This window comes from Actinomadura sp. NPDC023710 (assembly GCF_040639875.1).
GTDB classification, from domain to species: Bacteria; Actinomycetota; Actinomycetes; order Streptosporangiales; family Streptosporangiaceae; genus Spirillospora; species Spirillospora citrea.
In genome coordinates, this window is the sequence record NZ_JBFAGB010000011.1 from 1 (window position 1) to 55530 (window position 55530).

52 protein-coding genes, 1 other RNA gene and 1 pseudogene (1 of these 54 only partly in view) are annotated in these 55530 nt (G+C 73.4%); 27 read left to right on the plus strand and 27 right to left on the minus strand.

Going from position 1 to position 55530, the window contains the following annotated elements:
• The coding region (locus tag AB0H37_RS14480; RefSeq protein WP_360612970.1) for a hypothetical protein at positions 1-206 on the minus strand (206 nt) is incomplete at its 3' end.
• 1179 nt (positions 207-1385) lie between these two features.
• On the opposite strand from AB0H37_RS14480, the gene AB0H37_RS14485 reads away from it, so the two are divergent.
• Complete coding sequence (locus AB0H37_RS14485; protein WP_329087786.1) at positions 1386-1565, plus strand: hypothetical protein; 180 nt, start codon at positions 1386-1388, stop codon at positions 1563-1565.
• Positions 1566-1807: 242 nt separating this feature from the next.
• On the opposite strand, the gene AB0H37_RS14490 is transcribed toward AB0H37_RS14485, so the two are convergent.
• The 4 genes from AB0H37_RS14490 to AB0H37_RS14505 form a co-directional block, all read right to left on the minus strand.
• Complete coding sequence (locus tag AB0H37_RS14490) at positions 1808-1954, minus strand: hypothetical protein (protein WP_360612972.1); 147 nt, start codon at positions 1952-1954, stop codon at positions 1808-1810.
• Between the two features lie 10 nt (positions 1955-1964).
• Positions 1965-2549 (minus strand): DUF1877 family protein, encoded by a 585-nt coding sequence (locus AB0H37_RS14495; protein ID WP_360612974.1) that lies wholly within the window; start codon positions 2547-2549, stop codon positions 1965-1967.
• Between the two features lie 62 nt (positions 2550-2611).
• Positions 2612-3307, minus strand: a complete 696-nt coding sequence (locus AB0H37_RS14500; RefSeq protein ID WP_329087790.1) for a DUF899 family protein — start codon at positions 3305-3307, stop codon at positions 2612-2614.
• Positions 3308-3403: 96 nt separating this feature from the next.
• The gene (locus tag AB0H37_RS14505; RefSeq protein ID WP_360612976.1) at positions 3404-4783 is read right to left on the minus strand and encodes an alpha/beta hydrolase-fold protein; all 1380 of its coding nucleotides are present in this window, start codon (positions 4781-4783) and stop codon (positions 3404-3406) included.
• Positions 4784-4859: 76 nt separating this feature from the next.
• On the opposite strand from AB0H37_RS14505, the gene AB0H37_RS14510 reads away from it, so the two are divergent.
• Positions 4860-5816 carry a DUF5937 family protein gene (locus tag AB0H37_RS14510; RefSeq protein ID WP_360612978.1) on the plus strand — a complete coding sequence of 319 codons (957 nt, stop codon included), beginning with the start codon at positions 4860-4862 and terminating at the stop codon, positions 5814-5816.
• 45 nt (positions 5817-5861) lie between these two features.
• On the opposite strand, the gene AB0H37_RS14515 is transcribed toward AB0H37_RS14510, so the two are convergent.
• On the minus strand, positions 5862-6914 hold the full coding sequence (locus AB0H37_RS14515) for a right-handed parallel beta-helix repeat-containing protein (RefSeq protein ID WP_329087797.1): 1053 nt from the start codon (positions 6912-6914) through the stop codon (positions 5862-5864).
• 349 nt (positions 6915-7263) lie between these two features.
• Between AB0H37_RS14515 and glnII the strand changes: the two genes are divergently transcribed.
• Positions 7264-8277, plus strand: coding sequence for a glutamine synthetase GlnII (gene glnII, locus AB0H37_RS14520; RefSeq protein ID WP_179836424.1), 1014 nt, complete (start codon positions 7264-7266; stop codon positions 8275-8277).
• 279 nt (positions 8278-8556) lie between these two features.
• Entirely contained in the window at positions 8557-9072 is a 516-nt protein-coding gene (locus AB0H37_RS14525) for a hypothetical protein (RefSeq protein WP_329087800.1), read from the plus strand.
• Here AB0H37_RS14525 and AB0H37_RS14530 read toward each other — a convergent pair.
• From AB0H37_RS14530 to AB0H37_RS14540, 3 genes are all read right to left on the minus strand, one after another.
• Entirely contained in the window at positions 9053-9880 is an 828-nt protein-coding gene (locus AB0H37_RS14530; RefSeq protein ID WP_360612981.1) for a hypothetical protein, read from the minus strand. The genes AB0H37_RS14525 and AB0H37_RS14530 overlap by 20 nt on opposite strands.
• A gap of 70 nt (positions 9881-9950) precedes the next feature.
• Positions 9951-10394 carry a universal stress protein gene (locus tag AB0H37_RS14535; protein WP_179836421.1) on the minus strand — a complete coding sequence of 148 codons (444 nt, stop codon included), beginning with the start codon at positions 10392-10394 and terminating at the stop codon, positions 9951-9953.
• A 32-nt stretch (positions 10395-10426) separates the two neighbouring features.
• Positions 10427-12157, minus strand: coding sequence for an HD domain-containing protein (locus AB0H37_RS14540; protein ID WP_360612983.1), 1731 nt, complete (start codon positions 12155-12157; stop codon positions 10427-10429).
• Positions 12158-12432: 275 nt separating this feature from the next.
• On the opposite strand from AB0H37_RS14540, the gene AB0H37_RS14545 reads away from it, so the two are divergent.
• The 4 genes from AB0H37_RS14545 to AB0H37_RS14560 all read left to right on the plus strand — a co-directional run bounded on the left by AB0H37_RS14545 (position 12433) and on the right by AB0H37_RS14560 (position 24895).
• Positions 12433-18909 (plus strand): SDR family NAD(P)-dependent oxidoreductase, encoded by a 6477-nt coding sequence (locus AB0H37_RS14545; RefSeq protein ID WP_360612985.1) that lies wholly within the window; start codon positions 12433-12435, stop codon positions 18907-18909.
• Positions 18906-23165: a beta-ketoacyl synthase N-terminal-like domain-containing protein gene (locus AB0H37_RS14550; RefSeq protein WP_360612987.1), complete on the plus strand. Its 4260-nt coding sequence runs from the start codon at positions 18906-18908 to the stop codon at positions 23163-23165. The genes AB0H37_RS14545 and AB0H37_RS14550 overlap by 4 nt, the downstream gene beginning before the upstream one ends.
• A gap of 46 nt (positions 23166-23211) precedes the next feature.
• The gene (locus tag AB0H37_RS14555) at positions 23212-24423 is read left to right on the plus strand and encodes a nucleotide disphospho-sugar-binding domain-containing protein (RefSeq protein WP_360612989.1); all 1212 of its coding nucleotides are present in this window, start codon (positions 23212-23214) and stop codon (positions 24421-24423) included.
• A gap of 73 nt (positions 24424-24496) precedes the next feature.
• Complete coding sequence (locus AB0H37_RS14560; RefSeq protein WP_329087815.1) at positions 24497-24895, plus strand: RidA family protein; 399 nt, start codon at positions 24497-24499, stop codon at positions 24893-24895.
• Here the strand turns inward: AB0H37_RS14560 and AB0H37_RS14565 are convergent.
• Entirely contained in the window at positions 24892-27603 is a 2712-nt protein-coding gene (locus AB0H37_RS14565; RefSeq protein ID WP_360612991.1) for an ATP-binding protein, read from the minus strand. The genes AB0H37_RS14560 and AB0H37_RS14565 overlap by 4 nt on opposite strands.
• Positions 27604-27872: 269 nt before the next feature.
• Between AB0H37_RS14565 and AB0H37_RS14570 the strand changes: the two genes are divergently transcribed.
• Positions 27873-30008, plus strand: coding sequence for a hypothetical protein (locus AB0H37_RS14570; RefSeq protein WP_360612993.1), 2136 nt, complete (start codon positions 27873-27875; stop codon positions 30006-30008).
• Here the strand turns inward: AB0H37_RS14570 and AB0H37_RS14575 are convergent.
• The 5 genes and pseudogenes from AB0H37_RS14575 to AB0H37_RS14595 form a co-directional block, all read right to left on the minus strand.
• A complete protein-coding gene (locus AB0H37_RS14575; protein ID WP_360613234.1) occupies positions 29972-30853 on the minus strand; it encodes a M48 family metalloprotease in 882 nt (293 codons plus the stop codon). The two genes, AB0H37_RS14570 and AB0H37_RS14575, sit on opposite strands and share 37 nt — an antisense overlap.
• A 657-nt stretch (positions 30854-31510) precedes the next feature.
• A pseudogene (locus AB0H37_RS14580) lies at positions 31511-31600 on the minus strand (DUF2510 domain-containing protein); the annotation flags it as partial.
• A 69-nt stretch (positions 31601-31669) separates the two neighbouring features.
• Positions 31670-32068 carry a hypothetical protein gene (locus tag AB0H37_RS14585; protein WP_185026136.1) on the minus strand — a complete coding sequence of 133 codons (399 nt, stop codon included), beginning with the start codon at positions 32066-32068 and terminating at the stop codon, positions 31670-31672.
• 52 nt (positions 32069-32120) lie between these two features.
• Positions 32121-32465, minus strand: coding sequence for a DUF6191 domain-containing protein (locus tag AB0H37_RS14590; protein ID WP_179836412.1), 345 nt, complete (start codon positions 32463-32465; stop codon positions 32121-32123).
• 45 nt (positions 32466-32510) lie between these two features.
• Positions 32511-33071 (minus strand): pyridoxamine 5'-phosphate oxidase family protein, encoded by a 561-nt coding sequence (locus AB0H37_RS14595; RefSeq protein ID WP_360612995.1) that lies wholly within the window; start codon positions 33069-33071, stop codon positions 32511-32513.
• A 114-nt stretch (positions 33072-33185) separates the two neighbouring features.
• Here AB0H37_RS14595 and AB0H37_RS14600 point away from each other — a divergent pair, with 114 nt between their 5' ends.
• The 4 genes from AB0H37_RS14600 (at position 33186) to rnpB (ending at position 36299) form a co-directional block, all read left to right on the plus strand.
• Positions 33186-34007 carry a Nif3-like dinuclear metal center hexameric protein gene (locus AB0H37_RS14600; protein ID WP_179836410.1) on the plus strand — a complete coding sequence of 274 codons (822 nt, stop codon included), beginning with the start codon at positions 33186-33188 and terminating at the stop codon, positions 34005-34007.
• Positions 34004-34747, plus strand: coding sequence for a C4-type zinc ribbon domain-containing protein (locus AB0H37_RS14605; RefSeq protein ID WP_179836409.1), 744 nt, complete (start codon positions 34004-34006; stop codon positions 34745-34747). Before AB0H37_RS14600 ends, AB0H37_RS14605 begins: the two co-directional genes overlap by 4 nt.
• Positions 34744-35847 (plus strand): bifunctional RNase H/acid phosphatase, encoded by a 1104-nt coding sequence (locus tag AB0H37_RS14610; RefSeq protein ID WP_329087833.1) that lies wholly within the window; start codon positions 34744-34746, stop codon positions 35845-35847. The genes AB0H37_RS14605 and AB0H37_RS14610 overlap by 4 nt, the downstream gene beginning before the upstream one ends.
• Positions 35848-35902: 55 nt before the next feature.
• Positions 35903-36299, plus strand: an RNA gene (rnpB, locus tag AB0H37_RS14615) — RNase P RNA component class A.
• 30 nt (positions 36300-36329) lie between these two features.
• On the opposite strand, the gene AB0H37_RS14620 is transcribed toward rnpB, so the two are convergent.
• A complete protein-coding gene (locus AB0H37_RS14620) occupies positions 36330-37493 on the minus strand; it encodes a tyrosine-type recombinase/integrase (RefSeq protein WP_360612998.1) in 1164 nt (387 codons plus the stop codon).
• Position 37494: 1 nt separating this feature from the next.
• Entirely contained in the window at positions 37495-38046 is a 552-nt protein-coding gene (locus tag AB0H37_RS14625; RefSeq protein WP_360613000.1) for a helix-turn-helix transcriptional regulator, read from the minus strand.
• A gap of 123 nt (positions 38047-38169) precedes the next feature.
• Here AB0H37_RS14625 and AB0H37_RS14630 point away from each other — a divergent pair, with 123 nt between their 5' ends.
• From AB0H37_RS14630 to AB0H37_RS14675, 10 genes are all read left to right on the plus strand, one after another.
• Positions 38170-38385: a helix-turn-helix domain-containing protein gene (locus tag AB0H37_RS14630; RefSeq protein ID WP_360613002.1), complete on the plus strand. Its 216-nt coding sequence runs from the start codon at positions 38170-38172 to the stop codon at positions 38383-38385.
• Complete coding sequence (locus AB0H37_RS14635; protein WP_360613004.1) at positions 38385-38828, plus strand: hypothetical protein; 444 nt, start codon at positions 38385-38387, stop codon at positions 38826-38828. The genes AB0H37_RS14630 and AB0H37_RS14635 overlap by 1 nt, the downstream gene beginning before the upstream one ends.
• Positions 38825-40114 (plus strand): DUF3631 domain-containing protein, encoded by a 1290-nt coding sequence (locus tag AB0H37_RS14640; RefSeq protein ID WP_360613006.1) that lies wholly within the window; start codon positions 38825-38827, stop codon positions 40112-40114. The genes AB0H37_RS14635 and AB0H37_RS14640 overlap by 4 nt, the downstream gene beginning before the upstream one ends.
• Positions 40111-40293: a hypothetical protein gene (locus AB0H37_RS14645; RefSeq protein WP_360613008.1), complete on the plus strand. Its 183-nt coding sequence runs from the start codon at positions 40111-40113 to the stop codon at positions 40291-40293. Before AB0H37_RS14640 ends, AB0H37_RS14645 begins: the two co-directional genes overlap by 4 nt.
• The gene (locus AB0H37_RS14650; protein ID WP_360613009.1) at positions 40290-40670 is read left to right on the plus strand and encodes a hypothetical protein; all 381 of its coding nucleotides are present in this window, start codon (positions 40290-40292) and stop codon (positions 40668-40670) included. The genes AB0H37_RS14645 and AB0H37_RS14650 overlap by 4 nt, the downstream gene beginning before the upstream one ends.
• Positions 40671-40672: 2 nt before the next feature.
• Positions 40673-41473 (plus strand): hypothetical protein, encoded by an 801-nt coding sequence (locus tag AB0H37_RS14655; RefSeq protein WP_360613011.1) that lies wholly within the window; start codon positions 40673-40675, stop codon positions 41471-41473.
• A 69-nt stretch (positions 41474-41542) separates the two neighbouring features.
• Positions 41543-41848, plus strand: a complete 306-nt coding sequence (locus tag AB0H37_RS14660) for a hypothetical protein (protein WP_360613013.1) — start codon at positions 41543-41545, stop codon at positions 41846-41848.
• Between the two features lie 4 nt (positions 41849-41852).
• Positions 41853-42632 (plus strand): hypothetical protein, encoded by a 780-nt coding sequence (locus AB0H37_RS14665; RefSeq protein WP_360613015.1) that lies wholly within the window; start codon positions 41853-41855, stop codon positions 42630-42632.
• Between the two features lie 263 nt (positions 42633-42895).
• Complete coding sequence (locus tag AB0H37_RS14670) at positions 42896-43306, plus strand: hypothetical protein (protein ID WP_360613017.1); 411 nt, start codon at positions 42896-42898, stop codon at positions 43304-43306.
• Positions 43303-43623, plus strand: a complete 321-nt coding sequence (locus tag AB0H37_RS14675; RefSeq protein WP_360613019.1) for a hypothetical protein — start codon at positions 43303-43305, stop codon at positions 43621-43623. The genes AB0H37_RS14670 and AB0H37_RS14675 overlap by 4 nt, the downstream gene beginning before the upstream one ends.
• 60 nt (positions 43624-43683) lie before the next feature.
• Here AB0H37_RS14675 and AB0H37_RS14680 read toward each other — a convergent pair whose 3' ends face one another.
• Together AB0H37_RS14680 and AB0H37_RS14685 are read right to left on the minus strand one after the other, a co-directional pair.
• Positions 43684-43884 carry a hypothetical protein gene (locus tag AB0H37_RS14680; protein ID WP_360613021.1) on the minus strand — a complete coding sequence of 67 codons (201 nt, stop codon included), beginning with the start codon at positions 43882-43884 and terminating at the stop codon, positions 43684-43686.
• Positions 43874-44119, minus strand: a complete 246-nt coding sequence (locus tag AB0H37_RS14685; RefSeq protein ID WP_360613022.1) for a hypothetical protein — start codon at positions 44117-44119, stop codon at positions 43874-43876. The genes AB0H37_RS14680 and AB0H37_RS14685 overlap by 11 nt, the downstream gene beginning before the upstream one ends.
• Before the next feature lie 114 nt (positions 44120-44233).
• On the opposite strand from AB0H37_RS14685, the gene AB0H37_RS14690 reads away from it, so the two are divergent.
• Entirely contained in the window at positions 44234-44467 is a 234-nt protein-coding gene (locus AB0H37_RS14690) for a GntR family transcriptional regulator (protein ID WP_360613024.1), read from the plus strand.
• A gap of 39 nt (positions 44468-44506) precedes the next feature.
• Here the strand turns inward: AB0H37_RS14690 and AB0H37_RS14695 are convergent, their stop codons facing one another.
• Together AB0H37_RS14695 and AB0H37_RS14700 are read right to left on the minus strand one after the other, a co-directional pair.
• Positions 44507-44899, minus strand: a complete 393-nt coding sequence (locus tag AB0H37_RS14695) for a hypothetical protein (RefSeq protein ID WP_360613026.1) — start codon at positions 44897-44899, stop codon at positions 44507-44509.
• Between the two features lie 199 nt (positions 44900-45098).
• Positions 45099-45737 (minus strand): hypothetical protein, encoded by a 639-nt coding sequence (locus AB0H37_RS14700; protein WP_360613028.1) that lies wholly within the window; start codon positions 45735-45737, stop codon positions 45099-45101.
• Between the two features lie 185 nt (positions 45738-45922).
• Between AB0H37_RS14700 and AB0H37_RS14705 the strand changes: the two genes are divergently transcribed.
• A complete protein-coding gene (locus AB0H37_RS14705; protein WP_360613030.1) occupies positions 45923-46078 on the plus strand; it encodes a hypothetical protein in 156 nt (51 codons plus the stop codon).
• Between the two features lie 524 nt (positions 46079-46602).
• Here AB0H37_RS14705 and AB0H37_RS14710 read toward each other — a convergent pair.
• Positions 46603-46854, minus strand: coding sequence for a hypothetical protein (locus tag AB0H37_RS14710; RefSeq protein ID WP_360613032.1), 252 nt, complete (start codon positions 46852-46854; stop codon positions 46603-46605).
• A 270-nt stretch (positions 46855-47124) separates the two neighbouring features.
• Here AB0H37_RS14710 and AB0H37_RS14715 point away from each other — a divergent pair, with 270 nt between their 5' ends.
• Positions 47125-47328 carry a hypothetical protein gene (locus AB0H37_RS14715; RefSeq protein WP_360613034.1) on the plus strand — a complete coding sequence of 68 codons (204 nt, stop codon included), beginning with the start codon at positions 47125-47127 and terminating at the stop codon, positions 47326-47328.
• Positions 47329-47371: 43 nt separating this feature from the next.
• Here the strand turns inward: AB0H37_RS14715 and AB0H37_RS14720 are convergent, their stop codons facing one another.
• The 3 genes from AB0H37_RS14720 to AB0H37_RS14730 form a co-directional block, all read right to left on the minus strand.
• Positions 47372-49624 (minus strand): bifunctional SulP family inorganic anion transporter/carbonic anhydrase, encoded by a 2253-nt coding sequence (locus AB0H37_RS14720; protein WP_360613035.1) that lies wholly within the window; start codon positions 49622-49624, stop codon positions 47372-47374.
• Between the two features lie 92 nt (positions 49625-49716).
• On the minus strand, positions 49717-51633 hold the full coding sequence (locus AB0H37_RS14725) for a hypothetical protein (RefSeq protein WP_360613037.1): 1917 nt from the start codon (positions 51631-51633) through the stop codon (positions 49717-49719).
• Positions 51634-51901: 268 nt separating this feature from the next.
• Complete coding sequence (locus AB0H37_RS14730) at positions 51902-52489, minus strand: YbhB/YbcL family Raf kinase inhibitor-like protein (protein WP_360613039.1); 588 nt, start codon at positions 52487-52489, stop codon at positions 51902-51904.
• A 390-nt stretch (positions 52490-52879) separates the two neighbouring features.
• Here AB0H37_RS14730 and AB0H37_RS14735 point away from each other — a divergent pair, with 390 nt between their 5' ends.
• Positions 52880-54253 (plus strand): NAD(P)/FAD-dependent oxidoreductase, encoded by a 1374-nt coding sequence (locus AB0H37_RS14735; protein WP_179836402.1) that lies wholly within the window; start codon positions 52880-52882, stop codon positions 54251-54253.
• Positions 54254-54321: 68 nt separating this feature from the next.
• On the opposite strand, the gene AB0H37_RS14740 is transcribed toward AB0H37_RS14735, so the two are convergent.
• Both AB0H37_RS14740 and AB0H37_RS14745 read right to left on the minus strand, forming a co-directional pair.
• Entirely contained in the window at positions 54322-55131 is an 810-nt protein-coding gene (locus AB0H37_RS14740; RefSeq protein ID WP_329087843.1) for an ABC transporter permease, read from the minus strand.
• Positions 55128-55530, minus strand: partial view of an ATP-binding cassette domain-containing protein gene (locus tag AB0H37_RS14745; protein WP_329087846.1) — the 3' end only. Its footprint extends 590 nt past the window's final position; the window shows 403 of its 993 coding nt (coding positions 591-993); its start codon lies beyond the right edge, outside the window; its stop codon occupies positions 55128-55130. Before AB0H37_RS14745 ends, AB0H37_RS14740 begins: the two co-directional genes overlap by 4 nt.

The following is a 55530-nucleotide window of genomic DNA, read 5'->3' on the forward strand; positions in this document are numbered from 1 at the left end:
CCTGGCGCGGGGCCGCGCAGCGGCCCAAGCGCCGCCGCCCGGAGCGTGCGGCGTGGGCGCCGGTCACCGGACGGCCGCGCCGGGCCGCGCATCGTGCCCCGTCCGCCGGCCCCGCCCCGTTCGCCCGCCACGGGGGCCGCGCCGCCACCGGTACGGTGACCACTGTGTCCGAGCAGCGAGTCGCCGTCCAACTGTCGCGTGATCAAGCCCTTGTCCTACTGGAATGGCTTCACCGCCTCAGCGAGCGCCCTGACTTCAGACAAGTCGTCCCAGAACCGGCCGAACGGGTGGCCGTCTGGGCGTTGCATGGGAGTTTGGAGACGCGGTCCACTGACATCTTCGCCCCCGACTATGGCGAGCAGCTCACCGCCGCACGCGAGCGCCTTGCCCCTCCCGGCTCCGAGTTCTAATGCGCCTCCGGCGGGGGTACTCCGGCTCCGGGAAGTAGGGGGCATGCTCGTGACGGTCGCCGCGGGTTGGGGTGTGGGCCTGAGCTTCCCGTCTGCCGTCGTCCCGATCGGGGATCTACCAGACCAGGGCCAGGGGGTGAAGGTCGTTCGTCCGGTGGGGCGCTCCACCTTCACCCCCTGGCCCTGGCCCGGCATCGCGGAGCGCGGGACGACGGCAGACGGGAAGCTCAGGCGGGGGAGCGGTGTGCGTGCCACGCGGGAGGGCGGCCCCGTGCCACTTGCGTGCCAGACGAGAGCGCGGGAGCTGTGCGGCGTGGCAGCTCAGCACCTTGATCAGCCTGTGTGATCTTGCCGCGCGTCCGTGCCAGTAGCGTGCCATTAGGTCTGTGGACAGAGAGCGTGCGCCGTCCCGGACGGGAGACGAAGGCCCAGGTGAGCGTCGGCCGGTTGATGATCACGGCTCCTTACAAGCGAGTGGCCGCAGGGTTCGAAACGTGCCGCGCCCACCAGCCAGAAGACCCCGTTTCCAAGATCGGAAACGGGGTCTCGTGCCATTAGCTCACGATCGCGAGCGCTCCGGCCGCCCATCATCGTCATCAAGATCGACGTTGTTGACCTTGTCGTTCATCGCTCGGGCCCACCGGAAGTTCGCCCGCCGCGGGACGACGCCGCCGCGCTTGACGGTGAAGATCAGCGCTTCGGGTTCGGGGTCGGTGAGGTTGCCGGGATGCCGTCGCAGTTCGGATGATCGTCTGGGGGTGCCACCGGCCGTAGGTCCGCCCGTGACTTGGGCGGCCCGGTGACCAGCTCACCGTGTCCAACTCGACTTGCGCTTGCCGGACGGTGACCGACGTCGAGGTCCATACGAGGCAGAGCTTGCGCCCCCAGAGTCACGTCGGACGGTCTTCTGTGGTTCCGGTCAGGCCGGAATCACCCGCTCCTGTGCGGGTCACGTGATGAGAAGGTGAGACTGAAATGCGCGGTGAAAGCAGCATCCCTACCCACGTCGGCGGGTCTTCCGTGGTCTTCGACCGTCCTGACGTCGAGTACATCGAAGATGCCTGCCTGCCCAGCGCCGGCGACGGTGCTGGTGAAGGCACAGAGACGCTCATAGGACTGCAAGGTGAGGCGCAGCGCCTCATCGACAGCCAGTAGCGACCACCTCCGTGTCCCTCACAAGGGACGCGAGATCGGCTGATCTGCACGGCACCACCCCAGTCAGCCGATGGTCCACTTGTTGGCCCCCGCATAACGCGGGGGTCAACTTCCCATTTCAGAGGGCGACGCCGGCGGACGACCGGCTCCGGGCGGTCGCGTGCGTGATGAGGGACTGTTGTCCGGCATGGAGGGTCGCGCTGGCCTATAAGCGAGTGGCGCAGGTTCGAAACCCGCCGCGCTCACCAGCGAGACCCTGTTTTCAAGGCCACGGGCACGTGCGTTGCGGCCGCCCCGTCGTCTTCGTCCGAAACGGCGATGTTGATCTTGTTGTCCATCGCTCGGGCGAGCGCACCGGTCACCACCCGGTGATGGTAGATCGCCGGCATTTGCCGTCGCTTAGACGATCTCCTTGATGACGGCGTTTCCTGCGGCGGCGGCGCGGGTGTAGAAGTCGCGGACGGTGTCGAAGGTCTTTCTGAGGACGCCGTGTTCCACCATGTCCCACGCCTCGCCGCTTTGCAGCCGTCCCCAGCCCTCGAACGAGTAGGGCTGGACCTCCTTCAGGTAAGCGTGGCGCTCGCGGATCAGTGCGTCGGGGTCGAGGGCGCGGAGGAAGGCGTCCACGGCGCGGACCTGGGCGGGACGCAGGAGGCGTGGGACGTGCAGGAGGGATCCTTCCCCGGTCTCGTTCATGACGAGGCCGCCCATCACCGCGTCGCAGGCGGGCGGATCTCCGGAGACGCGGTCGTAGTCCTCGTTCGGCAGGCCGGTCAGCAGGACGTGCAGGGCGTCCCAGGCCCGGTGGGTGTCCACCTCCTCCAGTTTGCGCAGGGAACCGGACGGGTCGTATCCGAGCTCGTTGGGCAGGTCGTCCCAGGTCTCCCGCAGCCGCCCGAGGCCCGCGTGCAGGCCGTGGGGGTGATCGAGCAAGGCCGCGACCTCGGCGTCGTCGTACCTGGTCAGCCACATCCAGTAACCCATGGTCCTCCGGCTTCCGCCTGCCGTCGGCCAGTCTCACACGTCAGGCCACCGGAGATTCGGGCTTATCCCCTGCCGCCGTCCGGGCCGTAGTGGGCGGCTATGTCCTTGGAGTCGGGCCAGCGGGTGTAGGTGGGGGACTGGGGCCAGCCTTCGGGGACGTCCTGCCACTCTTCCTGGCGGCCGTAGGGGAGCAGGTCGACCAGAGGGAAGGTGTGGGTGAGTTGTTCGGTGCCCCGGCCGGTGGTGTGCCAGGTGCGGTAGACGGTGTCGCCGTCGCGGAGGAAGACGTTGACTGCGAAGCCGCCGCCGAGAGGGGCTCCCACGTCGGCGCCGAAGGGGCTGTTCGCGGTGGAGTACCAGGTCATCTTGTTGCCGACCCGCTTCTTGTAGGCCAGGGCCTCGTCGATCGGGCCCTGGGTGACGATGACGAACCTGGCGTCGTAGGCGTCCAGGAACTCCAGCCGGGTGAACTGGGACGTGAAGCCCGTGCAGCCCGGGCACTGCCACTCTTCGCCGGGGAACCACATGTGGTTGTAGACGATCAGCTGGGACCGGCCGTCGAAGACCTCGGCCAGGCTGACCGGGCCGTCCTCGCCTTCGAGGGTGTAGTCGGGCATCTCGACCATCGGCAGGCGGCGGCGCTGGGCGGCGATCGCGTCGAGTTCGCGGGTCGCGGCCTTCTCGCGTGCGCGCAGCTCGTCGAGGTGGCGTTGCCAGGTGTCGGTGTCCACGACGGGCGGTAGTGCCTTGGCGTCCATGGCTCCTCCAGAGTTCGTTTTACGTGTGGACTCTGCTCGGTCGCCAAACTCATCGCACAGAGGCCATGGTCCGTGCGCGGACCATGGCCTCTGTGGTCAGGGGCGCAGGTACTGGCCCGGGTGGTAGGGGGTGAAGGACGGGGGCGCGGGGTGCAGGCCGGGCTGAGGGTCTGTGTCGAACACCGTCTGGTAGTCGGGGGTGAGGGTGGCGGCGGAACGGTTGAGTGCCGCCGGTCGCGTGTCCGGCCAGCGGTGGGTGTTCATGCGGGTGAGGAGGGTCTGGAGGGTCGCGATCTCTTCGGATGCGGTGAAGGAGCAGTGGTAGCCGCGGTCGACGTAGAGCTGCCTCAGGTTCGCCGGGTTGCGTACCTGGGCGGCGTACCAGCGCTGGTTCTCCGGCGGGACGTTGCCGTCGCCCGTGGAATGCAGGGTGACGACCGGCCAGGGTGTCCGGCCGGTGGGGGCGCCGTAGCGGTTGAGGTGGCGCACGGCGCCCGGGTCCGCCTGGATGCGCGGTGCCGCGTTCAAGCGCCTGAGGTCGGCGCGGAGGCTCAGACCGGCCTCACGGTAGGCGCGCTTCACCAGGGCCTTCTGGCTGGAGCGGGCGAAGAGGGTCCGGTAGTCGACACCGGTGTTCCAGGACGGGTTCCCGCCTGCGAGCTTCTCGATGTCGGTGCGGTTGGCGCCCCAGAAGGCCCCTCGGTCGTAGGCGGCGTAGTACACCTGCTGTTCGACCTGGCCGGCGACCGTGTCCGGTGCGGGGGCCCGTGACGTGTAGCGGCCGGGGACGTCCGCGAGGGCGGCGGCGAGGGCGAGGCGGGCGCGTCCGCCGGGGTCGTCCAGGGCGGCACCGAGGGCGCGGCGGGCGCTGGTGGTGTTGGCCTGGGGGTCCTTGATGCGCACCAGCTCCAGGTCGGGTGCCAGGAGCGTCTTGACCGCGTAGTTGGTGTCGAGGGCGCTGTTGAAGTGGCCCGTCGTGCCGCCGAGCACTCCGCAGAGGGAGGCCACGCCGGAGAAGCGGCCGGGGGCGCGTTCCGCCAGGAGCACCGAGGTCAGTCCGCCGGCGGACGAGCCGGCCGAGACGGTGCGCTCGGGCTTTCCGACGTTCGCCGTGAACCAGTCGAGCAGGTCCATCTGGTCTTTCAGCCCGGATTCGACCACCCCCCAGCCGCGCGACACGCGGAACTGCGAGGCCGCCAGCGCGTACCCGTGGTCGAGCAGCCACTGCCGGGTGGCCGGGTGGTTCGTCAGCGAGATCTCCGAAGGAGCCGGATACTCCAGGCTGTACGCGCCGTGGCTCCACAGCAGCAGCGTCCCGTTCCAGCGGGCGGGGACCTCGACGCGGTAGGGGACTCCGTCGATGTCGCCCTCGCGGACGGTCGTGCCGTCGTCGGCGCGGACGGGAAGGGCGACCGCGGTCAACGCGGCGAGCACCATCAGCGGAACGGTGCGGCAGAACAGGCGGAGTCGATTCATGACCCGCACCTTCCACGACGTTCCACGCCGGGTGCAATCATTTCAGAAATAGGTTAAATGTCGTATTCTCCGGTCCATGCTCCGGCTCTGGCTCGACTATGAGGACCTGACCCGGATTCGCATCACCCCCGGCCTCTCGCCGCTCGCCCAGACCGTTCTCGGCGCCCAGTCCCTGCGCGGCGTCGGGCCGGAGCCGCTTCCCGGCGCCTGGCGGTCGCGGACGCGCGCCGGGCTCACCGGCCCGTCCCGCCTCCTGCTCGATCTGGTGCCGCCCGGGCGCTGGGTCCCCGACTTCCTGACGCCGTACACGCTCGTGCCGGGGTTCGAACCGGAGGTGGACGCCGTCGCGTCGACGCCCGTCCGGCGGATCCGCGACGAACTGGAGCGCTCGTACGGCCCGCGGCCGGTCCCGTGGCTGCGCCGCCTCGCCGGCGGCGATGGGGAGGCCATGCGGACGCTGGTCCACGGGCTTCGCGACTTCCACCGGGTCGCGCTGGCGGACTCCTGGTCCGGCCTCGGCGACCACCTGTGCGCCGAGGCGTCCCGTCATGCCCGGACGATGGCGCGCGACGGGATCGGCGGCCTGCTGGGGAGCCTGCACCCCGCGATCCGGTGGACGTCCCCGGTCCTGGAGATCGAGACGTTGCGCGACGGCGACGTCCATCTCGACGGGCGCGGGCTCCTGCTGATGCCCTCGGTGTTCGTCGCCGGACCGCGCGTCCTGGTCGCGGGCGAGGGCCCGGCGACCGTGGTGGTCCCCTCGTCCCGGCCGATCGGCGGGACGGGCGACACCCTGCCGCAGGTGTTCGGCCGGACCCGTGCCGCAGTGATCCGGCTGGTCGGCGCGGACGGGGAACTCACGACGGGGACTTTGGCGGCCCGGCTCGGGGTCAGTGCGGCGTCCGCGTCCCAGCACGCCACCGCTCTGCGCGGCGCGGGCCTGCTCACGAGCGAGCGCCGGGGCAAGAGGGTGCACCACGCGCTGACGCCGCTCGGGGAACGGTTCCTGCGCGGCGCAGAGTCGCCGGAGTGAGCGGACCCCGCTCCCGGATCCGGGAGCGGGGTCTTCGCGGTGTCGTCAGCAGAGACCGCGCGGGTAGGAGGTGCGGCACTTGTTGTCGCGGAAGCGGTTGGTGTTGCTGCCGCTCCTGTCGACCAGGTCGAACGGCGCGTTGTCCTTGGCGAGGTTGAACTTGATCAGGTTGTGGCGGGCGGGCTCACCCTTCGGGCTCGGGAACAGGACGATGCCGCCGGAGTAGGGCAGCGTGCCCCGGTTCCAGAGCACGGCGTTCTTCTCGATCGTGTTGTGGTCGCCGCCGAAGACGAGGATGCCGGTGCCGCCGAGGGCCGGGACCTCCTCGTGCTGCGGGCAGGAGCGGTTGTTCTTCCAGACCTTGTTCTTCCAGAGCTTGGTGTCGCCCTGGCCGCCCCTCTGGTCGTCGTTGACGAGCGCGGCCCCCACGCAGTTGCCGACGAGCTCGTTCTCCCAGGCGTAGACGTGGCGTGCGTGCCGGACCAGCAGGCCGAGCGTGTTGCCCGAAGCGTGGTTGTAGGCGACGACGGTGCCGCGCGCGTTCCTGATGTCGCCGACGTAGAGCCCCGCATCGGCGGAATTGTCGATCGCCCGGTTCTTGACGAAGCGGCCGCGGGTCGAGTTGAACTCCGCGATGCCGTACTCGCCGTTCTGCTTCGCCAGGACGTGTTCGACGGTCAGGCGGTCGGTGTACCTGCCGTACACGCCGGTCTCCTTGAAGCCCCGGACGGTCAGGCTCAGGATCGACACGCCTCTGACCGGGTGCTTCCGGTGGCCGATCACGCAGATGCCCATGCCCGCCGCCCCGGCCTTGGCGCAGTGGTCCTTGCGGCCCGGGTGGAGGACGGTCCTGTCGCCCTCCCCCTTGATGGTCAGGCGCTTGCGGACGAGGACGCCGCCGTCGTAGGCCCCGGCCTTGAGCCGGATGACGTCGCCGGGCCGCGCCCGGTCGACGGCTTTCTGGATCGAGTGACCCGGCCACACGATGTGGATCCGCTTGCCCTTGCCACCGTCGGCCGCGTGCCCGGCCGGCGCGAAGGATGCCAGCCCCGCCAGCGCGACGGCCGTACCGAGCGAGGCCGCGAGAGTCCGCCTCATCCTTTTCCCCCGTTCTGTGTTCCCTGGAGGACGCGCCGAAGTGGCGCGTCCCTCGCTCATCTTGAACAGAAGAGAGGGTGCGGCCGGGTGTGGCAGGAGTAAAGAAACATCCGAGGGTTTCGGATGGTGAGGGTAATGCGTCTGATAAATAATGGCACGCACTTTTATTGGCCGTTAAATATTGATTTGGAGCGGTTGGAGGCGAGTCGGCGCGGTGTGAGCAACGTCTCAGCCGCTCATCTCGCGTGTTACACGGCGTTCACAAACGGGCAACAGATGCGAAATGCCCGGTTGGCACGTTCTGTGAGGCCGAACCCGCAAGGCCCGGCAGCGAACGAAGGGACCGACGTTGAGCTACAAGGCCGAGTACATCTGGATCGACGGCACCGAGCCGACCGCGCGGCTGCGGTCGAAGACGAGGATCCTCGCCGACGGGGCCGACCTGCCGGACTGGGGCTTCGACGGGTCCAGCACGAACCAGGCGCCCGGCGACCACTCGGACTGCGTGCTGAAGCCGGTCTTCTCCTGTCCGGACCCGATCCGGGGCGGCGAGAACAAGCTGGTGCTGTGCGAGGTCTACCTCGTGGACGGTACGCCCCACGAGACCAACACCCGGGCCAAGCTGCGGCCCGTGGCCGAGCAGTACGAGGCGCAGGACTCCTGGTACGGCATCGAGCAGGAGTACACCTTCTACAAGGACGGTCGCCCGCTCGGCTTCCCGGAGCGCGGCTACCCGGCGCCGCAGGGCTTCTACTACTGCGGCGTGGGCTCGGACGAGGTGTTCGGCCGTGACATCGTCGAGCAGCACCTGGACGCCTGCCTGGAGGCGGGGCTGAAGATCTCCGGCATCAACGCCGAGGTCATGCCCGGCCAGTGGGAGTTCCAGATCGGCCCGGCGGGGACGATCGAGGTCGGCGACCACCTGTGGATCGCCCGGTGGCTGCTCTACCGCATCGCCGAGGAGCACGACGTGTCCGCCACCCTCGACCCGAAGCCGGTCGAGGGCGACTGGAACGGCGCCGGCGCGCACACCAACTTCTCGACCAAGGCCATGCGCGAGGGCTACGACGCGATCATCGCGGCGTGCGAGGCGCTGGCCGAGAAGGCGCAGGAGCACGTCACCGGGTACGGCGCCGACATCGAGCGGCGGCTGACCGGCATGCACGAGACCGCCCCGTGGAGCGAGTTCAGCTACGGCGTGTCGAACCGCGGCGCGTCGGTGCGGATCCCGTGGCAGGTCGAGGTGGAGAAGAAGGGCTACATCGAGGACCGCCGCCCGAACGCCAACGTCGACCCGTACGTGGTGACCCGCCTGATCACGGGCACCTGCTGCGCGGCGCTGGAGAAGGCCGGCCTGGTCTGACAAAGCGTGGCCGATCCCCGGGGAGCACCGCTCCCCGGGGATTCGTCGTGTTCTGCCATACGGGGGAACACGGCCAAACATCTGCAAAATGGTGAGGTTGGGCGAGTTCCTCCCTTCGGCGCCGGGTAGCACACCTACGTTCGCACCGGGGGAGGGAACATGCCCGACTCATCCTTTGGGCGGAACTCCGGTGGCCTGCCGGGCAGGCACGCCGGCCGCCCGGCGCCGAGGCCGTGGGAACGTTCGTTCCGCTGCCCTTCCACGGCGCGACGGCGGCCGATGGAGGCACCGCCCAGACGCTACGAGGACTTCGTCGCGCTGCACGAGGAGATCTCCAAGGAGGGCTCCGGCGCGCCGCTGCGCCCGCTGTGGTGGACGGGGGTCTCCGCCGCGCTGGTCGGCGGCGGGCTCGCGTTCGCGGTGACGATCGGCCTGCGGTCGGCGTTCGGCGTCGAGGTGCCGGTGTTCGCGGGCGGGCACACCGCCGCGGCGCCCGCCGCGACGAGCTACGCGCTGTGCGCCTCGGCCGCGACGATCCAGGCCACTGCGCTGATGCACCTGCTGCTGTCGTCGGCGGCGCGCCCCGTGCGGGCGTTCGCCTGGATCGGCGGGATCGCGGTCGCGCTGCTGGCGATCCTGCCGCTGACCCTGCACGCCCGGCTCGACGCGGCGCTCGCCACGTCGGCGATCAACCTGGCCGGCGGGTCGGCCGTGGTGGCGCTGCTGTGCGCGGTGGTCGCGGCGACGTCCCGGCAGTCCCCGTGGGACGGCTCGTTCAGACGCGGCCGACCGTGATCGTCAGCGGGCCGGGCGCCGCCGAGGAGACGACCCGGACGTGCCGCAGCCGCCGCCACACCTGCACGTCCACCGGCTCGTCCGGCGCCAGCAGCAGCAGCTCGCGGTGCATCCCGGAGAAGCCGAGGCACAGCGAGACGTCCCAGGTCCCGCGCGGCAGCGGATTGTCGATGAACGCCCGCGTCGCGGGCACCACGGCCCGGTAGCCGAGCCGGTACGGACGCTCCTCCAGCATCGCGATGACCTCGTAGACGTGCCGCGAGCCGCGCTCGGTCATGAGCAGCGTCCCGGAGATCGGCCTGCCGTTACGCCGCAGGTCGAGGTGCCCGGTGACGACGACCTCCTCGCGCTCCTCGTTCCAGCTCAGCGTGTCCGCGGCGACGGATCCGGCGACGTGCGGGCGGCCGCCGACGTCGATCACGAGGGCGCCGTCGGCGCCGAAGTAGGTGATCACCGTGCAGGAGTCGGGCAGGAACCGCCGCAGGGGCGAGGCGTCCATGCCGGGCGCGCGTCCCCGGCCGAGCGGGACGACCGAGATCTCCATCGGCGCGCCGACCGACAGGCTCACGTCCCAGAGCCCGCCGGGCAGCGGCTGCCCGCCGGCGAGGGTCGCGACGTCGACCTCCGCCTCGAACGCGACGCGCCCTGCCCGTTTCGAGGCCGAGGCGGGCACGCGAACCAGGCCGTCGCCGTCGCGCTCGCGCAGGAGCAGTTCGATCTCGCAGACGGCCCCGTCGGGTTTGAGGGTGCCGGCCAGCCGGAGCGCGGACCCCGCCCAGCTGATCTCCGTCAGAAGGGGAACTGGCATCGGCGCCTCCGCCTCGAATGTCGCCGTCCTCCCACGCCCTTCCCCGCGAGCGGGCGCCGAACCAGGGGGGTCAGGGCACGACGGTCACCGGCCACCGCCCCGCTTTCACCAGCCGGACGGCGACGGACCCGATCAGCCGGTGCCCGGCCTGCGCCGACGCGCCGACGACCACGGCGTCCGCGCGGGACTCGTCGGCGACCCGGGCGAGGACGGTGTAGGCGTCGCCCAGCTCGGTGACGAGGTCGTAGCGGACCTGCTCGCGCCCGGCGGCGGCCTCCAGCTCGCGGCGGATCTGCGCGGAGATCTCCTCGGCGGTCTCGCGCAGCGCGGCGGCGCCGCCCGGGGTGAGGCTGCCCATCGAGGCGACCGGCGCGACGTGCACGACGACGAGGCGGGCGCCCGCGCGGCGCGCGAGACCCCACGCGTAGGCGCCGGCGCGCAGCGACGTCTCGGAGCCGTCCACCCCCGCCACGATCACCTTCGGCCCGTCGACGCCGTACTCGAACGGTCTCATGCGATCACCACGGGACCAGCGTAATCGGCGGTTCAGGGCCGGACGAACCGGGCCAGAAGGTCGCCGAGGCCGAGGGCGCCGGTGGCGAGCGCCGCGTACATCGCGTCGACGTCGCCGTAGCCGAGGTCGCGGGCGACGGCCAGGGAGTCGCCGCGCGCCTCGGCGGCGAGCAGGTCGACCTGGCGCGCCGCCAGCGCCTGGACGAGGCGGCGCCGGCCGGCCTCGGCGTCCTCCTCGGCGCGGCGCAGCGCGAGCCGCTGCTGGATGTGGACGCGGGCGGGCACCGACACGACGAAGCCGAGCCAGTCCTCGGACGGGGATCCGGCAGGGTCGGTGAGGATCTGCACGACGTTGCCGCTGCGGATCTGCACCGACATGGGCGCGAGCCGGCCGTTGACGACGGCGCCGATGCAGCGGTCGCCGGTGCCGGCGCCGAGCGCGTAGGCGAAGTCGAGCGCGGTCGCGCCCGCGGGCAGCGGGACGATGTCGCCGCGGGTGGTGAACGCGGCGACGTTGCCGGCGGCGAGGTCGGCGCGCAGCCGGTCCAGGAAGACGGCGGACGGCGAGTCGGACTGCCAGGCCAGCAGCCGGCTCAGCCACACCAGGTCGCGGCGCTCGGCGACGGTGGGGCCGGTGTCGCGGCCCGCGTCCCTGATGTGCGCGACGATGCCGTACTCGGCGACCGGGTGCATCGCCTCGCTGCGGATGATCACCTCGAACGGATCGCCGTCCGGGCTGATCACCCGGGTGTGCAGCGACCGGTACAGGTTGTCCTTCGGCGTCGCGATGAAGTCGCGGACCCGCCCGGCCACCGGGTGCAGCGCGGCGTGCACGGCCCCGAGCGCGATATAGCAGTCGCTCTCGGCGCCGTCCACCACCAGCAGGAGCCGCGCCGCCTCGCACGGCCGGAGCCCGGCCAGGCCGCCGCCGAACGACTGGTGCACCGCGTACAGGTGCGACGGCCTGACCTCCACCCGCGCAGTGACCCGGTGCTCGGCGAGCGAGGGGCGCAGCAGCGCCGTCGCGGGCCCGAACGTCCGCCCCGCCCCGCTCAGCGCCGCCCGGACGGCGCGCCGCGTCGCCTCGTGCGCCCGCGGGTCGCGGGCGGCGAAGGCGAGGTCGTCCATCTCCCGCTTCAGGACGTGGATGCCGAGCCGCTCGGCGAACGGGACCAGCAGCTCGTGGGACGCCTGGGCGTAGGGGGCGCGCTTGTGCTCGGGCTGGTGGCGCAGCGTCCGCAGGTTGTGCAGCCGGTCCGCCAGCTTGATCACCAGGACGCGCAGGTCGGCCGCCGCGGCCAGCACGATCTTGCGGAACGTCTCGGCCTCGGCGCGGTCGCCCCAGCGGCTGCCGTCCAGCTTGGTGACGCCGTCCACCAGCACCGCGATCTCGTCGCCGAAGTCGGCGCGGACCTCCCCGAGCGTGTACGGGGTGTCCTCGACGGTGTCGTGCAGGAGCGCGGCGACCAGGGTCGTGGTGTCCAGCCCCATGCCGGCGAGGATCAGCGCGACGGCCAGTGGATGGGTGATGTACGGGGCGCCGGACCTGCGGAGCTGCCCGCGGTGCATGCGCTCGGCCACCGCGTACCCGCGCAGCAGTTCGGCCTCGGCGGCCCCCGGGAGGGGGCCGCCCGGGTGGGCGGCGCGATGGGCGGCGAGCAGGGGGGCGAGGGCGGCCCGCACGGGGTCCGGGCCGCCTCCCGCCTCCTCCCGCCGCCGCGCCGGGAGGCGGAACCGTCCCGTCGCCGGATTCAGCGTCGCCATCGCGCCCCCGCCTGGCCCGTCCGCGGCACACCGCCACGGACTGTGATCGCCATTATGCGCGATGTGGCCGCGCCGGGGCGAGACCCGGGCCGGGGCCACCTCCGGACCCGCCGCGCGTCAAGGGACGTTCCAATCTCCTTAGCCGTGCCGCCATCAACGCGTTCCCGGGTGTGTCGCCTCCGTGATCCCGGCGTCGCCGACCGTAGTGTTGCGCACCGTTGCTGCGAGCCGCGCCGGTCACGCGCCGGGCCGCGCGGGACGTCGGGGGGCTGTGCATGGCGGTCAGGAGCGGGCGGGACGGAGGCCGGTTCGAGCGGCCCCCGATCGAGATCATCGGGGTCGCCCCGTTCGGCCGGCCGGCGCCCCATCTCGCCGTCGCCGTCGCCCGCGCGGGCGGCACCGGCGTGCTCGACCTCGGCGCAGACCGGGCGCCCGCGCTCGCCGCCCTCGCCGACGTCGGCCGCTGGTGGAGGGGCCCGTTCGGCGTCCGCGTGCCCGCCGGATGCCGGATCCGGCCGGACGAGCTCCCCGGGGCCGCCGCGACCGTCCTGGTCGACGCGCCCGTCCTGGGAACGGACGTCGCCGGGTTCGCCCGCGGGCGCCGCCTGCTGGTGGAGGTCGTGGGCCCGGACGAGGCCGCCGCCGCGATCGCCGCCGCCCGGGAGATCACCGACGACGTGGGGCTCGTCGCGCGGGGCCGCGAGGCGGGCGGGCGCGTCGGCGAGCTGACCACGTTCGTGCTGCTGCAGCACCTCCTTGCGGACATGGATCTCTTGGCGGACAGGGCGGTCCCGGTGTACGCGGCGGGCGGGATCGGGACGCACTCCGCCGCGGCGGCGGTGGCCGGGGGCGCGGCCGGGGTCGTCCTGGACGTCCAGCTCGCGCTGGTCCGGGAGACGGAGACGCCGGCCGACATCGCGGCCAGGCTGGCGGCGATGGACGGCACCGAGACGGCGGTCGTCGACGGGCACCGCGTCCACCAGGGGCCCGGCGCACCGGAGGACGGGCGGCCTCCGCTGCCCGTCGGGCAGGACGCGCCGCTCGCCGCCGCGCTCGCCGGGCGGTACAAGACCGCCGGGGGAGTGGTGCGGGCCGTCCGGGAGCAGATCGACCTGCACCTGCGGGCCGCCGTGCGGTCCGAGCCGCTCGCGCCGCGTTCCGAACCGGCCGTCGTGCAGGGCCCCATGACGCAGGTCAGCGACACCTCCGCGTTCGCCGGCGCGGTCGCGCAGGACGGCGGCCTGCCGTTCCTCGCGCTCGCCCTGACCGACCCCGGCCGGGTGCGGGAGATGCTGCGCGAGACGGCCGACCGGCTCGGCGGGCGCCCCTGGGGCGTCGGCGTCCTCGGGATCGCCCCGCCCGAGCTGCGCGAGGCCCAGCTCGCCGCGATCCGCGAGGCCGCCCCGCCCTACGCGATCGTCGCGGGCGGCGGCCCGGCGCAGGCCGAGCCGCTGGAGGCCGCCGGGATCAGTACGTACCTGCACGTCCGGTCCCCGGAGCTGCTGGACCGGTTCCTGGCCGAGGGCGCCCGCCGGTTCGTGTTCGAGGGCGGGGAGTGCGGCGGACATGTCGGGCCGCGCGCGAGCTTCCCCCTCTGGGACGCGCAGGTCGAGCGGCTGGCGGCGTTCGGCGGCGACCCGCGCGAGCTGTCGGTGATGTTCGCGGGCGGCGTGCACGACGCGCGGTCCGCCGCGATGGTCGCCGCGCTCGCCGGGCCGCTGGCCGAGCGCGGCGCAGACGTCCGCGTGCTGATGGGCACCGCCTACCTGTTCACCGCCGAGGCGGTCGCGGCGGGGGCGATCCTGCCGGGCTTCCAGGACGTCGCGCTCGGCTGCGCCGGGACGGCCCTGCTGGAGACCGCGCCCGGCCTCGCGACCCGCTGCGCCCGCACCCCCTACGTCCGGACGTTCGAGGAGACCCGCCGCGAGCTGGAGCAGGTCGGCACGCCGCGGCGGGAGGTGTGGCGCCGCCTGGAGAAGCTGAACCTCGGGCGCCTGCGCGTCGCGAGCAAGGGCCTGCGCCGCGGCGCCCCGGTGGACGCCGAGGTCCAGCGCGCCGACGGCCTCTTCATGATCGGGCAGGTCGCCGCGCTGCGGTCGGCCACGACCCGGATCGCCGACCTGCACGAGCAGGTCACCTCCGGCGCGACCGCCTTCCTGGCCGCCCGCGCGGCCGAGCTGCGCGCGGCCGGATCCGCGGTGGCCGCGGGCGGTGCCCGCCCGGCCGACATCGCGGTCGTCGGCATGGGCTGCGTCTTCCCGGGGGCCCGCGACGCCGGGCGGTACTGGGCGAACATCATCGGCGGCGTCGACGCGGTCACCGAGGTCACCCGCTGGGACGCGGAGATCCACTACTCGCCGTCCGGGGAGGGCGCGACGCCGTCGAAGTGGGGCGGCTTCATCCCCGACGTCCCGTTCGACGCGCTCGCCCACGGCATCCCGCCCGGCGCGCTCGGCGGCGTCGACCCCGTCCAGCTGCTGTCGCTGGAGGTCGCGTCCCGCGCGCTGGCGGACGCCGGGTACGCCGACCGCCCGTTCGACCGCTCACGGACGTCGGTGGTCTTCGGCGCGGCCGGCGGCGGCGATCTCGGCGCCGCCTACGCGATGCGCGCGACGCTCCCGTCCTACTACGGCGAGGTGCCCCCGGGGCTGGACGAACGGCTGCCGCGCCCGGCCGGGGGCTCCCTTCCCGGCGTCCTCACCAACGTCATCGCCGGCCGGATCGCGGACCGGCTCGACCTCGGCGGCGCGCACCACACGGTGGACGCCGCGGGCGCCTCGTCGCTGGCCGCGCTCGACGCCGCCTGCAAGGAGCTCGCCGCCGGGACCAGCGACATGGTGCTGTGCGGCGGCGCCGACCTGCGCGCCGGCGTCCAGGACCACCTGCTGCTCGCCTCGGCGGGGGCGCTGTCCCCGTCCGGGCGCTGCGCGGCGTTCGACTCGTCCGCCGACGGCGTCGCGCTCGGCGAGGGCGTCGGATGCGTGGTCCTCAAGCGCCTCGCGGACGCCGAACGCGACGGCGACCGGATCTACGCGGTGGTCAAGTCGGTCGCCGGGGCCGGCGACGGCCGCACCCCCGACCTCGCCTCGCCCCGTTCCGAAGGGCAGCGCCGCGCCCTGGAACGCGCCTACGAGCGCGCGGGCGTGTCACCCGCCTCCGTGGGGCTCGTCGAGGCGCACGGCGCCGGAGCCGAGGCGGACGACAGGACGGAGCTGGCGACCCTCGCGTCGGTGTTCGCCGGGGCCGCGCCGGGCAGCGTCGCGCTCGGGTCGGTGAAGTCGCAGATCGGGCACACCAGGTGCGCCGCGGGCCTCGCCGGCCTCATCAAGACCGCGTACGCGCTGCACACGGGCGTGCTCCCGGGGACGCTGCACCTCGCCCGGCCGAACGCGGAGTGGACGCCGGACGGCCCGTTCGCGTTCGGCGGCGGCGCCCGGCCGTGGGCCGCCGAACCGGGCGAACGGTATGCGGGGCTGAGCGGCTTCGGCGTCGGCGGCGCGAACTTCCACGCCGTCCTGTCCGGCTACGACGGCGCTCCCGAGCCGGTGTCCGGGCTCGACGAATGGCCGGCCGAGCTGTTCCTGGTCCGCGGAGCCGACCGTTCCGCCGCCCGCGCCGGGATCGACCGGCTTTCGGCGCTGCTGCCCGGCGAGCCCCGGTTGCGTGACCTCGCCAGGACCGCCGCCTCGTTCGAGGGCCCGGTGCAGGTGGCGCTGGTGGCCTCGGACCTGGACGACCTCAGGGCCAAACTCGCGCAGGCGGCCGCGTTCCGCCCGGCGCCGGGCGTCTTCCCGGCCTCCGGCGAGCCGGGGCAGGTCGCGTTCCTCTTCCCGGGCCAGGGCAGTCAGCGACCGGGCATGCTCGCGGACCTCTTCGTCGCCTTCCCCCGCCTCCAGCGCCTGCTGCGGCACGCCGGCGGACGGTACGCGGGCGCGATGTTCCCGCCCGCGGCGTTCACCCGGTCGGAGTCCCGCCGCCAGCGGGCGGAGATCGCCGACACGCGGGCCGCGCAGCCCGCCCTCGGCATCGCCGGGCTGGCCGTCCACCGGCTGCTGACCGCGGTCGGCGTGCACCCGGACCTCGCCGCCGGGCACGGCTGCGGCGAGCTCGTCGCGCTCTGCGCCGCCGGCGTGTTCGACGACGCCGACATGATCGGCCTGAGCGCCGCGCGCGCCGAGGCGATCCTGTCGGCGGCCGGGGCCGACCCGGGCGCGATGGCGGCGGTGGGCGCGACGCCGGACCGGGTGCGCGCCGCGCTGGCCGAGATCGGCGACGTCACCGTGACCCACCACGACGCGCCCCGCCACGTCATGATCGCCGGGACCTCCGCGGGCGTGGACCGCGCGCTGGGCGTCCTGGCGGGGGCGGGCCTGCGCGCCGAGCGGATCCCGGCCGCGTGCGCGTTCCACAGCCCGCTCGTCGCCGCCGCGTCGGCGGGCCTGCGCGCGGAGCTGCTCGGCCGCGACCTGCGCTCGCCCGCGTTCCCCGTCTGGTCGAACGCGACGGCGGCGCCCTACGACACCGACCCGTCCGAGCTGGCCGCCACCCTCGCGGGGCAGCTCGCCGCGCCCGTCCGCTTCGTCGAGCAGATCGAGGCGATGTACGCGGCGGGCGCCCGAACCTTCGTCGAGGCGGGCCCGGGACGGGTCCTCGCCGGCCACGTCGCGGCGATCCTCGGAGACCGCCCGCACACCGCCGTGAGCTGCGACGCGCCCGGCGGCAACGCCCTGGCGGGGCTGCTGCGCGCCCTCGCCGGACTGGCCGCCGCGGGCGTCCCGGTCGACCCGCTGCCCCTGTTCGCCGGGCGCGACGCGCGCCTGCTCCCAGGCGGGTCCGCCCCGGCGCCCGGGTGGATCGTCAACGGCCATCGCGTCCGCACCGCCGACGGCGGGTATCCGGCGGGCGCGCTCCGGCCCGCCGAGCGCATCGAGGGCCCCGGCCCGGGCGGCTCGGAGGCCGCCGTCCTGGAGTACCTGCGCGCGAGCCGCGAGGTGATCGCCGCGCAGCGCGAGGTGGTGCTGCGGCACCTCGCGGCCCCGGCCCCGGCGGGACGGGACGCGGCGGCGCGGTCCGTCCCCGCGCCCCGTCCCGTCCTGCCGGGCGAGACTCTGCGGAGCGGCGAGCCGCCGGTGGAGCGGCCGGCCGGCGACGACCCGCGGGACGCGCACGCCGCCCACGCCGTGATCCGTGCCCGCACCGGCGACCGCCGCGAGGACGTCCCCGCGGAGCCGCCGCGCCCCACCGTCCCCGAGCCCACCGTCCCGGAACCCGCCGTGCCGCGGCCCACCGCCCACGTCGGGGCCGCGGAGCTGTCCGGGGGCCGTCCCGCACCGCGGGTGGCACGACAGGTCCCGAGGATCGTGGAGCTGGACGCGCTGCCCGTGCCGCCGGAGTCCGGGGCGGCGTTCGCGGGCAGGCGGTTCCTGATCGTGGACGACGCGTGCGGCGTCGCGCTCGAACTGGCCGACCTGCTGGAGCGGCACGGCGCGCAGGTGCGCGTCCCGCCGGACGTCGACGGGCCCTGCGACGGGCTCGTCCATCTGGCGGCGCTGCGGCCGGGAGCCGTGCGGGTGCTGCCGGAGGCGTTCGGGGGCGTCCGGCAGGCGCTGGCCGGCGGGTTGCGGTGGCTGGTCTTCGCGAGCGGCGCCGGCGGGACGTTCGGGCGCCGGTTCGACGGCGGCGCCGTCGGGGACCCGGGACCGGGAGCGGGCCTCGGAGGGCTGGCCCGGACCATCGCGCGGGAGTACCCGGAGGCGCTCGTCCGGGCGCTGGACGTCGACACCAAGGACACCCCGCGCGCGATCGCGCAGCGGATCCTGGCCGAGCTGCTGACCGCCGAGGCGCCGGTCGTGGTCGGGCACGAGGGCGGCCGGCGCAACGCCCTGGACCTGATCCCCGCCGGACCGCCCGGCGGGGACGCGGCGAGCGTCCCGGACCTCGGACCCGACGGCGTCGTCCTGCTGACCGGCGGCGCGCGGGGCATCACCGCGCGGGTCGCGTTGGAGTTCGCCCGGACGAGCGGCTGCCACATCGAGCTGGTGGGGCGCACCCCCGAGCCGGTGGGGGAGCCGGAGTTCCCCGACGCCGAGGACGAGGCGGGGCTGCGCCGGGCGCTCGTGGCGCACGGCGAGGAACAGCCCGCCGAGATCGAGGCGACGGTCCGCAGGCTGCTCGCCGAGCGCGAGATCCGCCGGACCCTCGCGGCCCTGGGCGGGCACGCCGCCTCCGTGCGGTACCACGCGGCGGACGTGCGGAAGCCGGGCTCCGTGCGGGCCGTGGTGGACGACGTCTACCGGAGGCACCGGCGGCTGGACGGCGTCGTCCACGGCGCCGGTCTCGCCGAGGACCGCCTCATCCGCGACACCTCGCCCGAGTCGTTCGCGCGGGCGTACCGGACGAAGGTGGACGGCGCCGCCGCGCTCGTCCAGGCGGTCCGCCCCGGCCTCGGGTTCTTCGTCGTCTTCGGCGGCATCGCCGGCCTGCACGGTGACCGCGGGCAGGCCGGCGGCGCGGCGGCCGGCGACGCGTGCGGCACGCTCGCGCACGTGTGGCGGAGGCGGCTGCGCGGGCGGGTGCTCGTCGCGGAGTGGGGCCCCTGGGCGGGCGGCGGCGCGGTGCCGTCCGAGCAGGCGCGCGAGTACGCGAGGCGCGGCGCCCTGCCGATCGACCCGGACGCCGGGGCGGCCGCCCTGCTCAGGGAGATCGCGCACGGGGACGAGACACGGCTCGTGCTGACCGGGGCCGTCCGGTGAGCGGGGCGGCGGAGCCGATCGCGATCGTCGGGGCCGGGGCGGTGTTCCCCGGCGCGGGCTCGGCGGCCGAGCTGTGGCGCAACGTCCTCGACGGGGTCGACGCGATCGGCGACGTGCCGCCAGGCCGCTGGGATCCGGCGCTCTACTACGACCCCGGCGCGTACGGGCGGGAGCCGGAGAGCGACCGGTTCTACTGCCGGCGCGGCGGATTCGTCGACGAGCTGGCCACCATCGACCCGGCCAGGTTCGGGATCGTGCCGGCGGCGGTGCGGGGCATGGAGCCCGACCACCTGCTGGCACTGCGCGCGGCCGGGGACGCGATCGCGGACGGGGGCGGCGCCGAGCGGCTGCCCGACCGGTCCCGGATCGGCGTCGTCATCGGGCGCGGCGGTTACCTCACCTCGGGCGTGGCGCGGTTCGACCAGCGGGTCAGGACCTCCCACCAGGTCGCCGGGATCATCGGCGAGCTGGTGCCCGAGCTCGGGCCGCGGCGCCTGGCGGAGATCCGCCGGGCGTTCTGCGACCGGCTGGGCCCGGACGAGCCGGACGCCTCGGCCGGGCTGCTGCCGAGCTTCGCCGCGGCCCGCATCGCCGACCGGTTCGACCTGCGCGGCCCCGCCTACACGCTGGACGCGGCGTGCGCGTCGTCGCTGCTCGCGGTCGAGCATGCCGTGCGGGCGCTGCGCGGCGGGCAGGCCGACGCGATGCTGGCCGGCGGCGTCCACCACGCGCACCACGCCACCGTGTGGAGCGTCTTCAACCGGCTCCGCGCGCTGAGCCCGACCGAGACGATCCGGCCGTTCGACCGGGAGGCCGACGGGACGCTCCTGTCGGAGGGGACGGGCGTCGTCCTGCTCAAGCGGCTGTCGGATGCCCGGCGGGCCGGGGACCGCGTCCACGCGGTGATCCTGGGCGCCGGATCGTCCAGCGACGGCCGCGCCGCGAGCATCATGAGCCCGCTGGTGGACGGGCAGATCCTCGCGGTCGAGCGGGCATGGCGGGACGCGGGCCTGGACCCGGCCGCGCCCGGCGCGGTGGGGCTGATCGAGGCGCACGGCACCGGTGCTCCGGCGGGCGACGAGGCGGAGCTGGCGACGCTGCGCCGGGTCTTCGGCACGGCCGGCCCGCCGATCGGCCTCGGCACGGTCAAGTCGATGATCGGGCACGCGATGCCGGCCGCCGGGATCGCCGGGCTGCTCAAGGCCGCGTTCGCGCTGCGCGACGGCGTCCTGCCGCCGACACTGCACGTCGACGACCCGCATCCGGCCCTGGACGGCGGGAGGCTGAGGCTCGTCCGGGAGGCCGCGGAGTGGGGCCGGGAAGGCGGCCCCCGCAGGGCGGCGGTCAACGCGTTCGGGTTCGGCGGCGCCAACGCGCACGTGGTCATGGAGGAGCCGCCCGCCGCCCGCAGGCCCCGGCGGCGCAGGCTCGACGCGCCGCCGTCGGACGAGGGCGTCCTGCGGCTGGCCGCACGCACGACCGAGGAACTGTCCGAGGCCCTGGCCGCCTCCGACGAGGAGCTTCTCGCCAGGGTCCGCGACGACGTCCCCGACCTTCCGTGCCGTCTCGCCATCGTCGGCCCCACGCCGCGCAGGCTCGACCTGGCGCGCGCCCTCGTCCAGCGCGGAACCGCCTGGCGGGGCCGCAGCGACGTGTGGTTCTCGCCCCGCCCCCTCCTCGCGGACGGCGGGCGGCTGGCGTTCCTGTACCCCGGGTTCGAGGCCGCCTTCGACCCGCACGTGGACGACGTCGCCGCGCACTTCGGCATGCCGGCGCCCGAGCTGACCGGCCGCACGGACCTGGTCGGGCACGCCGCCGACGTGCTCCGCGCCGGGCGGCTGCTGACCGCGGCCCTCGGCCGGCTCGGCGTCGAGCCCGACGTCGCGGCGGGACACAGCCTCGGCGAGTGGACGGCGATGACCGCCGCCGGGGTCTGCGACCCGGACGCGGTCGAGGTGCTCCTCGGCGCCCTCGACGGCGAGGCGCTGGACGTCCCCGACGTCGCGTACGCGGCGCTCGGCTGCGGCGCGGCCCGGGCGCGGGAGGCGTTGGGCGCGCGGTCCGGCGTCGTCGTCAGCCACGACAACTGCCCGCACCAGTCGGTGGTCTGCGGTCCGGCCGGGGAGGTCCGCGAGGTGCTGGGCCGGCTCGCCTCCGAAGGGGTGCTCGGCCGGGAACTTCCGTTCCGGTCGGGGTTCCACACCCCGCTCGCCGAGGCGTACGAGAAGCAGGTGCGGCGCTCGTTCGAGGCGCTGGAGATCCGCGAGCCCCGCGTCCCGCTGTGGTCGGCGACGACGGTCGCGCCGTTCCCGCGCGGCCCCGCCGAGGTGCGCGAGCTGGTCGCGCGCCACCTGCTCGAACCCGTCCGGTTCAGCGAGCTGGTCGAGGAGCTGTACGGCGCGGCGCACGTGCGGGCGTTCGTGCAGGTCGGGCCGGGGGGCCTCACCGAGTTCGTCGCCGACCGCCTCGGCGGCCGCGAGCATCTCGCGATGGCCGTCAACGTGCCGAAGCGCGACGGGATGGCCCAGCTCCGCCGTGTCGTCGCCGCGCTGTGGACCGAGGGCTACGGCGCGTCCTCGCCGTCCCCGCCCTCCGCGACGGGCATGCGCCTGGACCTCGGGACGCCGCTGGTCCGGCTGGACGGGGCCGTGGAGCCCCTCCGGCTCGGCCGGGGACTGCCGCCGCTGCCGACGGACGATCCCGTGCTGGCCGAGCTGGAGGCCCTGCTCGACGACGCGACGAGCGGGGCGCAGTCGGTCCTGGAGGCGCTCGGCGGCGGATCCCCGCTCCCGCCCGTCCCGGGCGAGGACGTCTCGCCGGTGGCCGCCGAGCTGAACGTCTCCCGCGTCTTCTCGGTCGAGTCGATGCCGTGGCTGCGCGACCACTGCCTCGTCCCGCAGCCGCCCGACTGGCCGGACATGTCGGACAGATTCCCGATCGTTCCGCTGGCGGGGCTGCTGGAGGTCATGGCCGACACGGCGCGCGAGCTGCTGCCCGACATGGTGGTCGTCGGGTTCGAGAACGTCCGCGCGGTCCGCTGGCTCGTCGCGGCTCCGGCGACCGGCGCCGACATCCGCGCCTACCTCATCGAGTCGGCCGGACGGCCGCGCAAGGTGAAGGTCGTCGTCAACGGCCACGCCGACGGGACGGTCCTGCTCGCCGAACGCTACCCGGCGCCGCCCCTGCCGGACCGCACGCCGCTGAGCATCGAGGGGCCGCCCATCGTCACCGCAGAACGGCTCTACGAGGAACGCTGGATGCACCACGGCCCGCTCTTCCGCGGCGTCACCGGGATCACGGCGCTCGCGGAGGACGGCGTGCGAGCCGTCCTGACCTCGCTGCCCACGCCGGGCGCGCTCATGGACGGCGCGGGGCAGCTCTGCGCCCACTGGATCCAGGTGTACGGCGACACCAACCAGACCGTCTTCCCCGTAGGGATCGAACGGGTCGCCCTCTACGGGCCCACGCCGTCTCCTGGGGAAGACCTGGACACGACGATCTGGAACCAGTCCCTCACCGACACCACCATGCGCTGCTCAGCGGAGATGGTGACGGAGAACGGAACGGTGTGGGGGCGCGTCGACGGATGGACGACCCACCGCTTCTACACCGACGAGGCGCTCTGGCGGATGAAGTTCACCCCCGAGGTGTCCGGAACGGGGGAGCCGCAACCCGGCGGCTGGTGCCTGGCCCGCAAACGGTGGGACGGCACGGCGTCCCGCGACCTGCTGATGCGCCAGTACCTCTGCGCCGCCGAGCGCGCCGAGTACGAGGCCCTGCCGCCGTTCGCGCAGGGGCCGTGGCTGCTCGGACGGATCGCGGCCAAGGACGCCGTCCGCGACCACCTGTGGCGCGAAGGGCAGGGGCCGCTGTTCCCCGCCGAACTCGCCGTCCGGGACGGGCCGGTCGTGACGGGGCCGTTCGAGGAGCCGCTCACCCTCTCGATCGCCTCGGACGCCGACCTGGGCGTGGCCCTGGTCAGACCCGGCCGCGAACCGGCCGGCATCGGGCTCGCCCCGAACGGGGAGGGCGCGCGGATCCGCGCGGCCAAGCAGGCGGTGTTGCAGGCGGTGCTGCGGGGAAAGGGCACCGGATCCGCCCGCCTCGAACTGGTCGTGACCGTCGCCGACGCCGAACGGCTCCTGATCGCGGCGGACGGCACGGTCACCACGGTGGAGACCCGCGAACTCGAAGGACACGTCGTGGCCTGGACGGCCGCGTCCGGTACGGCGGACATGGAGGAGGCCCGAGCATGAACGACGTCGCTCACACCGGCGCCCTGCGGCCGGCGGGAGCCGCCCGGTGAGCGCCCGCCGCGTCCGGGTCCCGTCCCTGCTGGGCGACCCCGGGGTCGCGCGGGCGTGCACCCCGTCGCGCCGCTTCCTGTTCGCGGTCCCGCCGCTCGCCGGGCACGTCGCCGCGGTCGCAGCGGTCGCCGCCGAGCTCGCCCGCCGCGACCACAAGGTCGCCTGGACGGGCCACCGCGCGTCCCTCGAACCCCTGCTGCGCCCCCGCTCGCGGATCTTCAGCGCCCTGGCCGACGAGGACGCGGCGCGCCTGCGCGACGACCGCCTCCGGACGCGCGGCCCCGCCGACCCCGCCTTCTGGGAGGAGTTCCTCGTCCCGCTCGGCCACGCCATGCTGCCCGGCGTCGAGACGGCGGTCGACCGGTTCCGCCCGGACGTGGTGGTCGGCGACCAGCTCGTCCTCGCCGCGCCCGTCGCGGCCCGCCGCCGCGAGATCCCCTGGGCCACGTCCGCGGCGACGCCGGCCGAGTTCACCCGCCCCCTCGCCGACCGGCCGGACGACGAGCGGCGGGTGCGCGAGCGGATCGGCGGGTTCCAGCTCGACCACGGCATCGACGACCTGCTCGACCTGCGCTTCTCCGACCACCTCGTGCTGGTCTTCTCCACCGGGGCGCTGCTCGGCGACGTCTCGTTCTTCCCCGACCACTTCGCCTTCGTGGGGCCCGTCCTCGGCCGTCCGGCGCCGAGCGCGTTCCCGTGGGACCGGCTGGACGGCCGGCCCGCCGTGCTCGTCTCGCTCGGCACCGCCGGCGACCCTTCCCACGAGCGGTTCTTCCGGGTCGCCGCCGAGGCCGTCCGCGAGCTGGACGCCCAGGCGGTCTTCGCGGCCCCGCCCGGGACGGTGGGGGACGTGCCGCCGAACGTCCTCGTCCGCCGGCAGGTCCCTCGCCCGAAGCTCCTCGAACGGATGTCGGCGGTCGTCTGCGACGGCGGCTACGGCGCCGTGTGCGAGTCGCTGGCCCACGGCCTCCCGCTGGTGGCCGCGCCGATCCGGGACGACCAGCCGATCATCGCGGGGCTGGTGGAGAGGGCGGGCGCGGGGACCGCCGTTCCGTTCGACGGCGTCCGGCCGGACGAGCTGCGGACCGCCCTCGCGACCGTCCTGGCCGACGGCCCGCACCGCGCCGCCGCCGGGCGCGTCCGGGACTCCTTCGCCGCGGCGGGAGGCGCCGCCGAGGCCGCCGACCGCCTGGAGAAACTGGCGTGACCCGCGGCGCGGTGGCGTGCGCCGCCCGACCCCGCGAACGGTCGGGAGACCGGGGCGCTCCATACTCTCGACCATGACGGAACGACGCGCGATCCTCAGCGGTTCGACGTTCGAGGAACAGATCGGCTACGCCCGCGCCGTGGTGGACGGCGACCGGGTGCACGTCTCGGGCACGACCGGGTTCGACTACGCCACCATGACGATCTCCGACGACGTGGTGGAGCAGGCCGAGCAGTGCCTGCGCAACATCGAGGCCGCGCTCGCGGAGGCGGACTGCACGTTCGCCGACGTGGTGCGCGTCCGGTACCTGCTGCCCGACCGCGCCGACTTCGAGCCCTGCTGGCCCGTGCTGCGGCGCCGCTTCGGCGAGGTGCGGCCGGCCGCGACGATGCAGGTGTGCGGGCTCGCCGACCCCCGCATGAAGATCGAGATCGAGGTCGACGCGCGGAGGGCGCGGAACGGGCGCGGCTAGCCGGCGGTGGTGAAGGAGCCGAGGAGGCCGCCGAGGTCACCGAGGCCGGACGTCGCCTCGCGGAGGCGGTCGGGCCAGTCGGGATCGGTGCGCAGGGCGCCCACCGCGGTCTCCAGCGCCTGCGAGGACCCCCACAGCGCGAAGTCGCGGGCGGCGAGGTCGCGCTGGTCGCGGTCCCACCAGGCGTTGACGGTGCGGAGCTGCTCGGCGAGCGTTTCGCCGGGAACAGCGCGCCCGTAGCGGCTCTCCCAGTCCCCGCTCAGTGGATGGCGTCCGCCGCCGGAGGTCGTCCGCTGCGCCTCGCCGAGCTCCTCCAGGACGAGGCACCAGCGGTACGGGGCGGCCAAGAACTCCATCTCGTCGGCGGAGCACGCGTCGCCGCGCAGGATCGTGACCAGATGGGCCGCCAGACCGGCGGGGGCGGCGCGGGACGCGACCGCCGCGTCCACCGCGTGCGAGACGGTGCAGTCGCGGATCCGGTGCGGCAGCCCGTCGAGGACGGAGGGGGCCGGGCGCGGGGAGCCCCAGCCGGTCAGGTGGGCGGCGGCGGCGAGCTCCGCCCACACCACCAGGTCGGGACGGTCGGACAGGGCGCGCTGGGCGGTGCGCATGTCCCGCAGCGTGCAGGGGGAGTCGTGGCAGTCCGCGCCGCACGTCCCGCTGCGGGGGGTCACCAGCACGCGGGCCGAGGCCGTCGGCGGCGCGGCCTCCTCCAGGTGCGAGCCGTCCGGCATCCGGACCAGGTGCGGATAGTCCATGCCGTCGGTGAACACCGCGCCCTCGCCCGGCGTGAGCGTGACGAGGAACTGCGACTGGGCCTCGGTGATGTTCATCGTGGCGCCGACCGCGTCCCGGTCGTCCTTCGCGGGCAGCCGGTGGACGATCTTGACGGCGGTGTTCTTGATGACGTCCGGGACGAGCTTGGACGGGATCTGCTCCGCCACGATCAGCCCCTCGCCGTAGGCGCGGATCTCCGCCAGCAGGCTCGCGAACGTCTCCACGGCGTGGGACGCGGGCCCGGCCTGCTCGCTGCGGCGCAGCAGCCGGTGCGCCTCCTCGAACACGCTGAGGTGGCGCAGCCCGGACGGGGCGCCCCGCCGCTGCCGCAGCCGCAGGTGCTCGACCAGCCGGACCAGGACGGTGCCCATCAGGAACGCCTTGTCGCGGTCGTCCCCGACGTCCTCGATCTCCAGGACGACGTTGCGGGCGAGCAGCGCGTCGAAGTCGATGGGGTGGCCGCCCTCGAAGAACCGCCCGGTGGTGCCGAGCCGCAGGCTGGACAGCCGGACCCGGATGAAGCCGCGCACGTTGTCGGTGATCTCCTGGCCGTAGCCGATCTCCTCGACGACCTGCTCGGCGGTGGCCTGCAGGTCGGCCAGCGTCGGGTAGCGCGGCACGGTGCCCGGCGCGGTCGGCTCCCCGAGCGCGAGGTCCCAGCCGAGCCGCTCGTAGCAGCGGGTCAGCGCCGCCGCGAGCACCTGCGGGAACGGCTCGTCGGCCTCGAACGCCGCGAGGAACAGGGCGCGGACGAGGTCGGCGTGCGTCTGCAGCGGGAACGGCCGCCCGTCCGGTCCGGTCGCCGGTTCGAGCGGGTTGATCCCGGCCGCGATCGCCTCCGCGTCCCCCGGGCGGATCGTGACGACCTCCGCGTCGGGGAGCCGCGCCGCCATCAGCCGGTACTCGGCCTTCGCGGGCTCGACCACGAGCCACGGCAGCCCCGCCGCGGACGCGGCCGCCAACAGCGACCGGACGGTCTGCGACTTGCCGGAGCCGGTCGCGCCGCACACGAACGTGTGCCGGTTCAGGCTGGACAGCGGCAGCGAGATCGGGCCCACGTCGCGGCGGTTGCGGTCCAGGACCCGTCCCAGCCCGACCCCGGTGTCCGGCGACTCGGGCGTGACGTCGAACTCCGGCCGCATCACGAACCGGACCCCGGCGATCTCCCGGACGGGCGGCCGGGCCAGCGCCGCGACGAGCTGCGTGCTCGCCTCGAACGGCCCCGCCGCGCCCGGGACCAGCGCGTACGGCAGGCGGCCGAGGTCCGCCGACGCGCACACGAGCGCCGCGACCCGCGCGGCGGCCCGGGGCGTCGCCGCCCCGGCCGCCAGGTGCACCCGCCAGAGGCCGGACGTGGCCGCCTGGCGCAGCTCGCGGTGCCGCCTGTCCATCCGGACGGCCGTGACGGAGTCCTCCGGCGACAGCTCCGCCATCGACCGGGCGCGCTGCTGCCGGTCGGCCAGGTCGTCGGCGAGACGCCGCGCCTCGTCCGGGTCGACGGGCTCGGCGACCAGCATCCAGGCGAACGGCTGCATCCACACCGAGAGCAGGCCGTCCTCCAGGGACGGCCGCGCGGGCTCCTCCGGCGGGGGATCCTCCACGAGCAGGCCGTCGGCGATGCCGCCGATGCTCACCCAGTGGGCCATCGAGTCCTCGCCGACGCCCTGGGGCAGCAGAATGCCGCGCCCGCCCGCGGGGAGGCTGAGGGTCGCGGCGGGCCCGTCGCGGTCGGCGAGGAGCCCGTCCCCGCCGACGAACACCTCCGTCGGGCCGAACGCCTCCGCGCGCCGCCAGCCGACGAGCACCGGGTCCCTGCCCGCGTGGTACGCCGACACCAGCGCCGCGAGCCGCTGGTCGCGCCACTCGTCCCGTCCGTCCGTCTCGTCCGGGCGGGGGACCTCCGTCAGCCGGCACACCGGAAGACCGCGCACGACGTCCCACATGGTCAGCCGCGCCGGCGGGCCGGGCCGGAAATTTTCGCGATCTCGCCTCGGTCCAAGGTCATGAGCAGTCAGGCTATTGAGCAAGGACCCCTTTGGGAAGGCCGATTCCTTACGAGGGGCCTGACAAGTCACATGTCAATCTGCTTGGGTTATTTGCGGCATACCGAGCGGGACGGGACGGGCGTGGCGATAACGCCAGCACCCGGACGGGGACGGGGGTTCAGATCGTGAGGGCCGGTCCGGTCGACCATGGGGGCTTGCTGTCACGCCGGGAACGGCTCTTCACCCCCGATCCCCGTCTCGGCTGGGTGTTCCGCGACCGCTGGTGGTTCCTGCACCCCTTCCCGGACGCGCCGCCCCGGCAGCAGGCGCTGCCCGACTACCTGGCGCGCCGGGTCGTGCAGACCGAGCAGCTCGCGCAGCGCAGGCTGAGCCGGACGCTCCCGGTCAGCGCGGCGATCGCGACGATCCTCGTGCTCTTCGCCGCCTGCTCGGCCGGCGGCTCCCAGGACGTCTCGATCGCCTCGCTCCTGCTGGCCGCCGTCGCCCTGGCCCCCGGCGCGGCGCTGACATGGTGGGCCGTGCGGCAGCGGCAGAGCGCCCGGCAGGCCCACGAGCTGGCCCAGCAACAGATCATCGGCGGCTACCAGGACCAGGCACGGCAGTGGCACGCGCGCAAGCAGGCCCACGACGCCGCGGAGCGCGCGCGGCTGGACGGCCTGCCCGAGTGGGGCGCCGCCCAGCGCCCCGGCCGCCGCCTGGACGTGTTCGGCGGGACGCTGTGGGCGTGGGAGGCGCTGCTCACCACCTACGGGACGTCCACCCTCGCCGTCCAGCCGCTGCTCGTGCTCGACCTGTCCCGCGAGGTCGTCAGCCGCGAACTGGTCGAGCTGGCGCAGGCGGCGTGGATGGGCGTGGACGCGCAACTGCTGCCCAGCCGCCAGGCCTCGTCCAGCCTGCTGGCCGACATGTCGCCCCGCGACCTCGTGGACGCGATCGTCGAGTCCATGCACGGCGGCACGCCCGACGCCGCGCGCGCCGACCGCAGCATGGACGACCGGATCCTGAGCAAGGTCTGCGACGCGCTCGGCGGCGACGTCACGCTCGGCCGGATCGCCGCGGCCCTGCGCGCCCTGATGGGCGAGCCCGACGACGGCGACGCGCTGACCCGCGAGGAGCGGAGGCGCATCGCCGGCGAGCTGTTCACCGTGGAGTACCGGCGGCAGGCCCACGCGAACCTGTCGCGGATCGAGTCCTACGTCCACCCGCTGGAGGACCTCGGGACGGCGCCCGCCGAGAAGGAGGGCGCCGGCTACCTGACCTGCGTCGCGCTCGACAGCCAGGCCCGCAACGTCCGCTCCGAGCTGCTGACCGACCTCATCGTCCAGTGGGTGACGCACCGCATCACCGCGTCGCGGGCCTCCACGCCCGCCCTCGTCGTCGCCGGCGCGGACGAGCTGGCCCGCCGCCACCTGGAGCGGCTCTCGGACGCCTGCGAGCGGCGCGGCGTCCCGCTGACCCTGCTGTTCCGCCGGCTGCGGGAGACGTCCGCGGAGATGATCGGCGGCGGCGCCGTCGCGTTCATGCGGCTCGGCAACCACGAGGACGCGGCCCGCGCGGCCGACTTCATCGGTCGCGACCACCGGTTCGTCCTGTCGCAGATCACCAAGAACGTCGGCGGGAACGAGTCCCACACCACCACCGACACCGAGGGCACGGGCGACTCGGAGACCTACAGCACCAGCCGCACGACCGGGACGTCCAGCAACTGGGGGACGAACCGCTCGTCCGGCACCAGCTACTCGGGCGGCGAGATGTTCGGCCTGTTCCCCGACCGCTCGACGTCCTACCAGCGCGGCAGCAACCGGGGCGGCTCCACCAGCCTCAGCGACACCGAGGGCACCTCCACCTCCACGTCCCGGAACTGGTCGGCCGCCTACTCCTTCGCCGAGGGGACCAACTGGAGCGACGCCGACACCACGCAGCGCGTGTACGAGTACGTCGTCGAACCCGTCACCCTCCAGCACCTGCCCGACCACGCCCTGCTGCTGGTCGAGTCGGCCCCCGGCGGCGGCCGCACGATCACGCCCGTCGAATGCGACCCGGCCATCATCACACTGGACCGCGTCACCACCGGCCCCCTCCCGGACCCGCCGCCCCCGCAGCCGGCGCTCCCCGCCCCTGGCGCGGCGCTGACCTCGCCCGGACCGGCGCCGCAGCCCCAGCAGTGGGGCGCGCCGTCCGCCCCGCAATGGGCCGGCCCGGCCACGCCGCCCCCGCCGCGGGCGCCCCTGTCGACCCGGCCGGGCCCGCCGCCCGGCCAGCAGACCGGCCCGCGGCCACCCGACGATCCCGGTCAGGGGCCGCCGCCGCTGTTCGGCGGGAGGACCTGAGCGGCTCGGCCGAGCCGTCGGCGGAGCGCCTGCGCCCGCCGCACGAGGGGCAGCGGAAGCCCGTCGGGCTGGTGCTCGATGCGGTGCTCCACGGCCGCGACCAGGTCCGCGCCGAACCCCATGCGCACCGCCGCCGCGTCCGCCCGCGCCTCGCCGCCGGCGCTCAGCAGGCGCGCGCCCAGCGACGCGGCGTAGGCGAGCGCGGCGGGCACCGCCACCAGCACCGTCACCACCGCGGCGACGACGGCCAGCAGCAACACTCCCAGGAAGCCGATCGGCCGGTGCCACTCGACGGCCCGCTTCCACATCGGGCCGATCGGGGACCACGCCGTGCGCAGCGCCCACTGCAGGCTCCGGTTCGGCAGCGTCACCTGCGCGTGGACGAACGCCGGCACCGCCCGCCACCCCTGGAGATGCCCCAGCTCATGGGCGAGGACGGCGGCGAGGTGTTCGGGCGTCAACGAGCGGGCCGAACGCGACGTGACCGCCACCGTGCGCGCCGACGGCCTGCACGCGTTCAGCCCCTCCGACTCGACGATCATGAGCCGGTAGCCGCTGACACCGGCGTGCTGCTGCACGTAGCGCCACGCGTGCTCCAGCCGCGCGCGCTCGTCGGCCTCCGGTTCCCGGTACCCGTACGAGCGCGGGGCGCTGAGGGGCGCCAGCAGCAGGAGCGCCCACACGGCGAGCACCGAGACCGCGCCCCAGAAGGGCCAGAGGGACCCCGCCCCGAACGCGACGGCGGCGACCACACCCCCTTCGGCCGCCACGACCAGCCCGATCGCGAAACCGGCCCGCCCGGCCGGCGTGCCCTGCGGCCGCCCCGGCGGAAGATGACGCGGCACCGGCACGTCCGCCTGGCGCGGCACCTCCGCCGCCCGTCGCTCCGGCACCGGCGGCCGACGCACCGGCCGGGCGGGCCGCGGCGCCGGAGGCCGCGGAGCATGGGGCTTCCGTAGACCCGGCGTAGGGGGCGCCGACGTCTCCATCCGGGCCTCCTGCAAGGACGGCGGCTGAGCGGCCAGCGGCGGCGCCCCAGGCCGCGGCGGCGATACGGGCGGCCGCGGTGCCCGAGACCCGCCGAGCCCCCGCGGCGGCGGAGGTGCGGGCGATTCGAGCCGAGCCTCCTCCCGAGGCGGCGTCTGCGCGGGCCGTGGTGGCGGAGGCGCAGCAGGTCGCGCCGGTTCCGGACGCGGCGGTTCCGGGTGTCGGGATGGCGCGGGTGGGTGCGGCGGGCGCGGGGCGCCGAGGCTCGGCGGGGGAGGCGTGGGTGGTTCGGGGAGAGCCTCTTGCAAGGGCGGCTGCGACGCGGGCGGCGTCTCCACCACAGAGGGCGGGGTGGGCTGGGGCGCGGGGTGAGGCGGCTCGGGCTCTGGCGGCGGTGGTGAGCCCGGTGTCCGTGGTGCTTGTGGTGAGGGCCCGGGCCGTTGTGGACGGGGGGTGGGGGCCGGCGGGGGGTCGGCGCTCAGGGAGGCGCGGCGGCGGGCGCGGGAGTCGTAGCGGCGCGACTGGTCGGTCCAGGTCTGGCCGTCCCAGTAGCGCTCGCGTCCCATCCGCTCTGGATCTGGGTACCACCCAGGTGGTGCGCTCACCGGAACCCCGCCTCCCGTAAAGAACAGATCAAGGCTTGCGCACGCCGCGACACAGCGTCAACACGGTGGTCACAGCTTGGGGGTGAAGGGGCGGCGATGGGCGGGATCGTCCGGCTCGGCGAGGCCGCGCAGGGCCGTCTCGACGAGTTCGATCCCCTGGAGGAGGGAGACGAGGCGGGCGCCCTCGCGGCGGTAGGCGTCCAGGACCGACTCGACGCCGTGCGGGGGGACGACGTCCCCGAGATCGACGCGAGCGGTCCGGAAGCCCTCCCGGGCCGCCTCCACGGACGCGTGGACGTGGTGGCGGGCCATGCGGGCGAGGGCGATGGGGTAGCGGCGAAGGACGCCGTAGCGGCGGTACTCGGGCGGGACGAGTTCCAGCAGCCAGGCGAGCGCCGTGTCCACGAAGCGGTCGGTGCCCGGTGGATGCACCTGCGAGGGCCAGCCGGGCGGAACGTAGGTGCTCACGAGGGCAGGATAACCCGGACTCGAACTTATGTTCGAGAGCGCGCCGGCGCGGTCATTCGGACGGCGGGGTGCGGCGGATCCGGATCTTGCCGGATTCCAGGTCGTCGCGGGCGTTGCCGGATCCGGTCTGCTCGTGGTCGTCCTGGCGCAGCACCTTCTGCCGCTCCTGCTCCTCCTGCTTGACCTTCTTGGAGCCCTCGAAGGCGGAGGCGAGGTCCTCGAACATGCCGCCGCCGAAGCCGGCGCCGGTCTCGCCATCGCCCCGGATGGCCCCCATCAGGGACGACTTGCCCGTCCCCTCACGGGGCCACTCGATGGTCTCCGGCTCGGCCGCCTCCGGGCGGTTGCCCATCGGGCGGCCCTTGACGCGCTTGCGGCGGCGAAAGGGTGGCTTCACACACTCTCCAACGCGATGAGTCTCCAGAATGATCCCAGCGGACCTTCAGGTTACGAACGACCACCGGGTGGGAGAACCGGTGAAATCTCCCTGGCGCAGCCCGAACACCGACTGTGGCCGCACCGCGACGGTGGCGTTCACCTCCGGATCCAGGAAATCGACACGATAGCGCGTGGCGTACTTGGAGTTGACCAGGTCGATGAACCGCTGTAGTTCCCGCTGTTCGGTGACGATCTCGGCTCGCCCCTCGATGACCACCGGGTTCTCGGCCTCCTCGGTGGTGACCACGACCTGCGGGTTCCCCCGCAGGTTCACCATCTTGCGGGACGGCACCGCGCTGCTGAACAGCAGTGCCTCCCCTGACCAGGCACCCCAGACCGGCATGGCGTGCGGTCGTCCGTCCGGCCGCACCGTGCACACCCAGAAGTTCCGGGCGGCCCGGAGCCGCTCCACGGCCCAGGACCACGGGAGCAGGCCGCTCCCCTCGTGCGGTCCCTGGATGCCGTAACCCGGCATGTACGGACGTTCCGCCTTAGGTTCGACGGGCTGGACGGGCTGGACGGGCTGGATGGGCTCCGGTTCCGCAGCGGCGCCGGCGGCCGACATGGCGTTCCTCCCTCGGTCGTGCACTGTCCCGTCCCATATCGTTACAGACCTTGGCGTCTCGGGGTGACGCTCGGTGGCTCGTTGGGAGCGCCCAGGCGCGGTAGCCTGCGGGACGTGCGCCTATCCCATGTCATCTCCGCTTTGGAGGAGCTCTATCCACCCGCGTGGGCGGAGTCCTGGGACGCCGTCGGCCTCGTCTGCGGCGACCCCGGCCAGGACGTGGGACGGGTGCTGTTCGCGGTCGACCCCGTCGCCGCCGTGGTCGACGAGGCGCTGGAGTGGGAGGCCGACCTCGTGGTCACCCACCATCCGCTGCTGTTGCGCGGGGTGCATTCGGTCGCCGCCACCACGCCCAAGGGCCGCCTCGTCCACCGCATGATCACGAACGGGATCGCGCTGCACACCGCGCACACCAACGCCGACCGGGCCGTCCCGGGCGTGTCGGACGCGCTGGCGCGGGCCGTCGGCCTCACCGGCGGGCTGCGCCCAATGGTCCCCGCGGACGACGACCCACGCCGCGGCCTCGGCCGGATCGGGGAACTGGACGAGCCGGTCGCGCTGCGGGAGTTCACCCGGCGCGCCGCCGCCGGACTGCCGTCCACCGCGTGGGGCGTGCGGGCGGCCGGCGACCCGGACCGTCCCGTCCGCACCGTCGCCGTCTGCGGCGGCGCCGGCGACTCCCTGCTCGGCACCGCCCAGGCGGCCGGTGTCGACGTCTACCTCACCGCCGACCTGCGGCACCACCCCGCGTCGGAGTTCGCCGAACAGGGCGGCCCGGCCCTGGTGGACGCGGCGCACTGGGCGACCGAATGGCCCTGGCTCGCCGACGCCGAGCGGCGCCTGGCCGGGTCGTCCCCGGAAGCGGGCAAGTTGGAGACCCGGGTGTCCACGCTCGTCACCGACGCGTGGACACTCCACGACGAAGGAGCACAGTGAAAGCCGCACCGCAAGCCCAGCTTCGCCTGATCGACCTGCAGGACCTCGACAGCTCCCTCGACCGGTTGGCGCACCGCCGCCGCACGCTGCCCGAGCTGGCGGAGATCGAGCGGCTGGAGGGCCGGCTGACCGAGCTGCGCGACGCGATCGTCGCGGCCGAGACGGAGGTCGGCGACCTGCGGCGGGAGCAGAAGAAGGCCGAGCAGGACGTCGACCAGGTCCGCACCCGCGCCGACCGCGACCAGAAGCGGCTCGACTCGGGGCAGGTGACCTCGGCCAAGGACCTCAGCAGCCTGCAGACCGAGATCGAGTCGCTGCACCGCCGCCAGTCCGACCTGGAGGAGGTTGTACTGGAGATCATGGAGCGGACCGAGGAGGCCGAGGGCCGGGTCGCCGCGCTGAACGCGGAGCGGTCCGGCGCGCAGGACGAGCTGGCCGGGCTCACCGAGCGCCGCGACGCCGCCCAGCGCGAGATCGACGACGAGGCCGGGACGTCGAGCGCCGCGCGCACCGCCGTCGCCAAGGACGTCCCGGACGACCTGCTCGCCCTCTACGAGAAGCTGCGCGGCCAGTTCGGCGGCGTCGGCGCGGCCAAGCTGTACCGCGGCGCCTGCCAGGGCTGCCACCTCGCGCTGAACACCGTCGACCTGAACCGCATCCGGGCCGCCGCCGAGGACGAGGTCATCCGCTGCGAGGAGTGCCGCCGCGTCCTCGTCCGGACGCCCGAGTCGGGTCTGTGAGCGCCGGCAGGAAGCTGGTCGTCGAGGCGGACGGCGGTTCGCGCGGAAACCCCGGTCCCGCCGGGTACGGGGCGCTCGTCCGCGACGCGCTGACCGGCGAGGTGCTCGCGGAGGTCGCCGAATCGATCGGGCACGCCACCAACAACGTCGCCGAGTACCGGGGACTGATCGCCGGGCTCGCGGCGGCCGCCGGGGTCGACCCGTCCGCCCGCGTCGAGGTCCGGATGGACTCCAAGCTCGTCGTGGAGCAGATGTCGGGCCGCTGGAAGATCAAGCATCCGGACATGGTGCCGCTGGCGCTGGAGGCCCGCGAGCTGGCGACCGCGCTGGGCTCGGTGTCCTACAGCTGGATCCCGCGCAACCGCAACGCGCACGCCGACCGGCTCGCCAACGAGGCCATGGACGCCGCCGCCCGCGGGGAGCACTGGACGCGCAAGGTCGAGGAGGCGCCGGAGGAGCCCGAGCCGCCACCCCGGCCCGCCTCGTCCACCCCGACGACCACGCTCCTGCTACGGCACGGCGAGACGCCCCTGTCGATCGAGAAGCGCTTCGCCGGGATCGGCGACGCCCCCCTGACACCGCACGGCCTCGCCCAGGCCCGCGCCGCCGCCCTCGCCCTCAAGGACCGGGGGATCGACGCGATCGTCACCTCGCCCCTGTCCCGCTGCCGCGACACCGCCGCCGAGGTCGCCGCCGTCACCGGCCTGGAGGTCCGGGTCGAGGACGGCTTCCGGGAGACCGACTTCGGCGACTGGGAAGGGCTCACGTTCGCCGAGGCGGGCAAGGGCTGGCCCGCCGAGCTGAAGGCGTGGCTGGCCGACCCCGACGCCGCCCCGCCCGGCGGGGAGAGCTTCGCCCAGGTGTCCCGCCGCGTCCGCACGGCGCTGGACAAGCTGAAGGTCCGCTACCGCGAGCAGACTGTCCTGGTCGTCTCGCACGTCACCCCGATCAAGCTCCTCGTCAAGGACGCCCTGGGCGCCCCCATGCCGTCCCTGTACCGGATGCACCTCGACGTGGCGGCGCTGACGTCCATCGACTGGTACGCCGACGGCCCGGCGACCCTGCGTGCCTTCAACGACACCCACCACCTACCCGCCTGACCGGTGACGGGTGCGTGTGCGGCACACGGAGCCGCTAACCTTGTTGGACGGCGGACGAGCCGGCCGGACGGCCGCGTCGGGGAGCGATCCCCGTCGAGGAAAGTCCGGGCTCCACAGGGCAGGGTGGTCGGTAACGCCGACCCGGGGTGACCCGCGGGACAGTGCCACAGAAAGCAGACCGCCACCGGTTCGCCGGTGGTAAGGGTGAAACGGTGAGGTAAGAGCTCACCAGCGCCCACGGTGACGTGGGCGGCTAGGTAAACCCCACCCGGAGCAAGGTCAAGAAGGGGCCCCGCAAGAGGCCCCGCGCAGGTGCCTGAGGGCGGCCCGCCCGAGCCTGCGGGTAGACCGCTGGAGGCCGCCGGCAACGGCGGCCCGAGATGGATGGCCGTCACCCGCCGCCCCGCAAGGGACGGCGGACACAGAACCCGGCTTACAGGCCGACTCGTCCGCCCCAATCCCCCTGACCTGCGGCGCGGCTCTCATGAGCCAGTCGAGTTCCGTCCTGGTTCCGCTTGCTCCGGGACGAGGAGGCTCTCGATCGCCCCGCGGCCCGCTTCCTCGTCGTCCGGGAACAGGTGCCCGTAGGTGTCCCATGTCTCGGCCATCGTGGCGTGCCCTAGGCGACTCTGGACGACCTTCGGGTTCAGGTTCGCCCGGATGAGCCCGGACGCGTAGAAGTGCCTGAGGTCGTGGAACCGCGTGCCCTCCGGCAGGCCGGCCTCCTCGACGGCCTCGCGCCAGCAGGTGTTGAACGACTTCCGCTGAGCGATGCGGCCGCACCGGTTCGTCACGAGTACGCCCTCCGGCCCCGGGGTCCATCTCGGCCGCTGCATGTGCCGCGTGATCTCAGCGAGGATCAGGTCATCGGCGGGGATGCGCCGCCGGGATGCCTTCGTCTTCAGCGGCACGAGCTTCCCGCCCTGCGCCTGTTCCTCAACGCGGACGATCCGACGCAGGAAGTCGACCCGCGCGACGGTGAGGCCGAGCGCCTCGCCCTCGCGCAGGCCGAGCCCGGCGCCGAGCAGCACCGTGACGCGATAGCGCCCCGTGATGGCGTCCGCCAGGGCGAGGACGTCGGCCGCCGCCATTGGTACCACGACGCGCGGCTCGACACGGGGGAGCGGTACCCGTGCGCACGGGTTCGCCGGGATCATCCCGTCGTCTACTGCGGACTGCAGGACGGACCGCAGGACGGCGAACACGGTGTGCACCGTAGAGGCCGCCAGTCTGTCGGCGAGCATCCCGACGAACGCCTTCATGTCGCTGCGCTGGAGTTCGCCGAGGCGCCGGCGGCCGAACATCGGCAGGATGTGCGTGCGTAGGTGGCTGCCGTAGGTGTCGGCCGAGTTGGGGCGTAGGTGCACCTGGGCGGGGAGCCACTTGCCCGTGGCGTAGTCCTCCAGCGTCGTCCGGCCGCGCTTCTGGTCGACGTACACCCCGCGTAGGCGGTCGGCCTCCTGGGCGGTCGCGTGCGCCTGGGCGTGCGCCTTGACCCGAAACGCCTTCGTCTTCTCCCGGCCGTCCGACCCCGTCCAGCACGCGAGCCACCGGCACGCCTCGCGGTTACCGCTGTTGTCCGGGTGCTTCGCCGTCTTTCGCTTCGGCTCCCCGGACGTCCACCACAGGTCTTTGACGCGCGCCACGTCAACGCCTCTCGTCGATCCGGCGCCACTCCTTCGAGCGGGAGCTACGGAGGTATTCGAGGCTGTCCACGTGGACGACGCGCCGCTCTGGCTGCCCGTTCTCCTGCGTCCGCTCAAAGGTCACGGTCTCGTCCGGAATGCGTGTCTTCCCGAACTCATGCTCTGGGACTTCGCTGGTGAAGACGCGTAGGTCGGTTCGACCTTCGAGGAAGTACTCACCACGGATCCAGGCCCGGACGGCTCGCGTGCTGTCGACATGAGCAGGCACCGCCGGATACTCCTCGTCATCGATCGGGACGAGCAGGTGAATCGGGGCGACGTCGAGCGCATCGGCGAAGACGAGCAGTTCGTCGACCGTCACCATGCGACGCCGGCGACCATCCTTTCCCTTCCGGCCGTGCTCGATGTTCTCGATGACGTTGCCAGTGAGCTGGTCGGCACCGCTCTTCTCTGCACAGACGCGAGCGAGGTCGTCCAAGGACCATCCCCGCTTCTTCCGAAGCTCCTTGATTCGCTGGCCCACGGCATCGCTCGGACTCTGTAGTTCCGTCATATCGACGGAGCATACGGAACGACTTGACGGGAAGTCCAGTCGCCCCCCAAGATTCTCGGTAGCGACGGGAAGTTCCGCCGCATCGGTTGGAATTTTCCGCAGAATCGACGGGAGACGACTGTCATGGAACAGGCAGCGGTTGCCGACGGCGAACGCCACCTCACCCCCGAAGACCTCTCCGGGCGCTTCGGCGTTCCGGTCAAGACGGTCTACGACTGGAACAGCAAGGGCACCGGCCCCCGCTACATGAAGATCGGCCGCCACGCCCGCTACCGGCTGGCCGACGTCATCGCGTGGGAGAACGACCGCTACGCCGAGACGGGCGGAGCGGCGGCCTGATGGAGACCAAAGAGAACCGCCCCGGGGACGAGACCGGGGCGGTAGGGGACGAGCGGCCGAGCAGGCACCACGTCGAGACCACGATACCCCGCCAGCACGTCGACGAGCTGCTCACGCTCGCCACAGCCGCGGCGGAGATGGTCGACGATATCCAGGGCCAGCAGCGCCGAGAGTCTGCCGCGTTCGGGGACGGCTACGCGCTCGGCCTCGCCGCCGGCGTCGAGGTCGGCCGTGACCAGGCGGAGACCGATATGGCCGAGGCGTGGCGCCCGGTCGCCGAGAGCGTGCGCCGTCTCGGCCGGACGCTGACGTTCGAGGAGATCGAGCGCCGCCGCTGGGACGGTCGCCGCGAGGACTTCGGACGCCCCCGCCCCGGTGACCACCCGGGTGGGCCCGTGGACTGGACGACCGGGCGAGCGCTGGGACGGGGGAGCGCCGCGTGACCGCACCTCCCGGCGCCGTCCTGCTCGACCAGTTGCGCGCAGCGCTCGCCCGGTACGTGATCCTGCCGTCCGCCGAGGCGGGGGACGCCGTGGCGCTGTGGGTCGCGGCGACGCACGCGCAACCGGCGTGGCAGCACGCGACCCGGCTCGTGATCACCGCCCCGGAGAAGCGGTGCGGCAAGTCCCGCTTGCTGGACATCGTTGAGACGACGTGCCATGACCCGTTGATCGCAGTGAACATCTCCCCTGCCGCGCTCGTCCGGTCGATCACCGACGACCCGCCCACCCTGCTGCTCGACGAGGCTGACACCTTCTTCGGCAAGAAGGCGGCTGACAACCATGAGGACTTGCGCGGCCTGATCAACGCCGGTCACCAGCGCAATCGTCCCTACGTGCGGTGGGACGCCGCGCTACGACAGCCCGAGCACTGCCCGACGTTCTCCATGGCCGCGCTCGCCGGTATCGGCTCGATGCCCGACACGATCGAGGACCGGGCGGTCATGGTGAAGATGCGGCGCCGCGGGCCCGGTGAGCGCGTCCAGCCGTTCCGCACCCGCCGCGACGCCCCCGCGCTGCACGAGTTGCGCGACTGCCTGACTGCGTGGATTCGGACCCGCCTGGACGCGCTCACCGACGCTGAGCCTGACATGCCGGTAGAGGACCGGGCGGCCGACAACTGGGAGCCCCTGATCGCTGTCGCCGATGCCGCCGGCGGGTCGTGGCCCGACCGGGCCCGGACCGCGTGCCGGGTGCTGACGAACGCGGCCGAGGAGGACACCACGCTCGGCGTCCGGCTGCTGGCCGACCTGCGGCAGGTGTTCGGCGATGCCGAGGCGCTGCACGGGGCGACCATCCTGGACGCGCTCTGCAAGCTCGATGAGTCGCCGTGGGCGGACTGGTACGGGCGTCCGTTCAACGCGCGTGATCTGGCCAAGATGCTCAAACCGTTCGGCGTCGCCTCGCTCGACGTCAAGGAAGGCGGCATCAACCGGAAGGGCTACCGCCGGGAGCACCTGTACGACGCTTGGAGCCGCTATCTGCGTCCCGAGCAGGAGGGGACCGCTACCGCCGCTACGTCCGCTACTGCGCAGGTCAACGGCATGGCCGAGGTAGCGGGTAGCGGACAGCGAACGCTACCCGCTACCGGTGCCCCCTCTCTGACCAGGGACGTAGCGGAAGTAGCGCGAGTAGCGGAACCCCCCTGCTGTGCAGGGTGCGGGAGTCCGATGGATCCGCAGTTGGCCGCGGCTGGAGACACCACTCACCCCGGGTGTGATCCGGCATGAGTGCCACGGACACCGACCTGCGCGAGGCGGTCGAGCGCCGTCTCGCCGAGCGGATCGAGCAGGCCCGCGAGCGCCGGGGACGGCGTGACGCGATCCGAGACGAGAAGGCCCGTCGCCGGACCGCGGGACTCCAGAGCAGGCACGCGCGCAAGCTCGCGCGAGAGAGGAACCGGTCATGACCGTCCGCTACGCCATCGCCAACGGGGAGATGGATCCGGAGTGCATGAGGTGCGGTGGCTGCATCGACGTGCGCGGCGTGCTGCTGCTCGACGAGGACGACGTGATGTGTCGGCGCTGCGTCCCGCCCGCGGCGGCTCAGGTCGCCGAAGCACTCCAGTCCGTCTACGACGTCATCGTCCTGGACTCCCCGGCCGCCGACCAGGCGCACGCCATCGCGCAGAGCCTGCGCTGCCTCGCCGAGATGTCCGACCGCATCCAGAGCGGAGAGGCCACCGTGCGCAAGCGCGTGACCCTCGTCGCCTTCCCCTGGCAGCCCGATCTCGCCGGAATCCAGGTCGACTACCAGGTCGACAACATCTGTGAGAAGGAGAACTGATCATGGCCCAATCCACCAAGGACGTCCTGTCCACGATGCTCGCCGCAACCGCGAGCGCCCGCACGGCCTACGCCACCGCCAAGACCGAGCGCGGACTCAACCGGGTTCCCGGGTCCGCCCGCGACCTCGTCCAGGCCGTCGAGCGCCGCCTCGCCGAAGTCGAGTCGCTCATGCAGTCGGCCGGCGCCAGCGTGCCCAGCATCATGAGCAACGTCCGCGTCTACCCCGAGGGCCGCAAGGCCGCCGCGCAGGCCGCCGTCGCCAACGTCGAGCGCGACATCGCCGAGAAGACCGCCGCCGCCGAAGAGGCCATCATCGCCGCCCGGGGCGTCCTCACCGCCGCCGCGCTCCGTCGCATCGACCCCAAGCGCGAGGCCCTCGCCCGGCAGGACGCGATGATGATCCTCGACCGCGCAGACCCCCGCACCCGCGCGGAGGTCATGTCCCGCCTCGCCGCCCGGCAGGACGACGTCGGCGCCCTCGTCGCCTCCGAATGGGGACGGGACTACCTCACCGCGACCGGCGAACCGGCGCCGCTGGTCGAGGCGTCCCACACCCTCACCGTCCGCGCCGCCATCGAGGCCGCCGCCGCGCAGGACATCGACGCCGAGCGCCGAGAGGCCGCGCTGCACCTGGACACCCTCGACAACCTGCACGGCGTTCGGGACAGCGTCACCCTCGGCGCTCGCGAGGTCATCGAGAGCCTGCGCAGCGAGTACGACCTCAGCAGCGAGCCCCGCGACGACGTCAGCGAGGACGACGTCAAGGCCATGGGTGGCGAGCCCGCGCCGATGCAGTTCTGACCCCCAAGACCGGTCGCCCGCGCCTCGTACAGCAGGGAGCGCGCGGGCGGCTCCCCGAAGGAGAACGACATGACCGACCCGATGACCGGGATGCGCGGCCTGCGCGAGTCCATCGCGGGCAAGTCCGCGCAGCTGCTCGCGCACAAGGTCGACCACAACGGCAAGCCTCTCCCCGCGCCGGCCGCCGAGATCGAGCAGGAGGCCGAGAAGCCGCGGTTCCAGGGCGCCGCCGACCAGGGGGCCCGGGAGCGACGCACCGGTACCGTCCGGCCGCCGGACGCGCTGCAGGAGGCGGAGGCCCGCGGCGACTGGGCGACCGCCCGGCACCTCAAGTCCGAGCAACTCGCCAACCTGCCCAAGCCCGAGGAGAACTGAACCGATGACCGACACCACCGTCAGCGCCGCCCGGACCGCCCTCGGACTGACCGAGGAGAGCCGCCAGGAGGCCGAGGAGCGCGCCGCCCGCGAGCGCGCCGCACAGCAGCAGGCCGACCGGCACGCGGCCGAACTCGACCGGCTCGCCGCCGAGAGGGCCGCCGCCGAGCAGGCCGACCAGCAGCGCGCTCGGGGACAGCTCGCCACCGTCATGCGGGAGATCCGCGAGCAGATCGACGGAGCGCGGACCACCGCCATGCAGGCCGTCCGAGAAGGCACGGACCCGGTCGGCGCGTGGACGCGGTACCGCCTCACCGCCGCGGAGGCCCGCGGACGCTGGGAAGGGTTCGTCACCACCTTCCAGGCCGCCACCGGCCAGACCGCGCCGCCCGGACCGACCTACCCGCCCCTCGATAAGGAGGGGCTCACCGAGTTCCTCGCGCTCACGCTCCGAGCCGCTGAGGCCGAGGCGCGCCAGGCCGCCAACAGGGGGATGCAGGAGGAGTTGGGGGCCTCCCGGATAGCCGACGAGGCCCGCCAGCGCCGCCGGACCGAGAAGGCCGCCGAGCGCGCCGCACGGGCCGCCATGGAGGCCGCAGGGAAGGAGCCCCCGCCCGACCCGAAGGCAGGCCACCGCGAGTGGGTCGCCTACGCCGAGCGGGCCCACGGTGCCAACGCCATGACGCTCGGCAGCGTCAGCCGTGACGAGCTGGTCGAGCGGTACGGACTCATGGCCGACGAGACCGCACGACGTGCCGCCCGCGAGGTGCTCGACGGCGCCTGATGTAGACCACCGACCGCGCCCGTTGGGGCCCGCCATGGCGACAGGGCGCGGTCGGACCCCGCCGCCGGTGGTGGTCGTGCCTCTCTCCTCCACGGCCACCACCGCGCGGCTTACGACCAGGACGACCACGACCCGAGGCCCGAACCGACCCGACGAGGGTGGGGGACGACCCCTAGATCAACTAGGGGCGTCGACCGTGGGGGAGGGCGCTGTCCGGTCGCTACAGCGGTTGGACTCAAACGCGATCATGAAAGGAGGGCGTCATGCCCGGTCCGAAGGCCGACCCGTCCAGGCCCTACAGCCGCCACCGCGAGCGGGGATCGAGCGCCCGGAAGGTGGTCGTCCTGCCCGAGCGGTGCGACCTCCCCGCCCCGGAGATGCCCGCCGGCCGCGAGTGGTCGGAGGCGGAGCGGGACCGGTGGGCGGAGCTGTGGTCGTCGCCTCAGGCGGTCATGTGGGACGTCTCGTACGTCTCGGCGGTCGCGATGTACGTCTCGCACGTCTCGGCGGTGCTGGCCGGTGCTGCGTCCGCGTGGCACGCACAGGAGTCCCGGCACCTCGCCGAGCAGCTCGGCCTCACCCCGCGGGGGATGCTGGCGCTCGGGTGGGTGCTGGAGCCGCCGGAGCCGCCCGCGCAGGAGTCCGCCACGGTGACGCCGATCCGGGGCGCGTGATGGACCGCCGCGCGATGCGGGCGCGGCTCGTCTCGGCGCCGCCACCGCCTGCCGATGCGGAGGGCCGCCCGCCGGTGCCGGGCCGCTTCGCCGAGTTCCGTGCGCTGGAGTGGATCGAGCGGGACGACCTCCCGCCCGGGTTCGGTCCGGCCGAGGCTCTGCGGAGCCACCAGGCCGCCCCGGAGACGCCGGACGAGTGGCAGTGCCGCGCCGCCGTCCGCATGGCCCGCCGCCGGTGGCGCCAAGCTCGCCATGCGTGGGCGAAGGCGAACCGCTACGACGTCCGGGAGCTGCCCGTGAGCGGCCCTCAGCGCTGACCCCGGACAGTCCACAGCCCCCGGCAACCGCGCGATGCCGGGGGCTGTGGCGTTCGTGGGCTACTCGGGCGCCTGCTCGCGCTTCGCTCGCTCGGCGGCCCGCTCGATGATGTCTCCGCACGCCGCGATCGTGTCGGTGTCCTCCTCGCGCTGCCCGTGCCCGGACTCGGTCACGACCGCGTCCAGGAACGCCGTGTAGGCCGCGAGAGCCTCCGGCAGGCCCGGGTTCTCAAGGTCGTACCGGTTGCGCCTACTCGCCACGGGCCACCTCCCGGAGCTGGGCCGCGAGCCCTTCGGGGGTGTCGGCGCTGAGGTCGGACGGCCGGTTGAGGATCTCGCGGGTCAGGGGCCCGCGGGTCGCCCACCAGCGCCCTGTGTCCCGGGTCCGGATGATCGACCATCCGGGAAACTCGGCTTTCAGGCGCGACTTCGTGTCGGCGACGCTCGCATCGTTTGGCGTCGGCTCCATGGCGCGCGTGCGCCTCTGTTCATCCATCGGGGGTCCCTCCCGTCGCTGAACGTGACGGTTACCGTACGCCTACTTGTACATGCCCGTCCATGGACGAGCGTATCTATCTAGCGTTATGCCTGGTCACCTATGGTCCCGATCATGGGGCAGATCACCGACGGGCCGGTTCCGAAGTACCGGCAGCTCGCCGAGATCCTGCGCGCTCGGATCGAGGCCGGCGAGCTGGCGCCCGGTGACCCGATCCCTTCGGAGACGGCGCTTGAAGCGGAGTTCGATCTCGCCCGCGGGACGATCCGGAAGGCAATCGCGGCTCTGCGCGAGGAGGGCGTCATCGTCACCACGCGCGGCAAGGGCTCGTACGTCGCCGGTGCCTGATCCGGCAACCCGCGTTGCCGCGATGGCAACTCGCGCAGGTCAGACCACCTGCGTCGTGTTCATCGTGACGCAGGTCCGGACCTGGGTTGAGCTGGACCATATGCAGGTCGGCTGGCCGTTCGTGCGCTCGACCGTCTCCCGCCAGACTTCGGCGCGCTCCGGCTCGGGGACGGCCGTCAAGGCGCGAGCCTGGCCCTCGTTGGCCGGGGCGGGCAGACCAGCGACCGTTACCGTGGTAACGGTCTGAGCGGCGCCGATGAGCTGGCGGGCGCGGCTGTCGCTGAACCCCCACCGCTCCCGGCAGTACTCCTCGAAGGTGCCAAAGTCGGCCCGGTACAGGCGGCCGTCCCGGATCCGCAGCAGGGCGTTCCCGACCATGTTCCCGGCGCCGCGGAGGAGGTCGGACGGACCGGGCACTGCCTGGCGCGTCATCCCCAGGTGCCAGCCAGCGGCTGGTACCTCGCGTTTCCGCAGGTCGTTCCGCCCTAAGGTTCTTTAGGGCCGTCTGAGCTGCATCTCTGCGTGCGGGCCGGACCCTCCGTGACCAGCAGAAAGCCCCGCCGGTTGAGGTGATCTCAACTCGTGCGGGGCTCTCGCATCAGACGGTCGTTCTGACGGTCTCCTCCGTGCGCTACTCGACGGCCGCCACTGCCACGACGTACCGCGCGAGCGTGGCCTGACCGCGCGTCATCGTCACCAGCGCGTCCCCCAACGCCTCGTCGATGGCCTCGCCGTCGCCGCTCTCCAGCGCGGCGATGACGCGCTCGAACGCGGCGCACCCGGCGTCCATGGTCTGCGCCGCCCGGTCCGCTCCGACCGCCCGGAGTTCAGCGGCGAGTGCCGCGTGACGCTCGATCAGCCGCCGGGCCCGCTCTATCTCGCGGACGGTCTTCGGCTCGCCGTCCGGCCACTCGCCGGGGATGGTCCCCGTGACGGGCAGCTCGTCGGCGCGCTCCCTCGCCGCCTCGTCGGCGCGGCGCCCGGCCTCGGTGAGGGGCTCGGCCGTGGGGAACGCGTGGTCGCGCGGGCAGTCGAGCCGCGCCCGGTCGTTCTCGTTGGGCAGGTACTCGTACTTGACGGTTCCGCAGTTCTGGCAGGCCGGGGCGCACGTGACGCACGCGAACACCTGCGCGCCGAGTGCCTCGCCGGCGGCCACGGACCGGGAACCGGCGCCGAACGCGGTCCCGCAGGCGACGCACGCGAGGCCGTCGAGCTGGCGCTCGGTGAGGGCCGACACGTCCGGGATGGGGTGGGTAGGCTTGTCGCTCACGGCGGAGGTCCCTTCCGTCGAGGCCCCGGCCGGTGTTGCAGTCACCGTGTCCGGGGCCGCTTTATGTCCAGGTCATCCCGGACTTTCGTATTACGGTAACTCTCGATTCGACCTACCGCAACCAGAGTTTCCCCGGTAGATGCGCGTTTTCGTATTACGCTAGCCCGGACGAGAGGGGAGTCCCGATGGTTGAGAAGCCCGTCCGGTCCGTCCGGGTGCCCGATGGCCGCTGGAACGCGGTCAAAGACAAGGCCAAGCGTGAGGGCAAGACGACGTCCGACGTCGTGAACGAAGCGCTGGAGGAGCACCTGCAGAAGGACGCCAAGAAGCGCGGCAAGTAGGGGTAGGCAGCCCTCAGTTCCGTCTCAGTTCCGCCAGAGGTACGGCAGAGGCCGGAAACGCTCGGAACTATCCGGAACGAAAACCGCAGGTCAGGGAGGATGTCGGGGAAGCGTCGCAGGTCAGGGAACCGCGTTCCGCTGAACCCGGCTTACAGGCCGGCTCGTCCGCCCCCAACGCCAGAGAGATGCCTCTCGGCCAGTTGGTCTGCTGCGGTGGTCACGGCCACCGGATGGCCGCTGATACGAATCCGTCGGCGTGACATCAGCCGACGACCCGAACTCTGCGCGGGCTTTCTGAAGGCGATCGGGCACCGTCGTACGCGCCGCCGGATCTGCGTCCGGCTCTCCCATTCTGCTGGAGCCTCGGGCAAGAAGGCCGAGAAACTCCGCGCGGGGACGTGCCATGCCGGCGGTCGGAGGTGGGGCCCGGTGATGGCCGGGCCCCTGGTGGTGCTGGAGTGGGACGCTGTTTCGGACTCGCCTTTCGACGTGACCCGCGCGGTGTCCCCTGGTCGATTCGCTCCCTACGGCCGGATGGTCTTCGATCCGTCGAGGTGCGTGATCGTCTTGCCGTCGGTGCTGACGTGGACCCGCTCGCCGCCGGGGCCGTTGCTGTAGCTGACGGCGTTCGGCTCCACGGGGGCGGGCGACGCGCCGTCCTGCGGCCGGACGTGCTTCGTTCCGTCCGGGTACGTGGTCGTCGTGCCGTCCTCGCTGAGGGTGACCTCCTCGCCGCCGGCGGTGCGCCGGAAGCTGATCGCCTTCCTCGCGGTCATGACAGGACCTCCTTCGTTGTGATCGGGCCACGGACCTTGACCGCGGCCGTTTCTTGATCGCAACCGTCCGGGGGCGCCGGTCTTCGGCAACCGCCGGACCGTGCCGGCCGGCAGGCGGCGGGAGGGTTTGGGGATAGAGACTCTCTCGAAACAGGTCATGGGACACAGAGGGCTTCATACGGGACGTTTACCGTCCTGGTATGAGCTGATCGCCCTGATCGGTGACGGCGGCGGGACCGGGGTGCTGGAGTCCCGTGGAGAGGAGCGACGATGATCGTCATCGTGTTCGTGGCCCTTGTGCTCGCCGGGGTGCTGGGGAGCCTGGTGTACCTGTGGGACTTCTCGCGGGCCAGCCGGCGCGACGCGCTGTTCCTGCCGGCGACGGATCGGCGCTCGCGCCGGGCGCGCAAGGTCACGGGGATGTACGTTCGCGGCTCCACGCGCGACGAGGACGAGCTCGTCGGGCGCTGGTAGACCGGGAGCGCGGGTCGTCCCGCCGGGGGACGACCCGCGCCTTTCAGGTGAGGGTCTGCGGCGCCGCGTCCGGGACGGGGACGAAGACGCCGCCGGACTGGTCGAAGACCTCGACGGTGGCGGTCCCGAGGTCCAGGTAGAGGCCCACGAGTTCGATGTCGCCGGACTCGACCCGCTCCCGGAGCCACGGGTAGGTCAGCAGGTTGTCGAGCTGCTGCATCACGTTGATCTTGCAGAGGCGGGCGAGGGGCGGCTCGTCGCCGGACGGGTCCTCGCCGAGGAAGCGGGCGAGGCTGTGGTTGCCGTGCTTCAGCCAGCGCGACAGGCCCTCCAGGTGCTCGACCTCGGTGCCGCCGGCGAGCAGCGCGGCCATCGCCCCGCAGTTGGAGTGGCCGCAGACAGTGATCGTCTTGATGTCCAGGACGTTGACGGCGTACTCGACGGTGGCCGCCACGGAGTCGTCGGGCGTCCGGGAGCCGTGCCGGGGGACGAGGGCGCCGACGTTGCGGTTGATGAACAGGTCGCCGGGGCCGCTCGCGGTGATGATGTTGGGCACGATGCGCGAGTCGACACAGGTGATGAACAGGTGCTGGGGTTTCTGCTCCATCGCCAGTTCGGCCATGATCGGGCGGACGAGCGGGGCCGTGCGCCCGTGGTACTCGCGGACGCCGTTCAACAGGACGTCCGCGGGGGACATCTCGGGTGCGTCCAGCTCGGTCTCGGACCGCCGCCGCCGGTTGGACCAGGGGGCCCACCAGCGAGCCGGGGGCGGAGTCTTGGCCGGTTGGGACATATCGCCTGTCACAGCTCTTTCATACCAAGCCTCATGAACCTCGTCGATGTCGACCCTCCCCCCTTGGCGTTCGTGGGCGAGCCGCCACCGGTGGACGGCGTCGAACGCGGCGTGGTCCATGAAGTCGACGTTGAGGTCCAGGTCGACGCTGCCGTCCGCCGGGATCCGCTGCAGAGCGCGCGACACGCGGGGGACACCGAGGAAGGTGAACGTGCCCTCGACGACCACGTGCCAGCGGTCCGGGGCGGGGGCGTCACCGGGGGCCGGCACGAGTCGCTCCGTCCGGACCGTGAGCCGGGTGAGCCGCCGTAGGGCCAGCACCGCGATGAGCCCGATGCCGAGCAGGACGCCCTCGCCGAGCCCGAACAGCACGACGCCGCCGAGGGTGACGAAGTAGGCGGACGCCTCCCGGTGGTGGCGCAGGGCGCGGACCCGGGACAGGTCGGCCAGCCGGACGCCGAGCACGACCAGCAGCGCGGCGAGCGCCGCCAGCGGGACCTGTTCGATGAGCGGTCCGCAGGCCAGGGCGAGGATGAGGACCCAGATGCCGTGCAGGACGGGGGACAGCCGCGTGCGGCCGCCCGCCTCGATGTTGGCGGTGCTGCGGACGATCACGCCGGTGATCGGCAGCCCGCCCAGCACGCCGGAGACGGCGTTCGCGGCGCCCTGTCCGAGCAGGTCCCGGTCGAGGTCGGCGGACGGGACGCCGGCCGGGCGGGAGCGGTCGACCGCGACGCTGCACAGCAGGGACTCGACCGCGGCCACGAGCGCCACGGAGATGACCGCTCCGGTGATACCGAACAGTGTCCCCTGCGGCATGACGGGGAGGCTCCAGCCGTCCAGCAGCGAGGACGGCAGGTCGACGCGCGGCACCCGCCAGTCGAGGGCCCAGGCGAGGGCGGTGGCCAGGGCGACGGCGGGCAGCGGGCCCGGAACGAGGCGGAGCGCCCCGCTCTTGGGCAGCCGGGACCAGCCCAGCACGACGAGCACGGTCAGCCCCGCCACCAGCGCTGAATGCGTGTGCGGCTGCGCGAGCTGGCCCGGCAGTTCCCGCAGGTTCGCGACGGCCGACTGTTGGGGGCTGCCGCCCAGGACCACGTGGACCTGGGCGAGGACGATGACGACGCCGACCCCCGCGAGCATGCCGTGCACGACGGCGGGGGAGACGGCGAGGGCGGCGCGCGCGACCCGGCTCGCGCCCAGCACGATCTGCACGAGTCCGGCGAGCAGGGTGATCGTGCAGGTGGCGCGCCAGCCGTAGGTCTGCACGAGGCCGGCGACGAGGACGGTGAGCCCGGCGGCGGGCCCGCTGACCTGGAGCGGCGAGCCGCCGATCAGGCCCGCGACGACGCCGCCGACGACGGCGGCGATCAGCCCGGCCGCGATGGGTGCGCCGGAGGCGACGGCGATGCCCAGCGAGAGCGGGATCGCGACGAGGAACACGACGAACGAGGCGAGCAGGTCGCGCCGGAGCGTGGATACGTTCGGTGGCTTAAAAGTCACGCAACGTATTCAATCACGTACGTGGTGCCTCCCTTCGGACACGACGAGGGCCGCCGGACGAATCCGGCGGCCTTCGGCCGAGTGCGCGCTGGTCAGCGGCGGTAGTTCTCCCAGTCGTCGGTGGGCTGGTGGGAGCCGTACGGGGGGTTGTTGTCGTTCTGCTGGCCGCCCTGCGGATAGCCGCCCTGCTGCTGTTGCTGCGGCGCGCCGCCGTAGGGGCCGGACCCGTACGCCTGCGTGGCGTTCGGGTCGGCATAGCCGCCGGTGCCCTGGTCGTGCGGCGCGGCCAGGGGGTCGCCGCCGCCGTTGTAGCTGCTGCCGCTGAAGTCGCCGTAGCCCCCGGGGCCTCCGGGGCCGCCCTCGGCTCCGCCGCCGCCGAATCCGCCGAGCGGGTCGTCGTAGCGCTGGGAGTCGCCGTAGGCGGGGGCGGACGGGTAGCCGTCGTTCTGCTGGCCCTGCCCGTACCCGGGCGGCCCGCCGATCCCGGAGTCGTAGCCCTGGCCCGAGCCGGCGCCCGTGTCGTAGCCGCCGCCCTGCTGTCCGCCGGACGGCCACGGGCCGGTGTTGCCGGTGTTCGGCGCGCCGGACGAGGTCGTCCCGTACGAGCCGGTGCCGAGAGGGTCGTTCAGCGGGTCGTTCAGGGAGCCGCCGTAGGACCCGCCCGTGTCGGACGGCGAGGGCGGGCCCGACGACCGCTGCCGGTCGGACTGGATGCGCTGGAGCAGCTCGTCCACGGTCGGGAGCTTGTGGCCGTCGGTGTCGGAGCCGCCGCCGTGCGCCGCCGGGGCGGCGGGCGCGGCGGGAGCGGGCGGCGCGGGCGGCGCGGGCGGCTCCTCGGGGCGGCCGAAGGGCAGCCCGAGGGGGTCGCTGCCGAGGACTCCGCCGGGGCCGGACGAGCCGAGCGGCATGTCGTAGTCCTGGCGGCCTCCGGGAGGCGGTCCGGCGGCCGGACGGCTGCCGAGCGGGTCGGAGGTGTAGTCGCCGTAGGACGGCTCCTGGGAACCGTACTGGGGTTGATCGGGGATGCCGTACTGGGGCTGTTCGGGGATGCCGTACTGCGGCTGGTCGCTGCCGTACTGGTCTTGGCCCCCGCCGTACTGGTCCTGGCCCCCGCCGTACTGGTCCTGGCCTCCCCCGTACGGGTCATGGCCTCCGCCGTACTGGTCCTGGCCCCCGTAGGACGGGTCGCTGGAGCCGTAGTCGGCGGCGCCGTACGCGGGCTGCGGCTCCTGGCCGCCGTACACCGGCTGGTCGGGCGCGCCGGGGCCGCCGTAGGGGCTCTGCGAGCCGGGGCCGCCGGGGGCGCCCGGTCCGGCGAGGTCGGCCGGGATGGGGTCGAGCGACGTCGCGCTCGGGTCGTTGCCCGCGAACGGGGAGCCGCCCTGGAATCCGCCGGGGCCCTGGGGGGGCTGCTGCGGACCGGTCCCGGCGCCGAGGCCGTTGAGGACGGTGCCGTCGGCGCCGAGGGAGACGGGCTGGGTCAGGCCGGGCGGCTCGATGGACGGCTGCTCGGGCGGGGGCGGCTGCGCGTTGAGCGGATCGGCGGCCGGGTCGGTGTCGGGCCGCGCGCCGCCCTCGTGCTGCCAGGGGAACTTGGGCTTGTCGAAGGTGATCGTCGCCCAGTAGTCGTCGTCCTCCATCTCGTCCGACGCCTGGCCCGGAGGCGGGGGCGGCGGGGCGGACGGGCCCGGGGCGGAGGTGGGAGCGGCGAGCGGGCCACCGCCGCCGCCGCTGCCGGCGACGCGGCGGTCGGGAGCGGGATCGGGGGCGCGGTCGTAGCCGCCGTCGTAGCCCTCGTCGTAGCCGGGGCCGTAGTCCTCCGGGCCGCTCATCTGCTCCTGCGGTGGAGGGATTCCCCGGCGGCCGCGCGGCTGCTTCTGCGGCTCGTCGTCCATCCAGTCGTCGTCGTCATCGCCTCCCGCCCTGCTGGCCCGCAGGCCGAGGGCCACGAGGACGACCACGAGGACGACGACCACAATGAGGCCGAAGACCACGATGTAAGAAGTCATGCCACCACCCAATGCCTTGGCCCGGCGAGAGTCGCCAGCGCGGACCGCGGGTCCGTCCCGATTGTCGCCAGCGTCCGGATAGTCACGGGTTTCCGCCGCCTTGGCTTAACCCGATTCTCTCCGACCGCTATGACCGTTGTCACACCCTTCGCGCACATTTACCCTCACACGGCGCGTGCCGATCGGCCAACTCCGCCGATCCGCACACCCCTGACAGCTCCGGCCCCCACGGGGGTCCGCCCTGACCGTGTGCTCTCAGGCTCCACGGTCAACGCGCCTGCTCGCCGCCGAAGTTCCCGGTGATCCGGCCGCGTCCCACCGTGTGCTCGGCGATCGCGGGGAGCGAGTCCTTCAAGGCCGCGCCGTTCTGGAACGGTGCCGGATCGTCCAGTGCGTAGATGGTGAACCGGTACCGATGCTTGTCTCCCTTGGGCGGGCACGGGGGCGCGTAACCCGCCTTCTTGCCTGTGGTCAACCCTTCGACGGTCCGGTCCAGCCGGGCGCCTTCGACCAGCTCGTTCACGGTTCCGTCGATGCCCGCGATCACCCAGTGGACCTTGGCGCCGCCGGAGGCGTCCGGGTCGTCCATCACGATCGCGAACGACCGGGTGCCGGCCGGCGTGCCCGACCACCGGAGCGGCGGGGTCTTGCCCTGACCGCCAGGGTACGTCGTGCAGCCGTATCTCGGGGGCAACTCGCGCCCATCGCGGAAGACCGGGCTGGTCACGGTGAACCACTCCGACAGTTCCGCGCTCTTGTTCTGGGGCTGGCCGATCAGCCCGCAGCCGCTCAGCGCCCCGGCGAGCGCGAGCGCGCCCGCCGCGGCCATGACCGGACGCCGCTCTCTGCTCATCATCGATACGCTCCCGGGCGAGATCGTACGCCGTGCGCCGCCGGATCGCCGTCATCTCGGGATCCGCTTCTCGGCCGCGTGCGTCCCGCCGTCGGCGCCCCCTTCCTCGTCCGCCCCAACCTTAGGGGTTTTCCGGGGGTGGGACGGGCGGTTCGCGTCCCCTCCGGGGGACGCCGCCGGGCGTGGCGTCCTGTGATGTTGGTCATGCGTGCATTGCCGCGATCCATCCCGCTTTGGGGAAGGAGTGGCGGGTTTCACACCCGTATCCGGGCCATCCTTTGCCGTAACGGGAAGTTCGTCGGTTCTTTCCTGGTTCCTGATTGGTGAACGGCACGTTCCATCCGCTAGTTTGTGAATGTCTTCACAAGCCGACCGTGACATTGGAGGGCCGCAATGGCCAGGACCGCCCAGGGGACCCCCGGCGCTCCCCACATCCTCATCGTGGGTGGCGGCTATGTGGGCATGTACACCGCTCTTCGCCTGCAGAAGAAGCTGAAGCGGGAGCTGCGGAGGGGCGAGGTCAGGGTCACCGTCGTCGACCCCAACTCGTACATGACGTACCAGCCGTTCCTGCCCGAGGCCGCCGCCGGGAACATCTCCCCGCGGCACGTCGTCGTCCCGCTGCGCCGGGTGCTGCCGAAGTGCACCGTCCGCAAGGCGCGCGTGACCGAGCTGAACCACGACGAGCGATGGGCGATCGTCCAGCCGCTGGCCGGGCCGCCGGAGCGGATCACCTACGACTACCTGGTCATGGCGGCCGGCGCGGTGCCGCGGCTGCTGCCGATCCCCGGGCTGGCCGAGAACGGCATCAGCCTCAAGACCGTGGGCGAGGCCATCCACCTGCGCAACCACGTCCTGGAGCAGCTGGAGATCGCCGAGTCGACCGACGACGTGGAGCTGCGCCGCAAGGCGCTGACCTTCGTGTTCGTCGGCGGCGGGTTCGCCGGCGTCGAGGCGGTCGCCGAGCTTGAGGACATGACCCGCGACGCCACCAAGTACATGCGGAAGGTCACGCCGCAGGACCTGCGCTTCGTCCTGGTCGAGGCGACCGACCGCATCCTGCCGGAGGTCGGCCCCGACATGGGCAAGTGGACCGCCGAGCAGCTGCGCGGCCGCGGCATCGCGGTGAAGATGAGCACCTTCCTGCAGTCGGCGGTGGACGGCCAGATCGAGCTGTCGGACGGCAGCAGCTTCCCGGCCGGCACCCTCGTGTGGAACGCGGGCGTCAAGCCGTCGCCGGTCGTGCGCAACGGCGATCTGCCGGTGGACGAGCGCGGCCGCGTGAAGGGCACCGAGTACCTCACCATCGAGGGCCTGGTCCGCGCGTTCACCGCGGGCGACAACGCCGCGATCCCGGACCTCACCGAGGACGGCATGTTCTGCCCGCCCAACGCCCAGCACGCCGTCCGCCAGGCCAAGCTGCTCGGCGACAACATCGTCCGGTCGATGCGCGGCAAGACGCTCAAGCCCTACGTGCACGGCAACCTCGGCGCCGTCGCGGGCCTCGGCCTGCACAAGGGCGTGGCCAACCCCCTCGGCATCAAGCTCAAGGGCTGGCCCGCGTGGTTCTTCCACCGCAGCTACCACGGCGCGATGGTCCCGACCTTCAACCGCAAGATCCGCGTCATCGCGGACTGGACGCTCGCGCTGTTCCTCAAGCGCGAGACCGTCTCGCTCGCGACCATCGAGCAGCCGCGCGCCGACTTCGAGCTCGCGGCCCTCGACGACGGCAAGGCGAAGGCCAAGGCCGACCAGAACGCGGCCTGACCCGTTCCGCGCGAAACGCCCCGGCGGTCACCCGACCGCCGGGGCGTTCCCCTTCCCGGGCGCGGTTCTCAGGCGCGCTGCTTGAAGGCGCGGAGCGACAGGGGCGCGAAGACCAGCGAGATGCCGACGCCCCACGCGAGCGCGATCCAGGCGTGCTCCAGGACGGGACCGCCGACCAGCAGGCCGCGCATCGCCTCCACCAGCTGCGTGACCGGGCTGTTGTCCATGCAGAACGCCAGCCAGCCGGGGATGCCCTTCGTGGACGGGATGAACGCGGTGCTGAGGAAGCTCAGCGGGAAGATCACCACGAAGCCGAAGATCTGCACCTTCTCCGGCTCGTTGACCTTCATCGCGATGAAGACCGACGTCCAGGAGAACAGGACCGCGAAGGCCAGCAGCAGCAGGAACGCGCCGATCACGGCCAGCACGTTCGTCTCCACACGGAAGCCGATCGCGAACCCGACCCCCAGCAGGATCGCCATCGACCACGCCTGCTTGACGGTGTCGGCGATGATCCGCCCGGCGAGCGGGGCGCTGCGCGCGATCGGCAGGCTCCGGAACCGGTCGAACACGCCCTTGGTGATGTCGGTGTTCAGCCCGAACCCGGTGCTCATCCCGGCGAACAGGGCGTTCTGGGCGATGATGCCGGGGATCACGATCGGCAGGTACGCCTCGACGCTGCCCGCCATCGGCGGGCCGAACACATAGGCGAACAGCAGCACGAACATGATGGGCTGGATCGACAGGTCGAGCAGTTCCATCGGGTTGTGCTTGATCTGGACCAGGTTGCGCCAGGCCAGCGTGACCGTGTTGCGCAGGGCCGTGCCCGGCGCGACCCGCTTCGACAGGTCCTGCGGCGCGAGCGTCGCGGTGGTCATGCGGAGGCACCTTCCTTGTCGGCCTGCTTCTGCAGCTCGCCGGCCTCGGCGTCGATGTCGTCGGTGTGATGGCCGGTGAGGGCGAAGAACACCTCGTCCAGGCTGGACTTGCGCAGTGACAGCTCGCCGACGGCGACGCCCGCCTCGTCGAGGCGGCGGACCACGGTCGGCATCAGCTGCGGGTCGGTGATCGGCGCGCTGACCATGTCGTCGCGGACCTCCGGGACGGCCTCGGCCAGCTCGCCGACGATGCGCTCCACCGCCGCCACGTCGGCCGCGTCGACCGGCCTTACCTCCAGCACCTGGCCGCCGACCTGGGCCTTCAGCATGTCGGACGTGCCGTGCGCGATGGCCTGGCCGCGGTCGATGACGATGATGTCGTCGGCCAGCTGGTCGGCC

Bases quoted from the DNA above. Each gene is read 5' to 3' on its own strand.
- AB0H37_RS14485 (WP_329087786.1), top strand. From the start codon at position 1,386: ATGCGCGGTGAAAGCAGCATCCCTACCCACGTCGGCGGGTCTTCCGTG.
- AB0H37_RS14490 (WP_360612972.1), bottom strand. From the start codon at position 1,954: ATGCCGGCGATCTACCATCACCGGGTGGTGACCGGTGCGCTCGCCCGA.
- AB0H37_RS14495 (WP_360612974.1), bottom strand. From the start codon at position 2,549: ATGGGTTACTGGATGTGGCTGACCAGGTACGACGACGCCGAGGTCGCG.
- AB0H37_RS14500 (WP_329087790.1), bottom strand. From the start codon at position 3,307: ATGGACGCCAAGGCACTACCGCCCGTCGTGGACACCGACACCTGGCAA.
- AB0H37_RS14505 (WP_360612976.1), bottom strand. From the start codon at position 4,783: ATGAATCGACTCCGCCTGTTCTGCCGCACCGTTCCGCTGATGGTGCTC.
- AB0H37_RS14510 (WP_360612978.1), top strand. From the start codon at position 4,860: ATGCTCCGGCTCTGGCTCGACTATGAGGACCTGACCCGGATTCGCATC.
- AB0H37_RS14515 (WP_329087797.1), bottom strand. From the start codon at position 6,914: ATGAGGCGGACTCTCGCGGCCTCGCTCGGTACGGCCGTCGCGCTGGCG.
- AB0H37_RS14525 (WP_329087800.1), top strand. From the start codon at position 8,557: ATGGAGGCACCGCCCAGACGCTACGAGGACTTCGTCGCGCTGCACGAG.
- AB0H37_RS14530 (WP_360612981.1), bottom strand. From the start codon at position 9,880: ATGCCAGTTCCCCTTCTGACGGAGATCAGCTGGGCGGGGTCCGCGCTC.
- AB0H37_RS14535 (WP_179836421.1), bottom strand. From the start codon at position 10,394: ATGAGACCGTTCGAGTACGGCGTCGACGGGCCGAAGGTGATCGTGGCG.
- AB0H37_RS14540 (WP_360612983.1), bottom strand. From the start codon at position 12,157: ATGGCGACGCTGAATCCGGCGACGGGACGGTTCCGCCTCCCGGCGCGG.
- AB0H37_RS14545 (WP_360612985.1), top strand. From the start codon at position 12,433: ATGGCGGTCAGGAGCGGGCGGGACGGAGGCCGGTTCGAGCGGCCCCCG.
- AB0H37_RS14560 (WP_329087815.1), top strand. From the start codon at position 24,497: ATGACGGAACGACGCGCGATCCTCAGCGGTTCGACGTTCGAGGAACAG.
- AB0H37_RS14595 (WP_360612995.1), bottom strand. From the start codon at position 33,071: ATGTCGGCCGCCGGCGCCGCTGCGGAACCGGAGCCCATCCAGCCCGTC.
- AB0H37_RS14625 (WP_360613000.1), bottom strand. From the start codon at position 38,046: ATGACGGAACTACAGAGTCCGAGCGATGCCGTGGGCCAGCGAATCAAG.
- AB0H37_RS14630 (WP_360613002.1), top strand. From the start codon at position 38,170: ATGGAACAGGCAGCGGTTGCCGACGGCGAACGCCACCTCACCCCCGAA.
- AB0H37_RS14635 (WP_360613004.1), top strand. From the start codon at position 38,385: ATGGAGACCAAAGAGAACCGCCCCGGGGACGAGACCGGGGCGGTAGGG.
- AB0H37_RS14645 (WP_360613008.1), top strand. From the start codon at position 40,111: ATGAGTGCCACGGACACCGACCTGCGCGAGGCGGTCGAGCGCCGTCTC.
- AB0H37_RS14650 (WP_360613009.1), top strand. From the start codon at position 40,290: ATGACCGTCCGCTACGCCATCGCCAACGGGGAGATGGATCCGGAGTGC.
- AB0H37_RS14655 (WP_360613011.1), top strand. From the start codon at position 40,673: ATGGCCCAATCCACCAAGGACGTCCTGTCCACGATGCTCGCCGCAACC.
- AB0H37_RS14660 (WP_360613013.1), top strand. From the start codon at position 41,543: ATGACCGACCCGATGACCGGGATGCGCGGCCTGCGCGAGTCCATCGCG.
- AB0H37_RS14665 (WP_360613015.1), top strand. From the start codon at position 41,853: ATGACCGACACCACCGTCAGCGCCGCCCGGACCGCCCTCGGACTGACC.
- AB0H37_RS14670 (WP_360613017.1), top strand. From the start codon at position 42,896: ATGCCCGGTCCGAAGGCCGACCCGTCCAGGCCCTACAGCCGCCACCGC.
- AB0H37_RS14685 (WP_360613022.1), bottom strand. From the start codon at position 44,119: ATGGATGAACAGAGGCGCACGCGCGCCATGGAGCCGACGCCAAACGAT.
- AB0H37_RS14690 (WP_360613024.1), top strand. From the start codon at position 44,234: ATGGGGCAGATCACCGACGGGCCGGTTCCGAAGTACCGGCAGCTCGCC.
- AB0H37_RS14695 (WP_360613026.1), bottom strand. From the start codon at position 44,899: ATGACGCGCCAGGCAGTGCCCGGTCCGTCCGACCTCCTCCGCGGCGCC.
- AB0H37_RS14705 (WP_360613030.1), top strand. From the start codon at position 45,923: ATGGTTGAGAAGCCCGTCCGGTCCGTCCGGGTGCCCGATGGCCGCTGG.
- AB0H37_RS14710 (WP_360613032.1), bottom strand. From the start codon at position 46,854: ATGACCGCGAGGAAGGCGATCAGCTTCCGGCGCACCGCCGGCGGCGAG.
- AB0H37_RS14715 (WP_360613034.1), top strand. From the start codon at position 47,125: ATGATCGTCATCGTGTTCGTGGCCCTTGTGCTCGCCGGGGTGCTGGGG.
- AB0H37_RS14725 (WP_360613037.1), bottom strand. From the start codon at position 51,633: ATGACTTCTTACATCGTGGTCTTCGGCCTCATTGTGGTCGTCGTCCTC.
- AB0H37_RS14730 (WP_360613039.1), bottom strand. From the start codon at position 52,489: ATGATGAGCAGAGAGCGGCGTCCGGTCATGGCCGCGGCGGGCGCGCTC.
- AB0H37_RS14735 (WP_179836402.1), top strand. From the start codon at position 52,880: ATGGCCAGGACCGCCCAGGGGACCCCCGGCGCTCCCCACATCCTCATC.
- AB0H37_RS14740 (WP_329087843.1), bottom strand. From the start codon at position 55,131: ATGACCACCGCGACGCTCGCGCCGCAGGACCTGTCGAAGCGGGTCGCG.